The 57,671-nt window shown below is 59.4% G+C and carries 49 protein-coding genes and 2 tRNA genes (1 of these 51 running past the window's edge); 33 read left to right on the top strand and 18 right to left on the bottom strand.

The genetic code is table 11. The annotated features are described in order from the left end of the window. Positions 1–17 precede the first annotated feature (17 nt). The 5 genes from dapB (at position 18) to GIW04_RS03430 (ending at position 6,453) form a co-directional block, all read left to right on the top strand. Positions 18–824: a 4-hydroxy-tetrahydrodipicolinate reductase gene (gene dapB / locus GIW04_RS03410; RefSeq protein ID WP_003194209.1), complete on the top strand. Its 807-nt coding sequence runs from the start codon at positions 18–20 to the stop codon at positions 822–824. 259 nt (positions 825–1,083) lie between these two features. After that, on the top strand, positions 1,084–2,220 hold the full coding sequence (carA, locus tag GIW04_RS03415) for a glutamine-hydrolyzing carbamoyl-phosphate synthase small subunit (RefSeq protein ID WP_003194208.1): 1,137 nt from the start codon (positions 1,084–1,086) through the stop codon (positions 2,218–2,220). A 105-nt stretch (positions 2,221–2,325) separates the two neighbouring features. Then, positions 2,326–5,547: a carbamoyl-phosphate synthase large subunit gene (gene carB, locus GIW04_RS03420; protein ID WP_003194205.1), complete on the top strand. Its 3,222-nt coding sequence runs from the start codon at positions 2,326–2,328 to the stop codon at positions 5,545–5,547. Continuing rightward, on the top strand, positions 5,544–6,020 hold the full coding sequence (gene greA / locus GIW04_RS03425; RefSeq protein WP_003194203.1) for a transcription elongation factor GreA: 477 nt from the start codon (positions 5,544–5,546) through the stop codon (positions 6,018–6,020). The genes carB and greA overlap by 4 nt, the downstream gene beginning before the upstream one ends. 28 nt (positions 6,021–6,048) lie before the next feature. Beyond that, on the top strand, positions 6,049–6,453 hold the full coding sequence (locus tag GIW04_RS03430; RefSeq protein WP_120248830.1) for an MFS transporter: 405 nt from the start codon (positions 6,049–6,051) through the stop codon (positions 6,451–6,453). Positions 6,454–6,462: 9 nt separating this feature from the next. Here GIW04_RS03430 and GIW04_RS03435 read toward each other — a convergent pair whose 3' ends face one another. Then, on the bottom strand, positions 6,463–6,771 hold the full coding sequence (locus tag GIW04_RS03435; protein WP_003176146.1) for a YhbY family RNA-binding protein: 309 nt from the start codon (positions 6,769–6,771) through the stop codon (positions 6,463–6,465). A 106-nt stretch (positions 6,772–6,877) separates the two neighbouring features. Between GIW04_RS03435 and rlmE the strand changes: the two genes are divergently transcribed. The 16 genes from rlmE to GIW04_RS03515 all read left to right on the top strand — a co-directional run bounded on the left by rlmE (position 6,878) and on the right by GIW04_RS03515 (position 23,139). Continuing rightward, entirely contained in the window at positions 6,878–7,528 is a 651-nt protein-coding gene (rlmE, locus tag GIW04_RS03440) for a 23S rRNA (uridine(2552)-2'-O)-methyltransferase RlmE (protein ID WP_014719954.1), read from the top strand. A 200-nt stretch (positions 7,529–7,728) separates the two neighbouring features. Next, positions 7,729–9,639, top strand: a complete 1,911-nt coding sequence (ftsH, locus tag GIW04_RS03445) for an ATP-dependent zinc metalloprotease FtsH (RefSeq protein WP_019817951.1) — start codon at positions 7,729–7,731, stop codon at positions 9,637–9,639. Between the two features lie 8 nt (positions 9,640–9,647). Then, entirely contained in the window at positions 9,648–10,499 is an 852-nt protein-coding gene (gene folP / locus GIW04_RS03450; RefSeq protein ID WP_003194197.1) for a dihydropteroate synthase, read from the top strand. 16 nt (positions 10,500–10,515) lie between these two features. Then, complete coding sequence (gene glmM, locus GIW04_RS03455; protein ID WP_003194195.1) at positions 10,516–11,853, top strand: phosphoglucosamine mutase; 1,338 nt, start codon at positions 10,516–10,518, stop codon at positions 11,851–11,853. A gap of 66 nt (positions 11,854–11,919) precedes the next feature. Next, complete coding sequence (gene tpiA, locus GIW04_RS03460; protein WP_003194193.1) at positions 11,920–12,675, top strand: triose-phosphate isomerase; 756 nt, start codon at positions 11,920–11,922, stop codon at positions 12,673–12,675. Positions 12,676–12,679: 4 nt separating this feature from the next. Then, complete coding sequence (secG, locus tag GIW04_RS03465; RefSeq protein ID WP_003194191.1) at positions 12,680–13,063, top strand: preprotein translocase subunit SecG; 384 nt, start codon at positions 12,680–12,682, stop codon at positions 13,061–13,063. A gap of 22 nt (positions 13,064–13,085) precedes the next feature. Next, a tRNA-Leu gene (locus GIW04_RS03470) sits at positions 13,086–13,171 on the top strand. A 96-nt stretch (positions 13,172–13,267) separates the two neighbouring features. After that, positions 13,268–13,344 (top strand) — tRNA-Met (locus GIW04_RS03475). 140 nt (positions 13,345–13,484) lie between these two features. Continuing rightward, positions 13,485–13,943: a ribosome maturation factor RimP gene (gene rimP, locus GIW04_RS03480; RefSeq protein WP_032897769.1), complete on the top strand. Its 459-nt coding sequence runs from the start codon at positions 13,485–13,487 to the stop codon at positions 13,941–13,943. Between the two features lie 47 nt (positions 13,944–13,990). After that, positions 13,991–15,472, top strand: coding sequence for a transcription termination factor NusA (gene nusA / locus GIW04_RS03485; RefSeq protein WP_003194187.1), 1,482 nt, complete (start codon positions 13,991–13,993; stop codon positions 15,470–15,472). A 27-nt stretch (positions 15,473–15,499) separates the two neighbouring features. Further along, positions 15,500–18,016 carry a translation initiation factor IF-2 gene (infB, locus tag GIW04_RS03490; protein ID WP_003194185.1) on the top strand — a complete coding sequence of 839 codons (2,517 nt, stop codon included), beginning with the start codon at positions 15,500–15,502 and terminating at the stop codon, positions 18,014–18,016. 159 nt (positions 18,017–18,175) lie between these two features. After that, positions 18,176–18,571 (top strand): 30S ribosome-binding factor RbfA, encoded by a 396-nt coding sequence (gene rbfA / locus GIW04_RS03495; protein ID WP_003176137.1) that lies wholly within the window; start codon positions 18,176–18,178, stop codon positions 18,569–18,571. 3 nt (positions 18,572–18,574) lie between these two features. Then, on the top strand, positions 18,575–19,492 hold the full coding sequence (gene truB / locus GIW04_RS03500; RefSeq protein WP_003176136.1) for a tRNA pseudouridine(55) synthase TruB: 918 nt from the start codon (positions 18,575–18,577) through the stop codon (positions 19,490–19,492). A 159-nt stretch (positions 19,493–19,651) separates the two neighbouring features. Continuing rightward, positions 19,652–19,921 carry a 30S ribosomal protein S15 gene (gene rpsO / locus GIW04_RS03505; protein WP_003177875.1) on the top strand — a complete coding sequence of 90 codons (270 nt, stop codon included), beginning with the start codon at positions 19,652–19,654 and terminating at the stop codon, positions 19,919–19,921. Between the two features lie 196 nt (positions 19,922–20,117). Beyond that, a complete protein-coding gene (gene pnp, locus GIW04_RS03510; protein ID WP_003194180.1) occupies positions 20,118–22,223 on the top strand; it encodes a polyribonucleotide nucleotidyltransferase in 2,106 nt (701 codons plus the stop codon). Positions 22,224–22,518: 295 nt separating this feature from the next. After that, positions 22,519–23,139, top strand: a complete 621-nt coding sequence (locus GIW04_RS03515) for a BON domain-containing protein (protein ID WP_003194178.1) — start codon at positions 22,519–22,521, stop codon at positions 23,137–23,139. A gap of 282 nt (positions 23,140–23,421) precedes the next feature. Here GIW04_RS03515 and GIW04_RS03520 read toward each other — a convergent pair whose 3' ends face one another. The 13 genes from GIW04_RS03520 to dksA all read right to left on the bottom strand — a co-directional run bounded on the left by GIW04_RS03520 (position 23,422) and on the right by dksA (position 42,117). Continuing rightward, positions 23,422–26,334 carry a DUF748 domain-containing protein gene (locus tag GIW04_RS03520; protein WP_236301287.1) on the bottom strand — a complete coding sequence of 971 codons (2,913 nt, stop codon included), beginning with the start codon at positions 26,332–26,334 and terminating at the stop codon, positions 23,422–23,424. Between the two features lie 88 nt (positions 26,335–26,422). Next, positions 26,423–27,439 (bottom strand): class I SAM-dependent rRNA methyltransferase, encoded by a 1,017-nt coding sequence (locus tag GIW04_RS03525; RefSeq protein WP_120248832.1) that lies wholly within the window; start codon positions 27,437–27,439, stop codon positions 26,423–26,425. 92 nt (positions 27,440–27,531) lie between these two features. Further along, positions 27,532–29,469 (bottom strand): acetate--CoA ligase, encoded by a 1,938-nt coding sequence (acs, locus tag GIW04_RS03530; protein ID WP_120248833.1) that lies wholly within the window; start codon positions 29,467–29,469, stop codon positions 27,532–27,534. A 105-nt stretch (positions 29,470–29,574) separates the two neighbouring features. After that, entirely contained in the window at positions 29,575–31,239 is a 1,665-nt protein-coding gene (gene pgi / locus GIW04_RS03535) for a glucose-6-phosphate isomerase (RefSeq protein ID WP_003194166.1), read from the bottom strand. A 224-nt stretch (positions 31,240–31,463) separates the two neighbouring features. Then, positions 31,464–32,315, bottom strand: coding sequence for a pantoate--beta-alanine ligase (gene panC / locus GIW04_RS03540; RefSeq protein ID WP_003194163.1), 852 nt, complete (start codon positions 32,313–32,315; stop codon positions 31,464–31,466). After that, on the bottom strand, positions 32,312–33,112 hold the full coding sequence (gene panB, locus GIW04_RS03545) for a 3-methyl-2-oxobutanoate hydroxymethyltransferase (RefSeq protein WP_003194161.1): 801 nt from the start codon (positions 33,110–33,112) through the stop codon (positions 32,312–32,314). Before panB ends, panC begins: the two co-directional genes overlap by 4 nt. A 365-nt stretch (positions 33,113–33,477) precedes the next feature. Continuing rightward, positions 33,478–33,963, bottom strand: a complete 486-nt coding sequence (folK, locus tag GIW04_RS03550; protein ID WP_003194159.1) for a 2-amino-4-hydroxy-6-hydroxymethyldihydropteridine diphosphokinase — start codon at positions 33,961–33,963, stop codon at positions 33,478–33,480. A gap of 2 nt (positions 33,964–33,965) precedes the next feature. Beyond that, positions 33,966–35,369: a polynucleotide adenylyltransferase PcnB gene (locus GIW04_RS03555; RefSeq protein WP_003194157.1), complete on the bottom strand. Its 1,404-nt coding sequence runs from the start codon at positions 35,367–35,369 to the stop codon at positions 33,966–33,968. A 697-nt stretch (positions 35,370–36,066) separates the two neighbouring features. Then, positions 36,067–37,503 carry a sigma-54-dependent transcriptional regulator gene (locus GIW04_RS03560; protein ID WP_034133687.1) on the bottom strand — a complete coding sequence of 479 codons (1,437 nt, stop codon included), beginning with the start codon at positions 37,501–37,503 and terminating at the stop codon, positions 36,067–36,069. 22 nt (positions 37,504–37,525) lie between these two features. Further along, the gene (locus tag GIW04_RS03565) at positions 37,526–40,480 is read right to left on the bottom strand and encodes a sensor histidine kinase (RefSeq protein WP_003194154.1); all 2,955 of its coding nucleotides are present in this window, start codon (positions 40,478–40,480) and stop codon (positions 37,526–37,528) included. Then, positions 40,464–40,640, bottom strand: a complete 177-nt coding sequence (locus GIW04_RS03570; RefSeq protein WP_003176118.1) for a hypothetical protein — start codon at positions 40,638–40,640, stop codon at positions 40,464–40,466. The genes GIW04_RS03565 and GIW04_RS03570 overlap by 17 nt, the downstream gene beginning before the upstream one ends. A 62-nt stretch (positions 40,641–40,702) precedes the next feature. After that, on the bottom strand, positions 40,703–41,590 hold the full coding sequence (gene gluQRS / locus GIW04_RS03575; RefSeq protein ID WP_120248834.1) for a tRNA glutamyl-Q(34) synthetase GluQRS: 888 nt from the start codon (positions 41,588–41,590) through the stop codon (positions 40,703–40,705). An 83-nt stretch (positions 41,591–41,673) separates the two neighbouring features. Then, positions 41,674–42,117, bottom strand: a complete 444-nt coding sequence (gene dksA / locus GIW04_RS03580; RefSeq protein WP_003194150.1) for an RNA polymerase-binding protein DksA — start codon at positions 42,115–42,117, stop codon at positions 41,674–41,676. Positions 42,118–42,437: 320 nt separating this feature from the next. Here dksA and GIW04_RS03585 point away from each other — a divergent pair, with 320 nt between their 5' ends. Continuing rightward, on the top strand, positions 42,438–43,610 hold the full coding sequence (locus GIW04_RS03585) for a pyridoxal phosphate-dependent aminotransferase (protein WP_120248835.1): 1,173 nt from the start codon (positions 42,438–42,440) through the stop codon (positions 43,608–43,610). Next, complete coding sequence (gene sfsA / locus GIW04_RS03590; protein ID WP_034133684.1) at positions 43,610–44,323, top strand: DNA/RNA nuclease SfsA; 714 nt, start codon at positions 43,610–43,612, stop codon at positions 44,321–44,323. Before GIW04_RS03585 ends, sfsA begins: the two co-directional genes overlap by 1 nt. Here sfsA and GIW04_RS03595 read toward each other — a convergent pair. Continuing rightward, positions 44,320–44,637: a Rieske (2Fe-2S) protein gene (locus GIW04_RS03595; protein WP_120248836.1), complete on the bottom strand. Its 318-nt coding sequence runs from the start codon at positions 44,635–44,637 to the stop codon at positions 44,320–44,322. The two genes, sfsA and GIW04_RS03595, sit on opposite strands and share 4 nt — an antisense overlap. Positions 44,638–44,793: 156 nt before the next feature. On the opposite strand from GIW04_RS03595, the gene GIW04_RS03600 reads away from it, so the two are divergent. Genes GIW04_RS03600 through GIW04_RS03610 form a run of 3 tightly spaced genes read left to right on the top strand, consistent with a single transcriptional unit; the run spans position 44,794 to position 47,473 of the window. Continuing rightward, complete coding sequence (locus GIW04_RS03600; protein ID WP_003194142.1) at positions 44,794–45,672, top strand: heme/hemin ABC transporter substrate-binding protein; 879 nt, start codon at positions 44,794–44,796, stop codon at positions 45,670–45,672. Beyond that, complete coding sequence (locus GIW04_RS03605) at positions 45,669–46,706, top strand: FecCD family ABC transporter permease (RefSeq protein WP_003194141.1); 1,038 nt, start codon at positions 45,669–45,671, stop codon at positions 46,704–46,706. Before GIW04_RS03600 ends, GIW04_RS03605 begins: the two co-directional genes overlap by 4 nt. Beyond that, positions 46,706–47,473, top strand: a complete 768-nt coding sequence (locus GIW04_RS03610) for a heme ABC transporter ATP-binding protein (RefSeq protein ID WP_120248837.1) — start codon at positions 46,706–46,708, stop codon at positions 47,471–47,473. Before GIW04_RS03605 ends, GIW04_RS03610 begins: the two co-directional genes overlap by 1 nt. 243 nt (positions 47,474–47,716) lie before the next feature. On the opposite strand, the gene GIW04_RS03615 is transcribed toward GIW04_RS03610, so the two are convergent. From GIW04_RS03615 to GIW04_RS03625, 3 genes are all read right to left on the bottom strand, one after another. Continuing rightward, positions 47,717–47,989: a TfoX/Sxy family protein gene (locus tag GIW04_RS03615; protein WP_003194139.1), complete on the bottom strand. Its 273-nt coding sequence runs from the start codon at positions 47,987–47,989 to the stop codon at positions 47,717–47,719. Positions 47,990–48,193: 204 nt separating this feature from the next. Further along, on the bottom strand, positions 48,194–48,538 hold the full coding sequence (locus GIW04_RS03620; protein WP_003194138.1) for a pentapeptide repeat-containing protein: 345 nt from the start codon (positions 48,536–48,538) through the stop codon (positions 48,194–48,196). A gap of 92 nt (positions 48,539–48,630) precedes the next feature. Beyond that, positions 48,631–50,187, bottom strand: coding sequence for a bifunctional aminoglycoside phosphotransferase/ATP-binding protein (locus GIW04_RS03625; RefSeq protein ID WP_094775286.1), 1,557 nt, complete (start codon positions 50,185–50,187; stop codon positions 48,631–48,633). Between the two features lie 118 nt (positions 50,188–50,305). Between GIW04_RS03625 and mrcB the strand changes: the two genes are divergently transcribed. From mrcB to pssA, 7 genes are all read left to right on the top strand, one after another. Next, entirely contained in the window at positions 50,306–52,630 is a 2,325-nt protein-coding gene (gene mrcB, locus GIW04_RS03630) for a penicillin-binding protein 1B (RefSeq protein WP_003194136.1), read from the top strand. 16 nt (positions 52,631–52,646) lie between these two features. Further along, a complete protein-coding gene (locus tag GIW04_RS03635) occupies positions 52,647–53,381 on the top strand; it encodes a tetratricopeptide repeat protein (protein WP_034133679.1) in 735 nt (244 codons plus the stop codon). Then, entirely contained in the window at positions 53,381–53,710 is a 330-nt protein-coding gene (locus GIW04_RS03640; protein WP_034133678.1) for a YqcC family protein, read from the top strand. Before GIW04_RS03635 ends, GIW04_RS03640 begins: the two co-directional genes overlap by 1 nt. Positions 53,711–54,141: 431 nt before the next feature. Next, the gene (locus GIW04_RS03645; protein WP_003194133.1) at positions 54,142–55,866 is read left to right on the top strand and encodes an acetolactate synthase 3 large subunit; all 1,725 of its coding nucleotides are present in this window, start codon (positions 54,142–54,144) and stop codon (positions 55,864–55,866) included. A gap of 2 nt (positions 55,867–55,868) precedes the next feature. Then, entirely contained in the window at positions 55,869–56,360 is a 492-nt protein-coding gene (ilvN, locus tag GIW04_RS03650; RefSeq protein ID WP_003176102.1) for an acetolactate synthase small subunit, read from the top strand. Positions 56,361–56,406: 46 nt separating this feature from the next. Further along, positions 56,407–57,423, top strand: a complete 1,017-nt coding sequence (gene ilvC / locus GIW04_RS03655; RefSeq protein ID WP_003194132.1) for a ketol-acid reductoisomerase — start codon at positions 56,407–56,409, stop codon at positions 57,421–57,423. Positions 57,424–57,568: 145 nt separating this feature from the next. Further along, positions 57,569–57,671: the beginning of a CDP-diacylglycerol--serine O-phosphatidyltransferase gene (gene pssA, locus GIW04_RS03660; RefSeq protein WP_003194131.1), read on the top strand. It continues 755 nt past the right edge of the window; only the first 103 of its 858 coding nucleotides appear in the window; the start codon lies at positions 57,569–57,571; its stop codon lies off the right edge, out of view.

Below are 57,671 nucleotides of genomic sequence, written 5' to 3' on the forward strand. Positions count from 1 at the left end.
CCTGTAAGGATCTGAATATGCGACGTATAGCCGTAATGGGCGCTGCCGGGCGCATGGGCAAGACGCTGGTCGAGGCGGTGCAGCAACGCTCGCCGGCCTCCGGGCTGACGGCGGCGATTGTTCGCCCAGGCAGTACGTTGATCGGCGCGGACGCAGGTGAGTTGGCCTCATTGGGTCGCATCGGTGTTTCGTTGTCTGGCAACCTCGAGCAGGTGGCTGACGAATTCGACGTGCTGATCGACTTCACCCTGCCGGAAGTGATGCTGAAAAATCTGGCCTTCTGCCGCAAGGCAGGCAAGGCCATGGTGATCGGCACGACCGGTTTGAGTGCCGAGCAGAAACAGTTGCTGGTGGAGGCGGGCAAGGATATTCCGATCGTCTTCGCGGCCAATTTCAGCGTGGGTGTGAACCTGTCGCTGAAGTTGCTGGACCTGGCGGCGCGTGTGCTGGGGGATGAAGCGGATATCGAGATTATCGAGACCCATCATCGCCACAAGATCGACGCGCCTTCGGGCACGGCCTTGCGCATGGGTGAAGCCATTGCCGATGCGCTGGGTCGCGATCTGTCGAAAGTGGCGGTGTACGGGCGTGAGGGCCATACCGGTGCGCGTGCGCGTGACACCATTGGTTTCGCGACCGTGCGCGGTGGTGATGTGGTCGGTGATCACACGGTGCTGTTTGCCACCGAAGGTGAGCGCCTGGAAATCACCCACAAAGCCTCCAGCCGCATGACCTTCGCCAAGGGCGCAGTGCGTGCTGCACTCTGGTTGGAAGGGCGTGAGCCGGGCCTGTACGACATGCGTGACGTGCTGGACCTGCACTAAGCAGTAGCTAAAACGGGGCCTCAGGATTATCCTGTGGCCCTGTTTTTACCCGCTAGGCGACGTCCTGTCGCATTCCCCTGCCTTTAAGGCTCATTAGCGGTGGACCAAAAAAGCCTTTTTCTGTAAGCTACAGCTTTAGTGTGTCCACTAAAAGCGCGCAGAATAATTCAGTGAAGAAGCGGGGTGACGTGTCCATACGTCACTCCGCTTTTTTACAACCTGCGATCGCCCTTTCAGGCTTTATTTACGGGAGGTCTTCTTGACTAAGCCAGCCATACTCGCCCTTGCTGATGGCAGCATTTTTCGCGGCGAAGCCATTGGAGCCGACGGTCAAACCGTTGGAGAGGTGGTGTTTAACACCGCCATGACCGGCTATCAGGAAATCCTTACCGATCCTTCCTACGCCCAACAGATCGTTACCCTGACCTATCCGCACATCGGCAACACCGGCACCACGCCGGAAGATGTCGAGTCTGATCGTGTCTGGTCGGCGGGCCTGGTGATTCGTGACCTGCCACTGGTTGCGAGCAACTGGCGTAACACGATGTCGCTGTCCGATTACCTGAAAGCCAACAACGTTGTGGCGATCGCCGGTATCGATACGCGCCGCCTCACGCGCATCCTGCGTGAAAAAGGCTCGCAGAACGGCTGCATCATGGTCGGTGACAATATCTCCGAAGAGGCGGCGATTGCCGCGGCGCAAGGTTTCCCTGGCCTGAAGGGCATGGACCTGGCGAAAGTCGTCAGCGTCAAAGAGAAGTACGAGTGGCGTTCCACTGTGTGGGATCTGAAGACCGACAGCCACGCGACTATCGAGGCTGCCGATCTGCCTTACCACGTGGTGGCTTATGACTACGGCGTCAAGTACAACATCCTGCGCATGTTGGTCGAGCGTGGCTGCCGCGTGACCGTGGTACCCGCGCAAACGCCTGCCAGCGATGTGCTCGCGATGCAGCCGGACGGCGTGTTCCTGTCCAACGGCCCGGGTGACCCTGAGCCATGCGACTACGCTATCCAGGCCATCAAGGATGTGCTGGAGACCGAGATTCCGGTGTTCGGCATCTGCCTTGGCCACCAGTTGCTGGCTTTGGCCTCCGGCGCCAAGACCCTGAAAATGGGCCACGGCCACCACGGTGCCAACCACCCGGTACAAGACCTGGACACCGGCGTTGTGATGATCACCAGCCAGAACCACGGTTTTGCGGTGGATGAAGCCTCCCTGCCGAGCAACGTGCGCGCCATTCACAAGTCGCTGTTCGACGGTTCCCTGCAAGGCATCGAGCGCACCGACAAGAGCGCGTTCAGCTTCCAGGGCCACCCTGAAGCCAGCCCGGGCCCGAACGACGTAGCGCCGCTGTTCGACCGTTTCATCAATGAGATGGCCAAGCGACGCTGACTGAGTGGCCTGCGGGCGGCCCCGGATTGCGGTGGCCCCCGCAGGCTCTTCAAAGATTGTTCAAGACGGCTTGCCGACTGACCTGCGGATTTGAGTGACAAACCCATGCCAAAACGTACAGACATAAAAAGCATCCTGATTCTCGGCGCTGGCCCGATCGTGATCGGCCAGGCCTGCGAATTCGACTACTCCGGCGCCCAGGCCTGTAAAGCCCTGCGCGAGGAGGGCTATCGCGTCATCCTGGTGAACTCCAACCCGGCCACCATCATGACCGACCCGGCCATGGCCGACGCCACCTACATCGAGCCGATCAAGTGGCAGACGGTTGCCAAGATCATCGAGAAAGAGCGCCCGGACGCGCTGCTGCCAACCATGGGCGGCCAGACCGCTCTGAACTGCGCCCTGGACCTGGAGCGCGAAGGCGTCCTGGAAAAGTTCGGCGTAGAGATGATCGGTGCCAATGCCGACACCATCGACAAGGCTGAAGACCGTTCGCGTTTCGACAAGGCCATGAAGTCTATCGGCCTGGCGTGCCCACGTTCTGGTATCGCCCACAGCATGGAAGAGGCCAACGCGGTCCTCGAGACCCTGGGCTTCCCGTGCATCATCCGCCCGTCCTTCACCATGGGCGGCACCGGTGGCGGTATTGCCTACAACCGTGAAGAGTTCGAAGAAATCTGCGCTCGCGGCCTGGACCTGTCGCCGACCAAAGAGCTGCTGATCGACGAATCCCTGATCGGCTGGAAAGAATATGAGATGGAGGTTGTCCGCGATAAGAAGGACAACTGCATCATCGTCTGCTCCATCGAAAACTTCGACCCGATGGGCGTGCACACCGGTGACTCGATCACCGTGGCGCCAGCACAGACCCTGACCGACAAGGAATACCAGATCCTGCGTAACGCCTCCCTGGCGGTACTGCGCGAGATCGGCGTTGAAACCGGCGGCTCCAACGTCCAGTTCGGCATCTGCCCGGACACCGGCCGCATGGTCGTGATCGAGATGAACCCACGTGTATCGCGTTCTTCGGCGCTGGCCTCGAAAGCGACTGGCTTCCCGATTGCGCGTATCGCTGCCAAGCTGGCTATCGGCTACACCCTGGACGAGCTGCAAAACGAAATCACCGGCGGCGCTATGCCGGCGTCTTTCGAGCCGTCTATCGACTACGTCGTGACCAAGCTGCCGCGCTTTGCCTTCGAGAAATTCGCCAAGGCTGATGCGCGCCTGACCACCCAGATGAAGTCGGTCGGTGAAGTCATGGCAATCGGCCGTACTTTCCAGGAATCCCTGCAGAAAGCGCTGCGCGGTCTGGAAGTGGGTGTTTGCGGCCTGGACGAGAAGCTCGACCTGAGCAACCCGGAAAGCATGAGCATCCTCAAGCGCGAGCTGACCGTGCCGGGCGCCGAGCGTATCTGGTACGTGGCTGACGCCTTCCGTGCCGGCCTGAGCGTCGAAGATATCTTCGGCATGAACATGATCGACCCGTGGTTCCTGGTGCAGATCGAAGATCTGATCAAAGAAGAAGAGAAGGTCAAGACGCTGGGTCTGTCGTCTATCGATCGCGACTTGATGTTCCGCCTCAAGCGCAAAGGTTTCTCCGACCAGCGTCTGGCCAAGCTGCTGGGTGTGACCGAGAAGAACCTGCGCACTCATCGCCACAAGCTGGATATCTTCCCGGTCTACAAGCGCGTTGACACCTGCGCCGCAGAATTCGCCACCGACACGGCCTACATGTACTCAACTTATGAAGAAGAGTGCGAAGCCGCGCCGACGGGCCGCGACAAGATCATCATCCTGGGTGGCGGTCCGAACCGTATCGGCCAGGGCATCGAGTTCGACTATTGCTGCGTACACGCCGCCCTCGCCCTGCGCGAAGACGGGTACGAGACCATCATGGTCAACTGCAACCCGGAAACGGTTTCCACTGACTACGACACTTCAGACCGCCTGTACTTCGAGCCGGTAACCCTGGAAGACGTCTTGGAAATCTGCCGCGTCGAGAAGCCTAAAGGCGTGATCGTCCAGTACGGCGGCCAGACCCCGCTGAAATTGGCGCGCGCCCTCGAAGCCGCTGGCGTGCCGATCATCGGCACCAGCCCGGATGCTATCGACCGTGCCGAAGACCGTGAGCGTTTCCAGCAAATGGTTGAGCGCCTGAACCTGCGTCAGCCGCCGAACGCCACCGTGCGCAGCGAAGACGAAGCCATTCGTGCGGCCAGCAAGATCGGCTACCCGCTGGTGGTGCGTCCGTCCTACGTACTGGGCGGCCGGGCGATGGAAATCGTCTACGAAGAAGAAGAACTCAAGCGCTACCTGCGTGATGCGGTGAAAGTCTCCAACGACAGCCCGGTGCTGCTGGATCACTTCCTCAACTGCGCCATCGAAATGGACGTGGACGCGGTGTGCGACGGTACTGACGTAGTGATCGGCGCCATCATGCAGCACATCGAACAAGCCGGTGTTCACTCCGGTGACTCCGCATGCTCGCTGCCGCCGTACTCGCTGCCGGCGCACATCCAGGACGAGATGCGCGAGCAGGTCAAGAAGATGGCCCTCGAGCTGGGCGTTGTCGGCCTGATGAACGTACAGTTGGCGCTGCAAGGCGAAGACATCTACGTCATTGAAGTCAACCCGCGTGCTTCGCGTACCGTACCGTTCGTGTCCAAGTGCATCGGTGTGTCCCTGGCCATGATCGCTGCACGTGTGATGGCTGGTAAGACCCTGAAGGAAATCGGCTTTACCAAGGAAATCATTCCGAACTTCTACAGTGTGAAAGAGGCGGTGTTCCCGTTCGCCAAATTCCCTGGCGTGGACCCGATCCTGGGCCCAGAGATGAAGTCCACCGGTGAAGTGATGGGCGTGGGTGATACCTTCGGTGAAGCGTTTGCCAAGGCCCAGATGGGTGCCAGCGAAGTGCTGCCGACCGGTGGTACTGCGTTTATCAGCGTGCGTGATGACGACAAGCCACTGGTTGCAGGGGTTGCCCGCGATCTGATCAACTTGGGCTTTGAAGTCGTGGCTACCGCCGGGACCGCCAAGCTGATCGAAGCTGCCGGCCTGAAAGTACGTCGCGTAAACAAGGTGACGGAAGGCCGTCCGCATGTGGTCGACATGATCAAGAATGACGAAGTCACCCTGATCATCAACACCACCGAAGGTCGTCAGTCGATCGCGGACTCCTATTCCATTCGTCGTAATGCCTTGCAGCACAAGATTTACTGCACCACTACCATTGCTGCTGGCGAAGCTATCTGTGAAGCGCTCAAGTTCGGTCCGGAAAAGACCGTGCGTCGCTTGCAGGATCTACACGCAGGATTGAAGGCATGATCAAATACCCAATGACCGTCCAGGGCGCCAAGGCCCTGGAAGAGGAACACGCCCATCTGACCAAGGTCGTACGTCCGAAGCTGAGTCAGGACATCGGTACGGCCCGCGAGCTGGGTGACTTGAAGGAAAACGCTGAATATCACGCTGCTCGCGAGCAGCAGGGGATGGTCGAGGCGCGGATTCGTGACATCGAAGGCCGGATTCAGAATCAGGTCATCATTGATGTCACCTCCATCCCTCATACCGGTAAAGTGATTTTCGGCACCACTGTTGAGATCGCCAACGTCGAGACTGATGAGCGCGTTGTCTATCACATCGTGGGTGAAGATGAAGCTGACTTCAAACTCGGCAAGATCTCTGTTGGTTCGCCGCTGGCCCGCGCCTTGATTGCCAAGGAAGAGGGTGATGTGGTGGCCGTCAAGACGCCGGGTGGCGTGATCGAGTACGAGATTGTCGAAGTTCGTCACATCTGAAAGACGGCGCCCGCTGCGTGCGGGCGCCATGCTTTGGCAGCTCGCTCAGATGCTTTGGGTGGGCGGCCTATGGCTGTTACATATTGGTGTATTGCCGGCGTTGGGCCTGATTGGCCTGGCGCCGCTGCTGATCGATGAGATCGACGGATTGCTGAGTGCGCTGCTGGTGGGTTTTGCGGCGACGTGCGTGCTGCTTCAGGTGTTGGTGCTGGTCAAGGCTGAAGGCCTGACGAGTTTGTGGCGGGATATTCGCGGGCAACTGCTGTTGATGGCGCTGTATGCATGCGCGATGTTTTGCGTGGTGCATGTGTGGCTGCCGCAAGCGTTGCGCTGGCAGTTATTCAGCTATCTTGTGCTAGGGTTCTCTGGCCTGGTGCTGGTTATGCAGCCTGCGCCGGGATGGAGTGGCGGGGCGCGCGAAGCACGCCCTTGACCCTTTTCATCATTTGAAGCGATGAACGTTCGACAGTTGCTTGTTGACGCTGAAGTTCTTGCGATACAGCAGCGCCATCTTGCCGATGACCTGAACCAGGTCCGCTTTGCCGACCTTGCACAGTTCTGCAACGGCGGCCAGGCGCGCTTCGCGATCAAGGATGTTGACCTTGATCTTGATCAGTTCGTGATCGTTCAGTGCGCGCTCGAATTCGGCTAGCACACCCTCAGTCAAACCGTTGTCTGCCACAATCAGAACTGGTTTCAGATGGTGGCCAATGGATTTGTACTGTTTCTTCTGCTCTTGAGTGAGCGGCATAATCTGACCCCTGCGTCTGATCTTGTAAAAAGCGGCGGCCAGTTTACCCGAGCGAGTCCGGGACCGCCCAGTTAATCACGACCCGTTTTATTTTTCGAGGTGGCCCGTGGCCCGTTCCAAAACCAGCCTTAAGTGGCTACAAGAACATTTCAATGATCCTTACGTCAAAAAGGCGCAAAAGGACGGCTACCGTTCCCGGGCCAGCTACAAGCTGCTGGAGATCCAGGACAAGGACAAATTGATCCGTCCAGGCATGAGCGTTATCGATCTCGGCGCGGCCCCCGGTGGCTGGTCCCAGGTGACCAGTCGTCTGATTGGTGGGCAAGGCCGATTGATCGCTTCCGACATCCTCGAGATGGACAGCATCCCGGACGTGACCTTTGTTCACGGCGATTTTACCGAGGACAAAGTATTGGCCGAGATCCTGGAGGCTGTGGGAAATTCGCAGGTAGACCTTGTGATTTCCGACATGGCCCCCAATATGAGTGGATTACCGGCTGTTGATATGCCGCGTGCCATGTTCCTGTGTGAACTGGCGCTGGATCTGGCAGGTCGGGTGTTGCGTCCGGGTGGCGATTTCCTGGTGAAGGTCTTCCAGGGCGAAGGTTTCGACGAGTACCACAAGAACATTCGCAAGTTGTTCGACAAGGTACAGACACGCAAGCCGGACTCATCCCGTGACCGGTCCAGGGAGCAGTATCTTCTGTGCCGTGGCTTCCGCGGTGTCGAAGGCGCTGCGAGCGAAGAGCGTTTTTGAGAAATTCGAGGAGGGCGATAGGTTTTTTTATATCGCTTTCGTCACGAAGCTTTACGAATATTGCGTAGTCAAAGTTTCACAAAGGGTTACAGACGGCGCCTGCCAGAGTTGTAGGTAATGTAGTAAGTTAGGCCGGTGAATATCATGCGAAGCGCGCGCCAGTAGCGGAGCTTGCTTCAGAGGGTAGTTAATTGAACGATATGGCAAAGAATCTGATCCTGTGGTTGATCATCGCAGCTGTCCTGGTGACGGTGATGAACAACTTCTCCAGCCCTAACGAGCCGCAGACCCTCAACTATTCCGACTTCATCCAGCAAGTTAAGGATGGCAAGGTCGAGCGCGTAGCGGTTGATGGCTACGTGATTACCGGTAAGCGCAACGATGGCGACAGCTTCAAGACCATTCGTCCTGCCATTCAGGACAACGGTCTCATCGGTGACCTGGTGGATAACAAGGTCGTTGTGGAAGGCAAGCAGCCTGAACAGCAAAGCATCTGGACCCAGCTCCTGGTGGCCAGCTTCCCGATCCTGGTGATTATCGCCGTGTTCATGTTCTTCATGCGCCAGATGCAAGGCGGTGCGGGAGGCAAGGGCGGGCCGATGAGCTTCGGCAAAAGCAAGGCGCGCCTGCTCTCCGAAGACCAGGTGAAGACCACCCTGGCTGACGTCGCAGGTTGCGACGAAGCCAAGGAAGAAGTCGGTGAGTTGGTCGAGTTCCTGCGTGATCCGGGCAAGTTCCAGCGCCTGGGTGGCCGTATTCCTCGCGGTGTGCTGATGGTGGGGCCTCCGGGTACCGGTAAAACCTTGCTGGCCAAGGCGATTGCCGGCGAAGCCAAGGTGCCTTTCTTCACGATTTCCGGTTCTGACTTCGTCGAGATGTTTGTCGGCGTCGGCGCCAGCCGTGTTCGCGATATGTTCGAGCAGGCCAAGAAGCACGCGCCATGCATCATCTTCATCGACGAAATCGATGCCGTTGGTCGCCATCGTGGCGCGGGCATGGGGGGGGGTCACGATGAGCGTGAGCAGACCCTCAACCAGTTGCTGGTAGAGATGGATGGTTTCGAGATGAATGACGGCATTATCGTCATCGCCGCAACCAACCGTCCCGACGTTCTCGACCCTGCGTTGCTGCGTCCGGGCCGTTTCGACCGTCAGGTTGTGGTCGGCCTGCCGGACATTCGTGGTCGTGAGCAGATCCTGAAAGTACACATGCGCAAGGTGCCAATGGGTGACGACGTGGCTCCGGCTGTGATCGCCCGTGGTACTCCCGGTTTCTCCGGTGCTGATCTGGCGAACCTGGTGAACGAGGCTTCGCTGTTCGCTGCCCGTACTGGCAAGCGCATCGTTGAGATGAAAGAGTTCGAATTGGCGAAAGACAAGATCATGATGGGCGCCGAGCGCAAATCCATGGTCATGTCCGAGAAAGAGAAGCAGAACACCGCTTATCACGAGGCAGGTCACGCCATTGTAGGTCGCGTTGTGCCTGAGCATGACCCCGTCTACAAAGTGTCGATCATTCCTCGTGGTCGGGCACTGGGTGTGACCATGTTCCTGCCGGAAGAAGATCGCTACAGCCTCTCCAAGCGTGCGCTGATCAGCCAGATCTGCTCGCTGTATGGTGGCCGTATTGCTGAAGAAATGACCCTTGGCTTCGACGGTGTGACCACTGGCGCCTCCAACGACATCATGCGTGCCAGCCAGATTGCGCGAAACATGGTGACCAAGTGGGGCTTGTCGGAAAAACTCGGCCCATTGATGTACGCCGAAGAAGAAGGCGAAGTGTTCCTGGGCCGTGGCGGCGGTGGGCAAAGCGCCAGCTTCTCGGGTGAGACAGCCAAGCTGATCGACTCCGAGGTTCGCAGCATCATTGACCAGTGCTACGGCACGGCCAAGCAGATCCTCACTGACAACCGTGACAAGCTGGACGCCATGGCTGATGCGTTGATGAAGTACGAAACCATCGATGCCGACCAGATCGACGACATCATGTCGGGCCGCACGCCGCGTGAGCCGCGCGACTGGGAAGGTGGTTCGGGTACTTCGGGCACTCCGCCTGTGGTGCAGAATGAGCGCCCTGAGACGCCTATCGGCGGCCCGGCAGCTGATCACTAAGGTTTGAAATGACTTCTGCTTTGTCCTCTACCCGGTTGCCTTGCGGCAACCGGGTTCTTGATTTGGCCCGGACGCATGTCATGGGCATCCTCAATGTAACCCCTGACTCCTTTTCCGATGGTGGCCGCTTCAGTCAGCTGGATGCCGCGTTGCGCCACGCCGAGGCGATGGTGGCTGCCGGTGCGACGCTGATTGATGTGGGAGGGGAGTCGACTCGCCCCGGCGCCCGCGTTGTTTCTCCTTTGGAGGAGCTGGAGCGGGTGGCGCCCGTGGTTGAGCGCATTGCCCGTGAGCTGGATGTCATCATCTCGGTAGACACCTCCACCCCAGCAGTGATGCGCGAAACCGCGCGGCTCGGAGCGGGGTTGATCAACGATGTGCGTTCGCTTCAGCGCGACGGCGCCCTTGATGCGGCCGCTGCAACCGGCTTGCCTGTCTGCCTGATGCATATGCTGGGTGAGCCCGGCAACATGCAAGACAATCCGCATTACGACGATCTGGTCGGTGAGGTCAGTGGGTTTCTTGCTGATAGGGTCGCCCAATGTGTCGCTGTGGGTATCGCGCCTGAGCAGATCATCCTCGATCCGGGGTTTGGCTTTGCCAAGACCCTGCAGCACAATCTAAGTCTGTTCAAACACATGGAAGCCTTGCACGCCCTTGGTCGCCCGCTGTTGGTCGGCGTTTCGCGCAAGAGCATGATAGGGCTCGCCTTGAATCGCCCGGTCGGCGAACGCCTGTATGGCGGCCTGGCGCTTGCGGCGCTTGCTGTAACCAAGGGCGCACGTATTTTGCGTGTGCATGATGTCGCCGAAACGGTCGATGTGGTGCGCATGCTCGCTGCTGTAGAATCAGCCGAATAAGAATGATGGAGCACTTATGACTAAAAAATATTTTGGCACCGACGGCATTCGTGGTCGGGTCGGCGAATTCCCGATCACCCCTGATTTCATGCTCAAGCTGGGTTGGGCGGCAGGCATGGCGTTCCGCAGCATGGGCGCCTGTCGCATCCTGGTAGGCAAGGACACCCGTATTTCGGGTTACATGTTTGAGTCTGCGCTGGAGGCCGGATTGTCCGCCGCCGGGGCCGATGTGATGCTGTTGGGGCCTATGCCCACGCCGGCAATCGCTTACCTGACGCGTACCTTCCACGCTGAAGCCGGTATTGTGATCAGCGCCTCCCACAATCCTCATGATGACAATGGCATCAAGTTTTTTTCGGGGCAGGGCACCAAGCTGCCTGACGAGATCGAGTTGATGATCGAAGAGCTGCTGGATGCGCCGATGACGGTGGTCGAGTCCAGCAAGCTGGGCAAGGTGTCGCGCATTAACGACGCGTCAGGCCGCTATATCGAATTCTGTAAAAGCAGCGTCCCGAGCAGCACCAATTTTGCAGGCTTGAAGATTGTTGTCGATTGCGCCCATGGGGCGACCTACAAGGTGGCGCCGAGCGTCTTCAAGGAACTGGGCGCACAGGTTACCGTGCTGTCGGCTCAGCCCAACGGCTTGAACATCAACGACAACTGCGGTTCCACCCACATGGAGCAGCTGCAGGCTGCAGTGCTGGCTGAGCATGCGGACCTGGGCATCGCTTTTGATGGCGATGGCGACCGCGTGCTGATGGTGGATCACACTGGCACGATCGTGGATGGTGATGACCTGTTGTTCATCATTGCCCGTGACCTGCATGAGCGTAACAAGCTGCAAGGCGGCGTGGTCGGCACCCTGATGAGTAATCTCGGGCTGGAATTGGCGTTGGCAGAACTGGGGATTCCCTTTATTCGCGCCAATGTCGGTGACCGCTACGTGATCGCCGAGCTGCTGGAGCGTAACTGGTTGGTCGGCGGCGAGAACTCCGGGCACGTGGTTTGCTTCCAGCACACCACCACGGGTGACGCGATCATCGCCGCGCTACAGGTGCTGTTGGCCCTGCGTCGCCGCGAAGAGAGCCTGGCCCAGGCGCGCCAAGCCCTGCGCAAGTGCCCGCAAGTGCTGCTCAATGTGCGTTTTGCCGGTGGCGAAAACCCCATCGAACACCCTGCTGTCAAAGAGGCTTGCGAGCGCGTAACTCAGGCAATGGCGGGGCGCGGGCGTGTGTTGCTGCGCAAGTCCGGCACAGAGCCGCTGGTGCGTGTGATGGTCGAAGGCGAGGACGAAACACAGGTTCGCGGCCATGCCGAAGACCTGGCAAAACTGGTAACTGAAGTTTGCGCCTGAATTCGGCTTGCCAGTGATGATGTGGTTGGGTAACATCTGCGCCCACTTTGACCGACGGGGTACAGCATGCGTCGCACTATGGTAGCTGGTAACTGGAAGATGCACGGTACCCGCGCCAGTGTCGCTGAGCTGATCAACGGCCTTCGTCACTTGGCCTTGCCTAGCGGTGTTGACGTCGCGGTGTTCCCGCCTTGCTTGCATATCAACCAAGTGGTTGATGGCTTGAAGGGCAAGTCGATTCAGGTCGGCGCGCAGAACTCTGCGGTAGAGCCGATGCAAGGTGCGTTGACCGGCGAGATTTCGCCGAGTCAGCTGGTTGATGCGGGTTGTTCCTATGTGCTTGTCGGGCACTCCGAGCGTCGCCAGATGATGGGCGAGCGGGATGGGACACTCAACCGCAAATTCGCCGCAGCACAGGCTTGTGGCTTGATTCCGGTGTTGTGCATAGGGGAGACCCTTGAGCAGCGCGAATCGGGCAAGACTCTTGAAGTTGTCTCGCGTCAGCTGGGCAGCATCATCGAGGAGCTGGGTGTAGGTGCATTTGCAAAGGCAGTTATTGCTTACGAGCCGGTCTGGGCCATTGGCACCGGGCTGACTGCTACACCGCAACAGGCGCAGGATGTGCACGCAGCCATCCGCGCGCAGTTGGCGGCAGAGAATTCTGAAGTCGCACAAGGTGTGCGGCTTCTATACGGCGGCAGCGTGAAGGCGGCCAATGCGGTCGAACTGTTCGGCATGCCGGATATCGATGGGGGGCTCATTGGTGGAGCTTCCCTGAATGCAGATGAGTTCGGTGCGATCTGTCGCGCCGCGGGAAACTGAAAAAATGCTGGAAACAGTCGTAGTCGTTTTTCATCTGTTGGCTGCCCTGAGCGTAGTTGCTCTGGTTTTGTTGCAACAGGGTAAAGGTGCGGATGCTGGTGCGTCTTTCGGTGCAGGTGCTTCAAATACTGTGTTCGGAAGCCAAGGTTCCTCTACCTTTCTTAGTAAGTTTACTGCTATACTTGCCGCAGGTTTCTTCATAACCAGCTTAGGGTTAGGTTACTTTGCTAAAGAGAAAGCTCATGTGCTGACTCAAGTAGGTTTGCCAAACCCAGCAGTGTTGGAAGTTCCAAAAGCAAAACCGGCTTCTGATGATGTCCCGGTGCTTCAAGAGCAAAAGTCGGCTACTCCAGCGACTGACGTACCTCCAGCTCAAGAGCAGAAGTAAGAAGGGTTGTAAGCGCTGTATTGCCGAGGTGGTGGAATTGGTAGACACGCAACCTTGAGGTGGTTGTGCCCATAGGGTGTAGGGGTTCGAGTCCCCTTCTCGGTACCAATTATCAGGAGAGCCCGCTGTTGCGGGCTTTCTTGTAGGTGGAAGGTTACATTGACCCTGCAAGGGATCGGTCGTATACTTCCGCCCCAGCTTTGTCGCGGGGTGGAGCAGTCTGGTAGCTCGTCGGGCTCATAACCCGAAGGTCGTCGGTTCAAATCCGGCCCCCGCAACCAGTTTTAGCGGAGCCCCTTTTAAGGGGCTTTTTGTTAGCTGGACACTTTCAACGCCGCTGTTCGACGGCGTTTCAAGGATGGGCGTTTCGCCCATTTTTTTATTTTGCACAGCATGCACATACATGCACGAGGGGGTTCAGGTGTCGAGCAAGCTAGAAGAGTTGCAGGCCTTGTTGGCCCCGGTGGTCGTGGCCCTAGGCTATGAATGCTGGGGTATTGAGTTTTCGGCTCAAGGTCGCCACTCAATGTTGCGCGTTTATATCGATAAAGAGGGCGGCGTGCTGGTGGACGATTGTGCCATTGTCAGCCGTCAGATCAGCGGTGTGCTGGATGTTGAAGATCCAATCTCCGTTGAATACACCCTTGAGGTTTCCTCGCCAGGCATGGAACGCCCACTGTTCACTCTCGAGCAGTTTGCTAAATATGCCGGTGAACAAGTGAAGATCAAGCTGCGCTCCCCCTTTGAAGGGCGACGCAACTTTCAGGGCCTTCTGCGCAGTGTAGAAGATCAGGATGTCGTGGTGCAGGTAGAAGACCATGAGTTCCTGTTGCCGATCGATATGATCGACAAGGCCAACATTATTCCCAGTTTTGACTGAGACGCGGATCCCGCGGATCCAATGGCTTGCGAAAGGCGAGGCGTACGATGAGCAAAGAAGTACTGCTGGTTGTTGAGTCGGTATCCAATGAAAAGGGTGTACCGGCAAGCGTGATTTTTGAAGCGTTGGAGCTGGCCCTGGCCACTGCTACCAAGAAACGTTTTGAAGACGAAGTAGATCTGCGTGTGGAAATCAACCGCCACACCGGTGCCTATGAGACTTTCCGTCGTTGGACGGTGGTCGAAGAGGACGATCTTGATGATCCGGCAATCGAAACCTGGCCAAGCAAGGTTGCGCAAACGCATCCGGGCGCTCAGGTTGGCGATGTTGTTGAAGAAAAGATCGAGTCGATCGAATTCGGCCGTATTGCTGCACAGACCGCCAAGCAGGTCATCGTGCAGAAGGTTCGCGAAGCCGAGCGCGCTCAAGTCGTTGACGCCTATCGCGAACGCCTGGGTGAAATCATCTCCGGCACCGTGAAAAAAGTTACCCGCGACAACGTGATCGTCGACCTGGGCAACAACGCCGAAGCGTTGCTGGCCCGCGAAGACATCATCTCTCGCGAAACCTTCCGTGTCGGCGTGCGCTTGCGTGCGCTGCTCAAGGAAATCCGCACCGAGAACCGCGGCCCGCAGTTGATCCTGTCGCGTACCGCGCCGGAAATGCTGATCGAGCTGTTCCGTATCGAAGTGCCGGAAATCGCCGAAGGCCTGATCGAAGTGATGGCTGCGTCCCGTGACCCGGGTTCGCGTGCCAAGATCGCGGTCCGCTCCAAAGACAAACGCATCGACCCGCAAGGCGCTTGCATCGGTATGCGCGGTTCGCGCGTCCAGGCAGTGTCGGGCGAATTGGGCGGTGAGCGTGTGGACATCGTCCTGTGGGACGATAACCCGGCGCAGTTCGTGATCAACGCCATGTCGCCAGCTGAAGTGGCGGCAATTATCGTTGACGAAGATGCCCATGCAATGGACATCGCCGTTGGCGCAGACAATCTGGCTCAGGCCATTGGTCGTGGTGGTCAGAACGTGCGTCTGGCCAGCCAACTGACCGGTTGGACCCTGAACGTGATGACCGAATCGGACATCCAGGCTAAGCAGCAAGCTGAAACCGGTGACATCCTGCGCAACTTCATCGAAGAGTTGGAAGTCGATGAAGAACTGGCACAGGTGCTGGTAGATGAAGGCTTCACCAGCCTGGAAGAGATTGCCTACGTACCGTTGGAAGAAATGCTCAACATCGACGGCTTTGACGAGGATATCGTCAACGAGCTCCGCGCTCGGGCCAAGGATCGTTTGTTGACTAAAGCCATCGCTACTGAGGAAAAGCTGGCAGACGCCCATCCGGCCGAAGACCTGCTCTCGCTTGAGGGTATGGACAAGGATTTGGCGATGGAACTGGCGGTGCGCGGCGTAATTACCCGCGAAGACCTGGCCGAGCAGTCTATTGACGATCTGCTCGACATCGACGGCATTGACGAAGATCGTGCCGGCAAGTTGATCATGGCCGCCCGAGCCCATTGGTTCGAGTAATTAGGCGCGGCCTGAGGAGAGAAGTGCATGACGCAAGTCACGGTGAAACAACTGGCCGATGAGGTCAAAACACCGGTAGAGCGCCTGTTGCAGCAGATGCGTGAGGCAGGTCTGCCGCACACCGCCGCCGATGAAGGTGTGAGCGATAGTGAGAAGCAGTCTTTGCTGACTCACTTGAAGAGCAGCCACAAGGCGAAAGTGGAAGAACCGCGCAAGATTACATTGCAGCGCAAAACCACCAGCACCCTGCGGGTTGCAGGTAGCAAGAGCATCAGCGTTGAAGTACGCAAGAAGAAAGTCTTCGTACAGCGCAGCCCGGAAGAAATCGAAGCCGAGCGCAAACGCGAGCTGGAAGAACGTCGCGCAGTAGAAAACGCTGCACGTCAGAAGGCTGAAGAAGAAGCCAAGCGTCGCGCCGAAGAAGAAGCGCGTCGCCAGCCTGCTGCTGCGCAACCTGCTGCCACTGACGCGGTCGCCGCCCCTGTTGAAGCTGTGCGTGAGGCTGCCCCGGCTGCCGCTGCACCTGCTCCTGCAGCAGATGCCCGCAAGCGCGACGAGCCTCGTCGTCCGGACAAACCACGTGCTGACGACAACAATCGTCGCGGTGGTGGTGGCGATGGCGAGCGTAAAAACGCTCCGCACCGCGCCTCGGTCAAAGAGAAAGCGCCTGCGCCACGCGTTGCCCCACGTACCACCGACGAAGAAAGCGATGGCTTCCGTCGTGGTGGTCGCGGCAAGGCCAAGCTGAAGAAGCGCAACGCCCACGGTTTCCAGAGCCCAACCGGCCCTGTCGTGCGTGAAGTGAAGATCGGCGAGACCATCACTGTGGGCGATCTGGCCCAGCAGATGTCGGTCAAGGCTGCTGAAATCATCAAGTTCATGTTCAAGCTGGGCACTCCAGCCACCATCAACCAGGTTCTGGACCAGGAAACTGCCCAGTTGGTTGCTGAAGAGCTGGGCCACAAAGTGACCCTGGTCAGCGACACCGCCCTGGAAGATTCCCTGGCCGAGTCCCTGAAGTTTGAAGGTGAAGCGGTTTCCCGTGCGCCGGTTGTGACCGTAATGGGCCACGTTGACCACGGTAAGACTTCCCTGCTCGACTACATCCGTCGTGCCAAGGTTGCCGCAGGCGAAGCCGGTGGTATTACCCAGCACATCGGTGCATACCACGTTGAAACCGAACGCGGCATGGTCACTTTCCTCGACACCCCAGGTCACGCCGCGTTTACCGCAATGCGTGCCCGTGGTGCCAAGGCGACTGACATCGTGATCCTGGTGGTTGCAGCGGACGACGGCGTAATGCCGCAGACCATTGAAGCTGTCCAGCACGCCAAGGCTGCCGGTGTTCCTCTGGTCGTTGCCGTGAACAAAATCGACAAGCCGGGCGCCGATCTCGATCGCATCCGTAGCGAACTGTCGGTTCACGGCGTGACGTCCGAGGAATGGGGTGGCGAGACGCCATTCGTATCGGTCTCGGCGAAAATGGGTACCGGCGTTGACGAACTGCTCGAAGCGGTGCTGTTGCAAGCCGAAGTCCTGGAACTGACCGCTACTCCATCGGCTCCTGGCCGTGGCGTCGTGGTTGAGTCCCGTCTCGACAAGGGCCGTGGCCCGGTTGCCACCGTGCTGGTCCAAGACGGTACCCTGCGCCAAGGCGACATGGTGCTGGTCGGTTCGAACTACGGCCGTGTACGTGCCATGCTCGACGAGAACGGCAAGCCAATCAAGGAAGCAGGTCCTGCTATCCCAGTCGAGATTCTCGGCCTGGACGGTACGCCGGACGCTGGCGACGAGATGAGCGTAGTGGCCGACGAGAAGAAAGCCCGTGAAGTGGCTCTGTTCCGTCAAGGCAAGTTCCGCGAGGTCAAGCTGGCCCGTGCTCACGCCGGCAAGCTGGAAAACATCTTCGAGAACATGGGCCAGGAAGAGAAGAAGACGCTTAACATCGTCCTCAAATCTGACGTTCGTGGTTCCCTCGAAGCGTTGAACGGCGCCTTGAACGGCCTGGGTAACGACGAAGTGCAAGTGCGTGTTGTCGGTGGCGGTGTCGGTGGTATCACCGAATCCGACGCCAACCTGGCACTGGCCTCCAACGCTGTACTGTTCGGCTTCAACGTGCGTGCCGATGCTGGCGCTCGCAAGATCGTCGAGCAGGAAGGCCTGGACATGCGTTACTACAACGTCATCTACGACATCATCGAAGACGTCAAGAAAGCCCTTACCGGCATGCTTGGCAGCGACGTCCGGGAGAACATCCTGGGTATCGCCGAGGTGCGTGACGTGTTCCGCTCGCCGAAATTCGGTGCGATCGCCGGCTGTATGGTGGTTGAAGGCACTGTGTACCGTAACCGTCCAATCCGTGTACTGCGTGAAGACATCGTTATCTTCGAAGGCGAGCTGGAATCCCTGCGCCGCTTCAAGGATGACGCTGCCGAAGTACGTGCCGGCATGGAATGCGGTATCGGCGTCAAGAGCTACAACGACGTCAAGGTTGGCGACAAGATCGAAGTCTTCGAGAAGGTTCAGGTTGCTCGCAGCCTCTAACTCGCGCACTTCAGGAGCCGCGCAGCGTGTGGGCATGCAGATGCCCCGCGCAGCGTCAGGACTCTAAACGCAACGCCCGGTCTGGCTTTTGTCAGGCCGGGCGTTTGCCGCTTTCAGACCCCACGGGTTTCACCGTGTGGCAGTAACAGGTAACAAGACATGGCAAAAGAATACAGCCGTACCCAGCGTATCGGCGATCAGATGCAGCGTGAGCTGGCCCAACTGATCCGCCGCGAAGTCAAAGACCCACGCGTTGGCCTGGTCACCATTACCGCTGTTGAAGTGAGCCGTGACGTGGGTCACGCCAAGATCTTCATCACCGTGATGGGGCAGGACAACAGCGAAGAAATCGCGCAAAGCATCAAGGTGCTCAACTCTGCTGCAGGTTTCCTGCGTATGCAGTTGGCCCGTGAAATGAAGCTGCGCAGCGTTCCACAGTTGCACTTCCACTACGACGAAAGCGTCGTGCGTGGCGCGCACCTGTCGGCTCTGATCGAACGCGCCGTGGCTGAAGACAGCCAGCATCCGTCCACACCTGAAGACGCCAAGGAGTAAGCGGTGGCTCAGGTCAAACGTATTCGTCGCAACGTCAGTGGCATCATTCTGCTCGACAAACCCATTGGCTTTACCTCCAATGCCGCGTTGCAGAAGGTTCGCTGGCTGCTCAACGCCGAGAAGGCCGGGCACACCGGCAGCCTTGATCCATTGGCCACCGGTGTATTGCCGTTGTGCTTTGGCGAGGCCACCAAGTTTTCGCAATACCTGCTTGATTCCGACAAGGGTTACGAAACCCTGATGCAACTGGGCAAGACCACCACCACGGCAGATGCCGAAGGTGATGTTTTGCAGGTTCGCGACGTGACCGTTGGTCGTGCGGATATCGAAGCTGCCTTACCCGCTTTTCGTGGGCAAATCAGTCAGATACCGCCGATGTACTCGGCACTCAAGCGCGATGGTCAGCCACTTTACAAGCTGGCACGTGCGGGCGAAGTAGTGGAGCGCGAACCGCGTTCTGTTACTATTGCGCGCTTGGAATTGCTCGCTTGTGAAGGCGACACTGCCCGTTTGGCCGTGGACTGCAGCAAAGGCACCTATATCCGTACCCTGGTGGAGGATATTGGTGAGCAACTTGGCTGTGGCGCATACGTTGCCGAACTGCGACGTACACAAGCCGGACCTTTCACCTTGGCCCAGACGGTCACGCTGGAAGAGCTTGAGGCAGTGCACGCCGAAGGCGGCAACGAAGCGGTTGATCGCTTCCTGATGCCATCGGACAGCGGTTTGCTCGATTGGCCATTGCTGCACTTTTCGGAGCACAGCGCGTTCTACTGGCTCAACGGCCAGCCGGTACGCGCCCCGGATGCCCCGAAGTTCGGCATGGTGCGAGTACAAGATCATAACGGTCGCTTTATCGGTATCGGTGAAGTGAGCGAAGACGGGCGCATCGCGCCGCGTCGGCTGATTCGGTCAGAATGACCGGAACCAGTTTGTGGTAAAGCGCAGTAGCTTTTACGCAAACTGGAACGAGTGTGGCTGTTAACAGGCATGGTCAACACTCATTTTTAGATACAGGGATTTGTCCCTGGCCTGTTGAAACTGCCCTTTGGGTGGTTTCCTTAAAAAAAGGATTGCCTCATGGCTCTCGACGTTCAAGAAAAAGCACAAATCGTAGCTGACTATCAGCAAGCTGTTGGTGACACTGGTTCGCCAGAAGTGCAAGTTGCACTGCTGACCCACAACATCAACAAACTGCAAGGTCACTTCAAGGCCAACGGTAAAGACCACCACTCCCGTCGTGGTCTGATCCGCATGGTAAACCAGCGCCGTAAGCTGCTGGACTACCTGAAAGGCAAGGATCTGGGTCGTTATCAGACTCTGATCGGTCGCCTGGGTCTGCGTCGCTAATAAGCGATTGCGCTAGAGGTTGGTTGTCTGCCGCGTGTCATCGGGATTCCCGTTGGCCCGTGGTAGGCTCCCAGCCTCAAGTTTTATCTGGATACACGTTTTTTCCCTGGACGAGCGTCGGGCCGATTCCCGGCATTGCCCAAGAATTTCGCAAGAAGACAAGTTCCCCCAAGAGCCACAAAGAAGGTAGGACACCGTGAACCCGGTTATCAAAAAATTCCAGTTCGGTCAGTCGACCGTTACCCTCGAGACAGGCCGTATCGCCCGTCAAGCCTCCGGCGCAGTGCTGGTTACCGTTGACGACGACGTGACCGTACTGGTGACCGTTGTTGGCGCCAAGACCGCTGACCCGAGCAAGGGCTTCTTCCCTCTGTCCGTTCACTACCAGGAAAAGACTTACGCTGCCGGTAAGATCCCTGGCGGTTTCTTCAAGCGCGAAGGCCGTCCTTCCGAGAAAGAAACCCTGACTTCCCGACTGATCGACCGTCCGATCCGTCCGCTGTTCCCAGAAGGCTTCATGAACGAAGTGCAGGTTGTCTGCACCGTCGTTTCCACCAGCAAGAAGACCGATCCGGACATCGCTGCGATGATCGGTACCTCGGCTGCCCTGGCCATCTCCGGTATTCCTTTCGATGGCCCGATCGGCGCTGCCCGCGTTGCGTTCCACGAAAGCACCGGCTACCTGCTGAACCCGACTTACGAGCAACAGAAAGCCTCGAGCCTGGACATGGTCGTTGCCGGTACGTCCGAAGCCGTATTGATGGTTGAGTCGGAAGCCAAAGAGCTGACCGAAGACCAGATGCTGGGTGCCGTACTGTTTGCTCACGACGAGTTCCAGGTTGTGATCAACGCGGTTAAGGAATTGGCTGCCGAAGCTGCCAAGCCAACCTGGACCTGGGCTGCTGCCCCGGAAGCCACCGAACTGCTGGGCGCTATCCGCTCCGAGTTCGGCGCTGCCATCTCCGACGCCTACACCATCACCGTCAAGGCTGACCGTTATGCTCGCCTGGGTGAGCTGAAGGACCAGGTCGTGGCCAAGCTGTCCGGCGAAGAAGGCCAGCCTTCTTCCAGCGAAGTCAAAGCTGCTTTCGGTGAGATCGAATACCGCACCGTTCGCGAAAACATCGTTAACGGCAAGCCACGTATCGACGGTCGCGATACCCGCACCGTGCGTCCGCTGAACATCGAAGTCGGCGTTCTGCCGAAAACTCACGGTTCGGCGCTGTTCACCCGTGGCGAAACCCAGGCCTTGGTCGTTGCGACCCTGGGTACTGCCCGTGACGCACAACTGCTGGACACCCTGGAAGGCGAGAAAAAAGACCCCTTCATGCTGCACTACAACTTCCCTCCGTTCTCGGTGGGCGAGTGTGGTCGTATGGGCGGTGCAGGTCGTCGCGAAATCGGTCACGGCCGTCTGGCTCGCCGTTCGGTTCAGGCCATGCTGCCTGCCGCTGACGTGTTCCCGTACACCATCCGTGTTGTATCGGAAATCACCGAGTCCAACGGTTCCAGCTCCATGGCTTCGGTCTGCGGTGCTTCCCTGGCACTGATGGACGCCGGTGTGCCGATGAAGGCGCCGGTTGCCGGTATCGCCATGGGCCTGGTTAAAGAAGGCGAGAAGTTCGCCATCCTGACCGACATCCTGGGTGACGAAGACCACCTGGGCGACATGGACTTCAAAGTAGCCGGTACCGCTAAAGGTGTGACCGCGCTGCAGATGGACATCAAGATCAAGGGCATCACCGAAGAGATCATGGAAATCGCCCTGGGCCAAGCCCTGGAAGCGCGCCTGAACATCCTCGGCCAGATGAACCAGATCATTGGTCAGTCTCGCACCGAACTGTCGGAAAATGCTCCGACCATGATCGCGATGAAAATCGACACCGACAAAATCCGTGATGTCATCGGTAAAGGCGGCGCGACCATCCGTGCGATCTGTGAAGAAACCAAGGCTTCGATCGACATCGAAGACGACGGTTCGATCAAGATCTTCGGCGAAACCAAGGAAGCGGCTGAAGCAGCACGCCAGCGCGTCCTGGGCATCACCGCTGAAGCCGAGATCGGCAAGATCTACGTCGGCAAGGTTGAGCGCATCGTCGACTTCGGCGCGTTCGTCAACATCCTGCCAGGCAAAGACGGTCTGGTTCACATCTCCATGCTGAGCGATGCTCGGGTTGAGAAAGTGACCGACATTCTGAAAGAAGGCCAGGAAGTGGAAGTGCTGGTACTGGACGTGGACAACCGCGGCCGTATCAAGCTGTCCATCAAGGACGTAGCAGCCGCCAAGGCTTCGGGCGTTTAAACACCCGCAGGCTTTACGCTGAAAAAAAGGACTCTTCGGAGTCCTTTTTTTATGGGTGCGAGAAAATGAAGCAGAATCAGCTGTTTAGCGCTGCCCAAAAGCCGCAACTTGCATGCAGGCCCGATGCGCTTCATGCAAGTTGCACGATTTCGAAAATACGCTGTTTCTATAACTCATTGTTTATAAAGGGATTTAATCTGTTCGGCGACTTGGCACACTGCCTGCAATATCCCTGGTAGCGCTGCAGCATGAAGGTTTACGTCTGCAGACTTTTAATAAAACAGGAGTTACTCGTATGAAGAAGTTCGCTCTCGCTACTGCTACCGCTCTGACCCTGGCCATGGGTGCTAACGTAGCCTTTGCTCAGACTTCCCAAGCCCCTATGACTTTGGCGGCCGGTGAAGCGACCAAGGCTAAGGAAAGCGTTTCGGATACTTGGATCACCACTAAAGTCAAAGCTGACCTGCTGACCGAAAAAGGCATTCCGGGTTCGGACATCAAGGTTGAGACCAACAAAGGTGTGGTTTCCCTGTCCTCCGACGTAGCTATCTCGGATTCGCAAAAAGCGACTGCTGTAGCCATCACCAAGAAAATCAAAGGTGTGACTGCGGTTTCTGCTGACGGCCTGCTGGCTGGCGGTGCTACCAAGGCTGACGGCATCGACAAAACCAAAGGCGCTGCCCACGACGCTAAAGAGACCACCAGCGATACCTGGATCACTACCAAAGTGAAGGCTGACCTGGTAACTGAAAAAGGTATTCCTGGCACCGACATCAAGGTTGAAACCAACAAAGGTGTTGTATCCCTGTCGTCGCCTACCGCCGTGACTGCTGCACAGAAAGAAACGGCTGTAGCGATTACCAAGAAGATCAAAGGCGTTAAAGCTGTCTCGGCCGATGGCCTGAAAGCAGAGTAACGTTGACGTTTCGTCTGGACTGAATAGCGGCGGCTTAGGGTGAGTTAGATATCCACCTGACGCACCTCTGGAGTTCATGCGACCGACCACACGGATGTGGTCATTACAGGCCCCGGCACTTGTGTCGGGGCCTGTTCTATTTCAGGCTGAAACAGAATGATCAGGTCAAAAAATGTGGGAGCTGGCTTGCCTGCGATGCTGGCACCTCGGTCATTCAGTTGCACCGAGGTGATGCTATCGCAGGCAAGCCAGCTTCCACGTTAGGTGGGCGGTGCTTAGAAGTTACTCAGCATCCAGGTGCATTGGCGTGATCACGCGGCCATCTTTCTCGGCCTGCCCCAACTGCGCATCGATGAAATACACGCGGTCGTCTTCCAACTGGCCCTTGTCTACCAGGTAGTCCTTGATAGTGCTGGCTCGGTCCTGCCCCTGCTGGCGCAGTAGCACGTCACTGCCACTCCAGAACTTGATCACACCGTCCTTGAGCTTCGCCGAGCGCTCATCGCTGCCCAGGTCTTTCCATTCGGCCGGGGGTTGCTGTTTGAGACGGGTGCGGTAGATGCCTTCCAGCAATGGCGCTTTTTCCTTCTCTGGTACTTCAAGCAATGAGGCCTGGGCCGGGACTTTGTCGCCGCGGCGCTGGAGGATCTTGTAATAGTTGTATTGGTATTCACGTTCCAGTCGCTGTGCGGCCAGGAACGGCCCGTCGCTGCTGGCAGCGGCTGTGCCTTCAATTTCCAGGCGCAGGGCAGGGCGTTCTTTCAGCGCCTTGGCCAGGGTGTTCAGAGCGCCTTCGGCGTCTTTGTTCAGCTCACTGGAGCCTGCGGCGAACGACACATTACCCAAGTCTTCAGAGCCGCCACCGGTGACCAGCCCGCCAATGAACTTGAAGGGCGCGGTTGCCGCGCGCACCACGAGGTTACGCAGGGTCTGCCACACAATCGGCATCACGCTGAATTGCGGGTTGTTCAGGTCGCCGCTTACCGGCAGTTCGATGGAGATCTTGCCGTCGGAGTCCTTGAGCAGGGCGACAGCCAGGCGAATCGGTAAGTCGACGGCATCGGAGCTGTCGACTTTTTCACCCAATTGCAGTTGCTCGACCACCACTTTGTTTTCAGCCTTCAACTGGCCTTTGGTGATCACGTAGTGCAGATCGAGATTCAGGCGGCCCTTGCGGATGCGGAAGCCTGCGAACTTGCCCGAGTAAGGTGTCAGGTTGGTCAACTCGACACGCTTGAAGCTGGTGGCGATGTCCAACGCGGCCATCGGGTCAAACGGGTTCACGCTGCCTTTGATCGTCACTGGCGCGTAACGGTCCACCTTGCCCTTGATGTCGACGCTGGCCGGTTTGGCCTGGCGGCTGTCGATGGTGCCAATCTGGCCGTTGAGCTGTTGAATCGCGGTGGCAAAGTTGGGCGTGAGGCTAAAGTCGGCAAAGTTGGCCGAACCGTCGTTGATCGCGATCTGGCCGATATGAATGCCCAAGGGCTTGTCGTTACTGGCGGCAGGTTTGGCGGCCGACTTGCTGCCGCTGTCGGCGGGCTGCGGGATCAGCAGGTCGTCGATATTGGTGGTGCGATCTTCGTTGATCATGAAGCGCGCATACGGCTGCAACAAGTTGACCTTGTCGATCGACAGGCTTTGGCCGTGCTGGTAATTCACGCCTTCGAGCACCAGGCGCTGCCATTTTAGGAAGTCGCGGGTCTTGAGGGTGTCCAGGGTATGCAACTGGTCAACCTGAGCGCGGCCGGTGACCTGAAGGGCCAGTGGCTCGGTGCTTTTGAGGTTCACGTCCAGGTTGCTGCCCAGCATGCCGCTGCGCAATTCCAGGCGAATAAACGGGCTGATATAGGCCTGGGCGACCCGCAGGTCGATGTCCTGGGTGTTCACTTTCAGCTTGGCGCTGACGGGGTTGAGGTTAACCTCGCCGGTTGCCTGGATCTTGCCTTGTTTGCCCAGGCCGGTGTCGATCTTCAAGGCAAAGGGGCTCTGGTTGAGGCTGTCGAAGTTCTGTACGTCGACATTCAACGGGCCCAGTTCCAGCGCGACCGCAGGTTTTACCTGGCGGTCTGCCAGGTGTACCTGATAGTTACGCAGTTGCACATCCTTGAGCAGCACTTGCCACGGCTTGCTCGGGGCCGCCGAAGGCGCGTCGGCAGCGGCTGGCTCCGGTGCCTTGGCCTGTTTGCTCGGTTGGCTGGCGAACAGTTTCTGCCAATCCAGTTGACCATCGGCCTCCCGGGCGGCCCAGGTTTCCAGCTTGTTGCTGCGGATCTTGCCGACAATGACCTGCTGCTTGGCCAGGTCTACCGTGGTTTCGCTGACGTCCAGGCGCTCCAGGCGTGCCAGTGGCCGGCCATCGGGGGCCTTGATAGCAAAGGGGGCGATGCTGGCGGCGGTGTTGGTCAGGTTCAGCTCGGTTTCTTTGGCCAGGCTGAATTTGTAGTCAGTGCTGAAGTTGAGCACCCCGTCTTCCAGCACCAGTGGCAGTGCGTCACGTACATACGGCCACCAGGCTTTCATCTTGCCGTCGGTGACCTTCAAGGTGCCTTCGGAGGTGATCGGTACCAGGCTGAAATTGCCTTTCCAGTCGATCTGACCCCCTTCGGGGCCCGCAGCGACCAGGGTCATGTCGGCATTGTCGTCAGGCAAGGTGCTGAGGTTTTTCAGCTCGAAGTCGAGTTCGTCGTAGAGGAATTCGATGGGTTCGCTGGGGCGCAGGTCCTGGAAATGCAGGTTACCACCGGCCAGCTTGATGCTGTCGATACGCAGTGGGAACGGCTTGGCATCAGGATCGGCCGGGGTTGGCTCGCTCGGTGGCAGTTTGAACAGCTGCGCCAGGTTCAGTTGGCCGGACTTGTCGAACAGCAGTTCGGTCTTGGGCTTGTCCAGTTGCACATCGGCCAGGTGCAGGGCGCGGGTCCAGAGGCTGTCGATCTGCAGGTTGGCGTAGAGGCGTTCGAAACCTACTTGCTCTTTGCCTGGCTCACCGATCTTCAGGCCCCACAACGTCAGTTCCAGGCTGAAGGGGTTGAGCTCGATGCGCTCGATTCGCGCCGGCACTGTGGCGTAGTTGGCCAACTGTTGGTTGGCAATGCGAAGGGCGATGCCGGGTAATATCAGAAAGCCCAGCAAGCTGTACAAAGCAAGGGCGGTCAACAAGGCGCCTACGGCGCGGATCAATCCTTTGGGCATGGGTGAACGCCATCTATGTCGAACGAGAGTGCCTTGGAGTATGGCACGGGAATTCGGTTCCGAAGAACCGTGGACGCTGGGAAACTTCCTACAAATGCAGGATCAGCGTCTTCAGCGGAGGCTGTTGGTCTCTGGAGGGAAAGTCGGCTCCAGGTGGCATAACCTGCCATTCGCGCACCGGGCGCCCGGCTTTTTCCGCGCAGCGCAGCACCTGCTCACGCCAGTCCTCCATGCTGACCTTTGCCAAGTTGTTGCAGCAAATCAGCACGCCATTGTTGGCGGTGGCCAGCAGTGCGGGTTTGAGCAGGCTTTGATAGTCGCGCAACAAATCGACGGTGCCGAAAGCGCTCTTGGCCCAGGCGGGAGGATCGAGCAGTACCAGGTCGTACTGGCGCTGTTCCAGGCGCGGATAGCTCGGCAGCTTCTGCCCGCGACGCTGGGTGATCGGCAGGCCCGCCAATTGGCGAATCGCCGGGAAGTAATCGGACTGCACAAACTCCATGCTCGGCAACTGCGGGTTGAGTTGGCCGTTTTCACGCCCCACCGCCAGGTTGCCCTCGGCAAAATCCAGGTTGCACACCTCGCGTGCGCCGCCTGCTGCCGCGCTCAAACCGACGCCGCAGGTATAGGCGAACAGGTTTAGCACGCTTTTGCCGGCGCTGTTGTCCTTGACCCAGCCCCGGGTGTTACGCAGGTCGAGGAACAGCAATGGGTCTTGCCCGGCGTGGCGCCCACGCACACGGTAATTGAGGCCCCACTCGTGGCCAACCAGGTCTTCCAAAGCGCCAGGCTCGGCGCGGTACGTCGTGTCTTCGCGGTCAATGCGCGAGTTGCCGCGGGCACGGTCGTTGTACACCAGCAACAATTCCAGGCCCATGTACTGGTTGATCAGTTGGTGCAGGTCCAGCAGGTCTGCCGTTTCCAGGGACTGGTGGAAGCTTTGTACCAGCAATTGCGGGCCGTAGCGGTCGATGGTCAAGCCACCGGCGCCTTCCTGGCTGCCGTGGAACAGCCGATAGCAGTCCGTACCCTGGGCGTGCAGCGTGTTGATCAGGTCTTGGCGGTGATCGAGGGCGGCGCGCAGCGCCTGATTCAAGGGAGTCATGGAGCGCGCCTTGCTTGCAGATGAATAAGAAAAAGGGGGCGCGAAGTTTAACAGCTAACCCCGGCCTGCAGAGGCCGGGGATTATCCTGGCGCTACCGGTTGAGGCGTTTGTCGATCAAACCGTCCACCACGCTGGGGTCGGCCAGGGTTGAGGTGTCGCCCAGGCTGTCCAGTTCGTTGCAGGCGATCTTGCGCAAGATGCGCCGCATGATCTTGCCAGAGCGGGTTTTCGGCAGGGCAGGCGCCCATTGGATCAGTTCCGGTTTGGCGAAGCTGCCAATCTCCTTGCTGACCAACTCCAGCAGGTGCTTTTTCAATTCGTCGCTGGGTTCGACGCCATTCATGGGGGTGACAAACGCGTAAATGCCCTGGCCTTTGACGTCGTGGGGATAGCCCACCACAGCGGCTTCGGCGACCTGGTCATGCAGCACCAGGGCACTTTCCACCTCGGCGGTGCCGATGCGATGGCCCGAGACGTTGATCACATCGTCGATGCGCCCGGTGATCCAGTAGTCGCCGTCTTCATCGCGCCGTGCGCCATCCCCGGTGAAGTAGTAGCCGGGGTAGGGCTTGAAGTAGGTGTCGATCATGCGCTGCGGGTCGCCGTAGACGCTGCGAATCTGCCCCGGCCAGCTTGATTTGATGGCAAGTACACCACTGCCGGCGCCACTGATTTCCTTGCCCTGTTCATCGAGCAACACCGGTTGTACGCCGAACATGGGCTGGGTAGCACAGCCCGGTTTGATGCGCTGGGCGCTGACCAGCGGGCTGAGCATGATGCCGCCGGTTTCGGTCTGCCACCAGGTATCGACAATCGGGCAGCGCTGTTCGCCGACGGCGTTGAAATACCAGTCCCAGGCTTCCGGGTTGATCGGCTCACCCACGCTGCCCAGCAGGCGCAGGCTGGCGCGGGATGTGCTCTGCAACGGGCCGTTGCCTTCACGCATCAGGGCACGCAGGGCGGTGGGCGCGGTGTAGAAGATATTCACCTGGTGTTTATCGATGACCTGCCAGAAACGCGAACTGTCCGGATAACTCGGCACGCCTTCGAACATCAGCGAGGTGGCGCCATTGGCCAGCGGGCCATAGACGATATAGCTGTGGCCGGTGACCCAGCCCACGTCGGCGGTGCACCAGAACACTTCGCCTTCTTGGTAATCGAGCACGTACTTGAAGGTCATCGCCGCTTGCAGCAGATAGCCAGCCGTGGTGTGCAGCACGCCTTTGGGTTTGCCGGTGCTGCCGGAGGTATAGAGGATGAACAGTGGGTCTTCGGCGTCCATCGGCTCGGGTGGGCAGTTGTCGCTGGCGGCGTCCAGGGCGGCTTGGTACTTGAGGTCGCGGCCTTCGTGCCAAGTCACGCTCGCTCCGGTGCGCTCGACGACCAGCACGGTGCTGACGTTCGGGCAACTGGCCAGGGCGTTGTCGACGTTCTGTTTCAGCGCCACGGGTTTGCCACCGCGTACGCCTTCGTCGGCGGTGATCACGGTGCGGCAATCGGCGTCGAGAATGCGGTCGCGCAGGGCGTCAGGAGAGAAACCCCCGAACACCACCGAGTGCACCGCCCCTATTCGCGTGCAGGCCAGCATGGCGTAGGCCGCTTCGGGGATCATCGGCATGTAGATACACACGCGATCACCTTTGTTCACACCACGGCTTTTCAAGACGTTGGCCAGGCGGCTGACGTTTTGGTGCAGTTGACGGTAAGTAATCGTGCAGGATTTTGACGGATCATCGCCTTCCCAGATGAAGGCCGGCTGATCGGCGCGCTGCGCCAGGTGGCGGTCGATGCAGTTGTAGCTGACATTCAACTGACCACCGGCAAACCATTGGGCGGCACCGGTGTGGATGTCTGACTGCTGGACGCTGTGCCAGGGTTTTATCCAGTCGAGAAAGCCCTTGGCCTGTTCGGCCCAGAAGGTGTCTGGCTGGTCGATAGATTGGCGATAGAGGCGCTGGTAGTCCTCTTGACGCAGTTGCGCAGCCCGGCGGACGGCATCGGCGGTGGGAAAGGTGCTGATATCGAACATGAGCGCTCCTTATTCTTGTTTTTGCGACAAGTCATAAAGATGCACCCTGAGGCAAGAGGGTTCAAGGCCAACGTCCAAACGGACGGTGGCCTTGAATGAACGGCCTCAGCCGCGGTGACGACCGCGGAAGTAGTTGATCAGGCCCTGGGTCGAAGCATCTTCGGCCAAGGTTTCTTCGGCGCCGGTCAGGCGGTTGTACACGCCTTTGCCCAGCTCCTTGCCCAGTTCAACGCCCCATTGGTCGAAGGCATTGATGCCCCACACCACGCTCTGCACGAACACCTTGTGCTCATACATCGCCACCAGCGCACCCAGGCGGCGCGGGCTGATGCGCTCGACCACCAGGGTATTGCTCGGACGGTTGCCCGGGATCACCTTGTGCGGTGCCAGCTTCTGTACTTCGGCTTCCGGCAGGCCCTTCTCACGCAACTCGGCTTCGGCCTCGCTGCGGGTCTTGCCGAGCATCAGTGCCTGGCTTTGGGACAGGCAGTTGGCGTACAGCCACTGATGGTGGTCGGACACCGGGTTGAAACTGACGATCGGCACGATGAAGTCGGCCGGGATCAATTGAGTCCCTTGGTGCAGCAACTGGTGGTAAGCGTGCTGGCCGTTGCAGCCCACGCCGCCCCAGATCACCGGGCCGGTATCGGTGGACACGGGCGTGCCGTCCTGGCGCACGCTCTTGCCGTTGGATTCCATGTCCAGCTGCTGCAAATGTTTGGTGATGTTACGCAGGTAATGGTCGTACGGCAGGATCGCATGGCTCTGCGCACCCCAGAAGTTGCCGTACCACACGCCCAGCAAGCCCAGCAGCACGGGCATGTTGGCTTCGAACGGCGCGTTCAGGAAGTGCTGGTCCATGGTGTAGGCACCCGACAGCAGTTCCTTGAAGTTGGACATGCCGATGGCCAAAGCAATTGGCAAACCGATGGCCGACCACAGCGAGTAGCGCCCACCGACCCAGTCCCACATCGGGAAAATGTTCTCTTCGCGGATACCGAACGCCACGGCCGCGGCATTGTTGCTCGAGACGGCGATGAAGTGGCGATACAGCTCGGCTTCCGAGCCTCCCTGGGCCAGGTACCAGGCGCGGGCGGCCTGGGCGTTTTTCAGGGTTTCCAGGGTGTTGAAGGATTTGGACGAGACGATAAACAGCGTGGTCTCGGCGCGCAACTTCATGGTCAGTTCGTGGAACTCACTGCCGTCGATGTTCGCCAGGTAGTGGCAACGCACGCCTTTGTGGGCATAGGACAGCAAGGCCTCGGAGACCAGCTCCGGGCCGAGGAACGAGCCACCGATGCCAATGTTTACCACGTCGGTGATCGGCTTCTCGGTGTAGCCACGCCACAGGCCGTCGTGGATACGGCCGACCAGGTCAGTGATCTGGTTCAGCACTTTGTGCACGTCCGGCATGATGTTCACGCCGTTGACCGACAGCTTGTCGCCCACCGGGCGGCGCAGGGCGGTGTGCAGGGCAGGGCGGCCCTCCGAGGAGTTGACCGGTTCGCCAGCGTACTGCGCGTCGATCGCCGCCTTGAGATTGACTTCCTTGGCCAGGCCCACCAGCAGGTCGCGGGTTTCGCTGGTGATCAGGTTTTTCGAGTAATCGAGGAAAAGTCCGCAGCTGCTCAAGGTGAACTGGGAAAAACGCTGAGGATCGGCATTGAACGCCTCGCGCATGCTGAAATCCTGCATGGCTTGGCGATGTTGAACAAGCGCTTGCCAGGCGGGCAGCGCGGTAACGTCATGAGGGGTGCGGTAGTACGCCATCGCTGCGGGTTTCCTTTTTATTACGGGGACTGCCTTTAGGACACTTCAAAGCCCGGAACATCCAGTCTTATCGCAAGGACTGGGTTCCAGACAGCGCTAACCATAGCGCAGGGCAGTTACATTAAACCTAGCGTGTGGATATGTCTTGGCTTTGTCTGCGCTGTGGCCGGTACTTTTTTATACCGGCACAGCCGTCGGGGCAACAGGTTGAGGGTAAAGCGGGGTCAGGCGAGGTTCAGGTGCAGGTTATCGATGAGGCGCGTCGCCCCCAGGTAAGCGGCGACCAGGATCACCACATCACGATCTTCAGCCGTGGCCGGGCGCAGATGCACGCCTTGGCGCACTTCCAGGTAGTCCATGCGCAGCCCTGCGGCTTCAATCTGCTGGATGTGCTCGGCGCGCAGTCTGGCGAAATCATGATCACCGCCTTTGATGGCCGTGGCGATCTGGCTGAGCGCGCGGTACAGCACTGGCGCGACCGCCCGTTGCTCCTCGGTGAGGTAGCCGTTGCGTGATGACAGCGCAAGGCCGTCCTCGGCGCGCACGGTGGGCTCGCCGATGATCTGGATCGGCATGTTCAGGTCGCGGACCATGGCGCGGATCACCGCCAACTGCTGGTAGTCCTTCTGGCCAAATACGGCCATGTCCGGCTGGACCATGTTGAACAGCTTGCTGACCACCGTGGCTACACCTTCGAAGTGCCCTGGGCGGCTGGCGCCGCACAAGCCTTCGGACAGCTGTGGCACGCTGACACGGGTCTGACCGTTCATGCCATCGGGGTACATTTCCTCGACCGTGGGCGCGAACAGCAGGTTGCAACCGGCCTGCAGGAGCTTTTCCTGGTCGGCGGCCAATGTGCGTGGGTATTTGTCCAGATCTTCGCCAGCGCCGAATTGCAGCGGGTTGACGAAAATGCTCGCCACCACAAAATCCGCTTGCTGTGCGGCCTTGGTCACCAGGGTGGCGTGGCCGCTGTGCAGGTTGCCCATGGTGGGCACAAAGCCGATGCGCTTGCCGGCGCTGCGGGCGTGGGTTACGGCAGCCCGCAGTTCGCGGACGGTTTTAACGGTGTTCATGCCGAGAATCCGTGTTCAACGCTTGGGAACGTCACGTTTTTCACTTCGCTGACGTAGGCGCTCAGGGCGGCGTGGATGCTGTCCTGGCCGGCCATGAAGTTCTTCACGAACTTCGGCACGTGGCCGGTGATCGACAGGCCGAGCATGTCGTGCAATACCAGCACCTGGCCATCGGTGGCTGCACCGGCACCAATTCCGATCACGGGCACTTTGACAGCCTGGGTGATTTCGGCAGCCAGTTCGCTCGGCACGCACTCCAGCAGAATCATCGCAGCACCGGCTTGTTCCAGGGCGATGGCATCGGCGCGCATCTGGCGGGCCTGGGCTTCATTGCGGCCCTGGACCTTGTAGCCACCGAGGATATTCACCGACTGCGGCGTCAGGCCCATGTGCGCACATACCGGCACACCGCGCTCGGCCAGCAGCCGGATCGACTCGGCCAGCCACACGGCACCTTCGACTTTGATCATGTGCGCGCCGGCCTGCATCAGCTTGCCGGCGTTCAGGAAGGTTTGCTCAAGAGTGGCGTAACCCATGAACGGCAGGTCCGCGATGATAAAGGCGCCATCGTTGCCACGCTTGACGCTGGCGGTGTGGTAGGCCAGTTCATCGGTGGTCACGGGCAGCGTGCTGTCATTCCCTTGAAGAACCATGCCCAGGGAGTCGCCCACCAGCAGCACTTCGACGCCAGCCTGGCAGCTGGCGTGGGCGAAAGTGGCGTCATAGCAGGTCAGCATGGTGATTTTTTCACCTTTGAGCTTGAGGCTCTGCAAGGTGGTCAGGGTAATGTCTGGCATGAAAAGGGTCCTCGTTCAGGCGCTTGGAAACAGCGAGTAACGCGCGTGAGTCTTCGTTTATACAGGCGCACTGTCTTGAAAGCAGTGCTTATAAGGCCTGGATTGCGCCCTGTCGCGCCGGGTTGGCGGCAGCGGGACGCCTATAGTCGTGAGGAGGACACGGGAAGTCAATTGGATGTGTTACCGCATTGTTACGATGGCGGTGTTACCGCTGTTACTGACGCGATTCAGCAAGTTGAGCACGGGTTTGGGCCGCACTGAATATCCAATGTGGGAGCTGGCTTGCCTGCGATGGCATCAACTCGGTGTGGCTGATACACCGAGTCGCTTGCATCGCAGGCAAGCCAGCTCCCACATTGACCGAGTCATTCTTGCGGGAGGCGTTCCAGGCCGACGAACGGGCAGGCGCTGAGCAGGTCGCTTAAACGCTGGCCGTCAGGCAGATGCAGGTCGGCTGGCGCCAGCTCAGCCAACGGATACAGCACAAACGCGCGCACATGCATCTGGTAGTGCGGCACTTTCAGGCGCGGCTCGTCGATCAGGCGATCACCGAACAGCAGGATATCCAGGTCCAAGGTGCGTGGGCCCCAGCGTTCCAGGCGTTCGCGCCCCTGATCGTTCTCGATGGCTTGCAGCGCATCGAGCAGGTCCAACGGCGCCAGGTGGCTGTCCAGCGCCGCAACGGCGTTGGTGTAACGCGGTTGGCCTGGCAGCAATGAATCGCTTTGATAGAAGGCGGACACACCGGCGAGCTGGGTGCCAGGCAGTTGCGCCAGCGCCTGGATCGCGCTGCGCAATTGTTGGTGCGGGGCAGCCAGGTTGCTGCCCATGCCGATGTAGATACGTTCCACGTTTATTCGCCCGCAGCGCCCGAGGCATCGGCGCTGCTGCGTTTACGCTTGGTGCCGCTGCGGCGACGCTTTTTCGGGCCTTCGCCGGCGCTATCGCCTTTGCTGCCCAGTTCACGAATCATCTCGCGGCGCTGGCTGTCATTGGCGTCCTGATAATCGGTCCACCATTCGCCCAGGCCATCGGTCTGCTCGCCGGCGCTTTCACGTAGCAGCAGGAAGTCGTAGCCGGCACGGAAGCGCGGGTTGTCCAGCAACAGATCGGCGCGCTTGCCGCTGCGGCGTGGCAGGCGCTCCTGCATGTCCCAGATTTCGCGGATCGGCATGGTGAAACGTTTGGGGATGGCGATGCGTTGGCACTGTTCGGCGATCAGCTCGTGAGCCGCTTCCTGCATGGCCGGGATCGGCGGCATGCCACGGTCCTGCAAGCGCAGTACGCGTTTGGGCAGGGCCGGCCACAACAAGGCAGCAAACAGGAACGCCGGGGTCACCGGCTTGTTCTGCTTGATGCGCAGGTCGGTGTTGATCAAGGCTTCGCTGATCAAAGTGTGGGTGTACGTCGGGTTGTACTCCAAGGCCTCGGCGCTGGCCGGGAACAATGGGTCGAACAACTGCAGGTCCACCAGCATTTCAAAGGTGTCGGCGGCGTAGCCCGAAAGGAACAGCTTGAGCACTTCCTCAAACAGGCGCGCCGAGGGGATTTCCCGCAGCATCGGCGCCAGTTCGCGAATCGGCGCGGCGGTGTGCTTTTCGATGCCGAAGTTGAGCTTTGCCGCGAATCGCACGGCGCGCAGCATGCGCACCGGGTCTTCCTGATAGCGCTGCGTCGGGTCGCCGATCAGGCGGATCAGATTGTTGCGAATGTCGTGTACGCCGTTGGCGTAATCGAGGATGCGCTCGCTGACCGGGTCGTAATACAAGGCGTTGATGGTGAAGTCGCGGCGTTGCGCGTCCTCTTCCAAAGTGCCATAGACGTTATCGCGCAGGATGCGCCCGCTCTCGTTGCGGGAAGACTGGTTAGTGTCTTCCTCTTCATCGTTTTGCGGGTGACCGGCGCGGAAGGTCGCGACCTCGATGATTTCGCGACCAAAGTGGATATGCACCAGCTTGAAGCGCCGGCCGATGATTCGTGCATTACGAAACTCGGCGCGCACTTGTTCAGGCGTGGCGCTGGTAGCGACGTCGAAATCCTTGGGCGTGATGTTGAGCAACATGTCGCGTACGCAACCACCCACCAGGTAGGCCTGGTAGCCGGCGTTCTGCAAACGTTCGACGATGTTCACTGCATAACGGCTGAATTGAGCGCGCTGCAGCGAATGCTGGCTGCTATTGAGCACTTCAGGCGTGCTGCGTTTGTGTTGCGTTCGACGCAAGGGAGAACGGAATGACTGGAACAACTTCTTCAGCATGGGATGCACTGTTTGAAGGAATGTTCGGCCATAACGAAGAATGACCGCATGATGGGCGGGGATTCTAGCATTTAGTCGGGGGATGGTGTAGGAACAAGCTAAGGGCATTGCGCCATAAGCGTTTGAAGGTCAAATCCCGGAAACTACAAGGGGAGCCGAAGCTCCCCCAGAAGTAGTTGCGTGCTCTATTTTTATTATTGATGTCGGGCTTCTTGTTTTTGTTGATCGCCCTCGCCATAAAGCTTCACCTTCATGACACTCCCAATCGGGAGTCAAGAGCAAACGGATTGCTTTGGTCGCTGTGTTGCTGATCTACGATCCAACCAGTTCAGGCTCTGCCTTAGGGCAGTTTTTGTTGTTCTCGGCCTGGTTGCGGGGCAAGCCCCAAATGCAACGCCTCTCCAAAAGAATCAGTTAGCTGCGCCTCCGCCGTGTTGTTTTTGTTATGCGTGAGTCGATTCGTCTTATTTTTATTGTCTTGTACAAAGCTTGTTATTGTTTTTGTACTAAGCATATAGCAGGGTGCGTGCCAACTTTTGTGCCGCCCAGCAAAACCGGGGGGTTGGGCGGGTTTCGCCGGTTTGAGGGCCAAAAAAAAGCCGGGGCTTCGTTACCGTAAGCCCCGGCTTTTGTTACGTGAAAAGTCAGCGGTAACAGTTTTTTCACATCAACAGGTGTTACCTGTGGGGCTGCGCCCTCAGCTTTCGCTGGCCACCCCGGTCTTGCGCCGTGGAATGCCCAGGCGCTGACGGCGTTCCCACAGGCATTTGCGACTCACGCCCAGCTTGCGTGCCAGCTCGGTCTCGGTCATATGGTCCTGATGCTCGAGCACGAAGTGCTGGAAGTAATCTTCCAGTGACAAATCTTCCGTCGGTTCATGGCTGGTATTGCTGGCTCCGCCCTGCTGCGGGGCCAGGCCGATGAAATCGTCGTCGTCCAGGTCACTGAGCTCAATGTCGATGCCCAGCAACTCGGCGGAAATCTCCGGGCTCTCCGACAGAATCACCGCGCGCTCGACGGCGTTCTCCAGCTCACGCACGTTCCCTGGCCACGAGTAGTGACGGATCGCCTGCTCGGCGTCTGCGGCAAACTTCAGGTCGGTGCGATCAATGCGCGCGCCTTGACGCAACAGGAACGCGTTGGCGATCTCGTTGACGTCGGCGCCGCGCTCGCGCAGGGCTGGCAGTTTGAGCGCGATGACATGCAGGCGGTAATACAAGTCCTCACGGAACTGGCCGATCTTGGCCAGGCTCTTGAGGTCTCGGTGTGTCGCTGCGATCAATCGAACATCGACCTTCTGCGATTGTACCGAACCGACCCGGCGAATTTCGCCTTCTTGCAGTACGCGCAGCAACCGCGCCTGGGCTTCCAGGGGCAGTTCGCCAATTTCATCGAGGAACAAGGTGCCACCGTCCGCGGCTTCCACCAGGCCCGCACGCCCGGCGCTGGCGCCGGTGAACGCCCCTTTCTCGTGGCCGAATAACTCGGACTCGATCAGGGATTCGGGGATCGCCGCGCAGTTCACCGAGATCATCGGCGCCTTGGCACGCTTGGACAGGTTGTGCAGGGCGCGGGCCACCAGTTCTTTACCGGTGCCCGATTCGCCCTGGATCAATACATTGGAGTCGGTCGGCGCCACTTTGCGGATCTTGCTGTACAAGTCCTGCATCGGTGGGCAGGAGCCGATGATGCCGATCTCGCCGTTGCTGTTGTCGACACCCGGTTTTTCGCTGGCGCTGGCCTTGCCGGTGGGGCGCTGCTCGGCAGGCGCGCTGCTCGCCGACACACGGTCACGCAGGATGCGGGCCACGGCCTGGAGCATTTCGTCGTGATCGAAAGGCTTGGCGATGTAGTCCACCGCGCCCATCTTCATCGAGTCCACCGCCGAGCGCAGGCTGGCGTAGCTGGTCATGATCAGCACCGGGGTGCCCTGGCCCAGCTTGATCAGCTCGGTGCCCGGGGCGCCGGGCAGGCGCAGGTCACTGACAATCAGGTCGAACGTGGGAATGCTGAATCGCTCTTGGGCTTCCTGCACCGAGCCGGCTTCGCTGACCTGGTACTGATTACGTTCAAGCAGGCGTCGCAAGGCAGAGCGGATAATGGTTTCGTCTTCGACGATCAAAATGTGCGGCATTGATTCAATTCTCTCGACGGTCTCAGTTCACAGCGGACGTCGCTTCGACATGACGCGGCAAGGTCACCCGGATACGGGTGCCGCGTTGGCTTTGTGTGTCAGCCGGGCTGTCGATGGTGATTTGTCCATAATGCTCTTCAACGATGGAATAGACCAGTGCAAGGCCCAGACCGGTACCTTCACCGGGGTCCTTGGTGGTGAAGAAGGGTTCGAACAATCGGTCCATGATGTTCTGTGGAATGCCGCTGCCTTCGTCTTCCACGATCAGGTCGACCGTATGCTCGAAAGCCTCGCTCTTGACACGTACAGCACTGCCGGCCGGCGACGCGTCTCGGGCGTTGGACAGCAGGTTGATCAGCACCTGGGCCAGGCGTTGTGAGTCGCCATCGACCCAATGGTCCGGATCGCACAGGTTAAAGAACTGTACTTCGAAATTGCGCCGGTTCAAGGCCAACAGCCCAATGGCATCCTGCGCCACTTCGGCCAGGCACACCGCTTCGTCCTGATTCTGATGGGCGCCGGAGTGGGCAAAGCTCATCAGCGACTGGACGATGCGTGAAACCCGCTTGGTCTGTTCGAGGATCTGCCCGCTGATTTCGGTGATTTCACCGTCTTCTTCGCGCTCTTCGCGCAGGTTTTGCGCCAGGCAGGCGATACCGGTGATCGGGTTGCCGATTTCATGGGCCACGCCGGCTGCCAGGCGCCCAATACTGGCCAGGCGTTCGGAGTGCACCAGCTTGTCTTCGAGCATTTGTGTATCGGTCAGGTCTTCCACCAGCAGCACCAGGCCGCTGTTACCCGGTGCCAAGGGTTCATCGATGGCGGCTTTGTGCAAGTTGAGCCAGCGGGTCTGGCCGTCGAGGGCCAAGTGTTGCTTGTGCAGGTGCTCGTCCGGCAGGTTGATGAAGCCTTGCAGCAGCTCTTTCCATGGATCGCCCAGGGTATTGAGGCGTGAACCCACCACCCGTTGGGCGGCGATACCGGTGAGTTCTTCCATGGCCTTGTTCCACATCAGGATTTCCTGGTCCTTGGCCAGGGAACACACGCCCATCGGCAGTTCCTGCAGGGTCTGGCGGTGGTAACGGCGCAGGGCGTCGAGTTCGGCGGCCAGGCCTGTTAGGCGCGAGTGGTAATCCTCCAGCCGGCTTTCGATGAAGTGGATGTCTTCGGTAACGTAGTTTTCGCCACCGGCCTTGTAGGGCAGGAAGGTTTCCACCATGTCCTGGGACACGCTCGGCCCCATCAACCCGGACAGGTTGGCCTCGATACGGTCACGCAGGCGGCGCAGGGCATAGGGGCGGCGCTCGTCAAACGGCAGATAGAGGTCACGCAGCGCCTGTTCGACTTCCTTTTGTGCGGCCTTGGCGCCCAGGGGCTTGGCCAGTTGCGTGGCGAACTCCTGGGGCGAGGCCGCATGCAGTTCGCGGCGTTGCGGGCGGCGCACGTTGTCCACCGCGCAGGCTTCGGCGGCGCTGGTTTCCTCGGCGCTGGCGTTGGTGAACAGCGAGATCAGGGTAAACATCAGTACGTTGGCGGCCAGCGAGGCGATGGCAGCCATGTGCCAACTGGTGTCGTCCAGCACGTAAATCATGTTCAGCAACGGGATATAGAAGCCCTGCAAGTTGCCGACCAGCGGTAGCAGCATGGTGACGGTCCACACCAGGATCCCGGCCAGCAGCCCTGCAATAAAGCCACGGCGATTGGCGGTCGGCCAGTACAGCACCGACAACACGCCCGGCAGGAACTGCAAGGTGGCGACAAACGCGACGATGCCGAGGTTGGCCAGGTCTTGCCCGGCGCCCAGCAGCAGATAAAACGCGTAGCCGGCCATGATGATCGCGACGATCAGCGCGCGTCGGGTCCATTTCAACCAACGGTAGATATTGCCCTCAGCCGGCGGCTGGTACAGCGGCAGTACCAAGTGGTTAAGCGCCATGCCCGAGAGTGCCAGGGTGGTGACGATGATCAACCCGCTGGCGGCCGACAACCCGCCGACATACGCCAGTAGCGCCAGGGCCGGGCTGTTGGCGGCAATACCGATGCCCAGGGTGAAATACTCAGGGTTGGTGGTGGCCCCCAGTTTCAGGCCGGCCCACAGGATCAGCGGCACCGCCAGGCTCATCAGCAACAGGAACAGGGGCAAGCCCCAGCTGGCGCTGACCAGCGAGCGCGGGTTGAGGTTCTCGGTGAAGGTCATGTGGTACATGTGCGGCATCACGATCGCCGAGGCGAAGAACACCAGCAGCAGCGTACGCCATGGGCCTTCCTGCAAGGGCGTATGCAAGGCGGCGAGGGCGGTCTGGTTTTGCAGCAGCCACAGCTCCAGCTGTTGCGGCCCGTCGAACACGCCGTAGAGCGCATAAAGGCCGACGCCGCCGATGGCGATCAGCTTGATGACCGACTCAAAGGCAATCGCAAACACCAGGCCCTGGTGTTTCTCGCGGGTGGCGATATGGCGAGAACCAAAGAAGATGGTGAACAAGGTGATCAGCGCGCAGAACGCCAGGGCAACCCGATGTTGCACGGGCTCGCGGGTCAGGATGCTGATGGAGTCGGCCACCGCCTGGATCTGCAGGGCCAGTAACGGCAGCACACCGATCAACATGAAGATGGTGGTCAGCGCGCCGGCCCAGGTGCTGCGAAAGCGAAAGGCAAACAGGTCGGCCAGGGAAGACAGCTGGTACGTCCGGGTGATTTTCAGGATCGGGTACAGCAGCACCGGCGCCAGCAGGAACGCGCCCGACACCCCAAGATAACTGGAGAGAAAGCCGTAGCCGTACTGATAGGCCAACCCCACCGTGCCGTAGAACGCCCAGGCACTGGCGTACACGCCCAGGGACAAGGTGTAGGTCAACGGATGGCGAATGATCGCCCGCGGAATCATTCCGCGCTCACTGATCCAGGCCACGCCGAATAACGCAGCCAGGTAGGCGGCGCTGATCAGCAGCATCTGGGTGAGACTAAAGCTCATCGGCATCTTTTTGGCTCTGCAGGATGAAGGTCACGACGATCAGGATCAGCCACAGCAGATAAGGGCGATACCAGGCGCCCGTGGCGTCGATCCACCAATCCATGATGGCGGGGGAGAACAGGTAGATCCCGACGACCAGCAGCAGGACCAAACGATAGATGTACATGTTGGCCTCTGATTAAAAATCTGCCGCGATGTTAACGGATGGCTGGCAACCTGCAAGCGCCTTCAACTCAATTGCGCTTCGGCCAGGGTCAGCGTGCGCGGGATGCGGGTGGCGTCCCAGTGTGCAATGCCCCAATCCAGCAGTTCTCGTGGGCTTGCGTGAAGCAATTGCGTGTCAGTCTGTTGGCCAAGGGCGCGCAGTGCTCTGAGTAGCAAAGGCGTGGCCTGGTCGGCTGTCAACGGTGCAGAGCGGTAGGACTTGCCCAGCTTGTTGCCGTCTGGCTGCACGATCAGCGGTACATGCAAGTAACGTGGCTGGCGCAGGCCAAGCAGCTCTTGCAGGTACAGCTGGCGCGGTGTGGAGTCGAGCAGGTCGGCGCCGCGCACGATATCGGTTATCCCTTGCCAGGCGTCGTCGAGCACCACCGCCAGTTGGTAGGCGTAGAGGCCGTCGCGGCGACGGATGATGAAGTCGCCGGCATCGCGGCCCAGATGCTGCCGGAACTCGCCCTGGACGCGGTCGATAAAGTGATACTCCAACTCGGGCACGCGCACGCGGATGGCGGCGTCTTGCTGGGCGTGGCCGGCATTGCGGCACAAGCCTGGGTAAACCCCGTTGTAGGGCGCCAACTGCTTGCGCGAGCAGGTGCAGGCGTAGGCCAGGCCGTGGTTGAACATATCGTTCAGTACTTTGGCGTAGGCATCATGCCGCTCGCTCTGACGAACCAGTTCGCCATCCCATTCAAAGCCGTAGCTTTCCAGCGCATGCAGGATCGCCGCCTGAGCGCCGGGCTCTTCACGGGGAGGGTCAAGGTCTTCCATGCGCATCAACCAACGGCCATGGTGGGCGCGTGCATCGAGGTATGAGGCGAGGGCGGCAACCAGGGAGCCGAAGTGCAAATGGCCGCTGGGTGTGGGGGCGAAGCGCCCGATATAAGTAGAGGCTGTCATGGCCCGGATACTACTGCATAACCGGTAAACGCCAGAAACAAAAATGGAGCGTTCGCACGCTCCATTTGTTCAACTCGGCAACGTTACTTGCCGACCTGTTTTTCCTTGATTTCAGCCAAGGTCTTGCAGTCTACGCACAGGTCCGCGGTTGGGCGGGCTTCCAGTCGGCGAATACCGATTTCGACGCCGCAGGATTCGCACCAGCCGTATTCTTCGTCTTTGATCAGTTGCAGGGTCTTGTCGATCTTCTTGATCAACTTGCGCTCGCGATCGCGGGCGCGCAGTTCGAGGGCGAACTCTTCTTCCTGGCTGGCACGATCGGCCGGGTCAGGGAAGTTGGCCGCTTCATCCTTCATATGGTCAACCGTACGGTCGACTTCCTGCATCAAGTCCTGTTTCCACTTGTTGAGGATCTTGGTGAAGTGCTCGCGCATGGGCTCGCCCATGTACTCCTCGCCCTTTTTTTCGACATAGGGTTCGAAGCCGCCGAGGCCTTGAGTCTGCTGTTGCTTTGCTTGGGTGGACATGAATAGACCGCCTCTCACTCTTCTAATCCATTGCGCAGGATTGCAACGTCACCGACACCTGCCGGCCCTGCGGCTGCAAGCGGGCGAACTTACCAGATAGATTCAGGGTGCGCTACTCCCGGTTGTCGAGGTCCAGGGCAAAGGGGATGCAAACCGCAGCAGCCCGCCATGACTGGGTATGTATTGCCTCGAATGTTGATTTTAGCTGTTTTACGAGCGCGCGCAGGGTGCACTTGCAGCCCCAATCAGGCAATAGAGCATGTTTTACCGTGAGGGTTCGGTAGAATCCAGATTTTGTCCTCACCGTCTAAGGAAGGCTAATGGCTCAGCCCTACAGTGCGCGTAGTCGCGCCATCGAACCTTTTCATGTCATGGCGTTACTGGCGCGTGCCAATGAGCTGCAGGCCGCCGGTCACGACGTGATCCACCTGGAAATCGGCGAGCCGGACTTCACCACCGCCGAGCCGATCATCCGCGCCGGCCAAGCCGCGTTGGCAAACGGTAAAACGCGCTACACCGCTGCCCGCGGCTTGCCCGAATTGCGCGAAGCCATCAGCGGTTTCTACCAGCAACGCTACGGTTTGAGCATCGATCCGCAGCGTATTCTGATCACCCCCGGTGGCTCCGGCGCGTTATTGCTGGCCAGCAGTTTGCTGGTGGATCCGGGCAAGCACTGGCTGCTGGCGGACCCAGGCTACCCCTGCAACCGACACTTCCTGCGCCTTGTGGAAGGCGCGGCGCAATTGGTGCCGGTCGGCCCAGACGTACGTTACCAGTTGACCGCCGATCTGGTGGCCAGGCATTGGGACCAGGACAGTGTCGGCGCACTGGTGGCGTCGCCCGCCAACCCCACCGGCACGATCCTCACCCGGGACGAGTTGGCTGGGCTGTCGGGCGCCATCAAGGCGCGCAACGGTCATTTGGTGGTCGACGAGATTTATCACGGCCTCACCTACGGCACGGACGCCGCCAGTGTGCTGGAAGTCGATGATGGCGCCTTTGTCCTGAATAGTTTTTCGAAGTATTTCGGCATGACCGGCTGGCGCCTCGGTTGGCTGGTGGCGCCGCCTGAAGCGGTGGGTGAGCTGGAGAAATTGGCGCAAAACCTCTACATCAGTGCGCCAAGCATGGCCCAGCATGCCGCGTTGGCCTGTTTCACCCCGCAAACCCTGGAGATTCTGGAGCAGCGCCGTGCCGAATTTGGTCGCCGCCGTGACTTCCTGCTGCCGGCCCTGCGTGAGCTGGGGTTTGGTATCGCCGTGGAGCCCGAAGGTGCCTTTTATCTGTATGCCGATATCAGCGCGTTCGGCGGCGATGCCTTCGCGTTTTGCCGGCATTTCCTCGAAACCGAGCATGTGGCCTTTACGCCCGGGTTGGATTTCGGTCGCTACCAGGCGGGCCATCACGTGCGTTTTGCCTACACGCAAAATCTCGATCGGCTGCAAGAAGCGGTGGAGCGGATCGCCCGTGGTTTGCGGAGCTGGCAAGGCTGATGCGTTTTAATCCTCCTCTTGAAGAAGGGCGGCTGATCCGCCGCTACAAGCGCTTTCTCACCGATATCGAAACCCTTACCGGCGAGTTGCTCACCATTCACTGCCCTAACACCGGCTCGATGCTCAACTGCATGGTCGAAGGTGGCCAGGTCTGGTTCAGCCGTTCCACGGACCCCAAGCGTAAGCTGCCGGGCACCTGGGAGATTGCCGAAACGCCCCAGGGCCGGCTGGCGTGCGTCAACACCGCGCGTGCCAATCAGTTGGTGGAAGAAGCCTTGCTGGCCGGTGTGATCACTGAGCTCAATGGCTTTACTGCGTTGAAGCGTGAGGTGCCTTATGGCCAGGAGAAAAGCCGTATCGACTTTCGCCTGGATTACCCCCAGGGTGCTGCGTTTGTTGAGGTCAAAAGCGTCACCCTGGGCTTTGATGGCAGCTCGGTGGCGGCTTTCCCCGATGCGGTGACCCAGCGCGGTGCCAAGCACTTGCGTGAGCTGGCGCATCTGGCGCGCGACGGTATACGGGCCGTGCAGCTGTATTGCGTGAACCTGTCGGGGATCGACGCGGTGCGCCCGGCGGTGGAAATCGACGCCGGTTATGCGGCAGCGCTACGTGAGGCCAAGGCTGCAGGTGTAGAGGTGTTGGCCTATGGCGTACGGGTTACGCCGCAGGAGATTTACGTCGAGCGTCGGCTGAAGGTGCTGCTGGGCGACTAGAGATCGACCCACAATCCCTGTTCGTCTTCGCGGCCGGGCAGGGCGGTGAGGCTTTGGCCTGCGCAAGGCCCGGCGATGCACTCGCCGCTTTCAATCAGGAACAACGCGCCATGGGTGGCGCATTGGATCAGGCTGGCGCTTTCATCGAGGAAGCGATTTGGCTGCCATTCCAGCGGGATGCCGCGATGGGGGCAGCGGTTGAGATAGAAGTACGCAATGCCGTCCCGGCGCACCGCCAACAGCCTGTGGCCATCGATATCAAAACCGCGGCTGCTGTTGGGGGCGAGGTCGCCGGAGGCGCAGAGAAACTTCATTTCAATCCTTAAGTGCCTTGACGTGCAAATGCAAACAATTATCAAATGCCTGCTTCGCCCGTCAGATGACTGGGTGCTCAATACGATGCATGGCAGGGGTAATCTGTCACATCAATGAGTGCTTGAGTGGCCCTGCCCTAGGAAGGAAACCCTGTTATGCGTCTGAGTACCAGCGCTATTGCGCTTGTTGCCTCACTGCTGGTCAACCCTGGGGTGCACGCCTCTGAACTGCCGCAACGCTGGGTCAGTGCCGGCGGTGCGCTGTCGGAATGGGTGACGGCCCTGGGCGGTGAGTCGAAGCTGGTGGGGGTGGACACCACCAGTCAGCATCCGGCGTCGCTCAAGGCCTTGCCGAGCATTGGTTACCAGCGGCAGTTGTCGGCCGAAGGCATTCTCAGCCTGCGCCCGCAAATCCTGGTGGGCACGGAGGAAATGGGGCCACCGCCCGTGCTGGCGCAGATTCGCAGCGCCGGGGTGCAGGTGGATATATTCTCGGCCCAGCCGGATTTGCCCACGCTCAAAGGCAACCTTGAACACCTGGGGAAACTGCTCGGTAGTGAGGCCCAGGCTGATGCCTTGTTTGCCGGGTATGAGCAGGCGCTGGCGCAGCAAAAAAACTGGGTGGCCAAGGCCCAGGCTACACAGAAGGCTCCAGGTGTGCTGTTGCTGCTCGGCCATGCCGGTGGCAAGCCGCTGATCGCCGGTAAGGACACGGCCGCTGACTGGATGTTGCAGCAGGCTGGTGGGCGTAATCTGGCCACGCATGTGGGCTATAAACCGTTTTCCGTGGAATCGCTGGCCGGTTTGAATCCTGAGGTGCTGGTGTTTGCCGATCGCGCCCTGACCGGGGACGCGGCGCGTGCCGCCTTGTTCAAGGAAAATCCGATCCTTGCTTCTACGCCGGCAGCCAAGAGCGACCGAGTCTTTGAGCTGGATCCGACCTTGCTGGTAGGTGGCCTGGGGCCGCGATTGCCGCAAAGCCTGGAGAAACTGTCTGCCGGCTTTTATCCGTCCCAGGCCAAGCCTGCTCCATGACCACTCTGGTTAAGCCAAAAACGCTGTTTATCGGGCTGTCGCTGCTGTGTGTATTGGCGATCTGGCTCTCATTGGCACTGGGGCCGGTCAGCCTGCCGTTAGTGGACACGCTCAGGGCTGCGTTAAGACTGATGGGCGTACCTATTGAGCCGCAAGGATTGGAGCAGGCCGAGTTGATCCTGGGGCAGATTCGCTTGCCGCGCACCCTGTTGGGGCTGGCGGTCGGCGGTGTGCTGGCGTTGTCGGGTGTGGCGATGCAGGGGTTGTTTCGCAATCCGCTGGCCGATCCAGGGTTGGTTGGCGTATCCAGCGGCGCAGCGTTGGGGGCAGCGGTGGCGATTGTTGGTGGCTCGTTCTTTGGCGGGCTGCCGGAGGCATTCGGGCCGTATCTATTGTCGCTGTGCGCATTTCTCGGCGGCCTGGGCGTTACGGCGCTGGTCTATCGTCTGGGACGTCGCAATGGCCAGACCAATGTCGCGACGATGTTGCTCGCCGGTATCGCCCTGACGGCCCTGGCCGGTTCTGCGGTGGGGCTCTTTACCTATCTGGCCGACGACGCCACGTTACGCACCCTGACGTTCTGGAACCTGGGCAGCCTCAATGGCGCAAGTTACTCGCGGTTGTGGCCCTTGCTGCTGGTGAGTGCGGGCGTGGCGCTGTGGTTGCCGCGCCGGGCCAAGGCGCTGAATGCGCTGCTGTTGGGTGAGTCTGAGGCCAATCATCTGGGTATTGATGTTGAAAGGCTCAAGCGTGAGCTGGTGTTCTGTACGGCTTTAGGCGTTGGCGCTGCAGTGGCGGCGGCGGGCATGATTGGTTTTGTCGGGTTGGTGGTACCCCATCTGGTGCGGTTGCTGGCGGGGCCGGATCATCGGGTGTTGTTACCGGCCTCAGTATTGGCGGGGGCGAGCCTGCTGTTGTTTGCGGACCTGGTGGCGCGCCTGGCGTTGGCGCCGGCGGAGCTGCCGATCGGTATTGTCACCGCGTTTATCGGTGCGCCGTTTTTCCTCTATTTATTGTTACGAGGGCGCGCCTGATGTTGCGGGTAGAAGCGTTGCAGATCCGGCGTGGTGGGAAAACCGTGCTGGCCGATATCACCTTGGACCTTTTGCCGGGCGAAGTGCTGGGCGTTCTGGGCCCCAATGGCGCCGGCAAAAGTACCTTGCTTGGGGCGCTGTGCGGGGAGTTGCAGCCGGATCAGGGCAAGGTCTGGCTGGATCACCAGGCGCTCAAGCACATGACCGGCGCGCAGCGTGCCCAGCGCCTGGCGGTACTGCCACAATCTTCCACCCTGGATTTTGCTTTTCGTGTCGAAGAGGTGGTGGGCATGGGCCGCTTGCCCCATCAGACCGGGCGAGTGCGCGACGACGAAATCATCAGCGCGGCCCTGCAAGCGGCGGATGTCGGCCACCTGAGTGGCCGCAGTTACCTGGCGTTGTCCGGCGGCGAGCGGCAACGTGTGCACCTGGCGCGGGTATTGGCGCAGTTATGGCCAGGTGAAGCGGGGCAGACATTGTTGCTGGATGAACCCACGTCGATGCTCGACCCCCTGTACCAACACACCACCTTACAAGCTATCCGACATTTCGCCGACAGAGGCGCTGCGGTGCTGGTCATTCTGCATGACTTGAACCTGGCAGCGCGTTACTGCGACCGGATCCTGTTGCTGGAAAACGGCCGCCCTCACGCGTTGGATACGCCCTCCAAAGTCTTGCAACCTGAGCCGCTCAAGGCTGTATTCGGCCTGGATGTGCTGGTACAGCTGCATCCGGAGCGTGGGCATCCGCTGATCATTGCGCGCTGAGGCGGGTTAATTCACGGGCAAAAAAAGACCCGGCAAGAGCCGGGTCAAATAACCGTGATTAGCCTGATGAGGAGATAATCTGAGAGTCCGAACCAATGGTCTTTCAGTTATCGGCTGATCTCGCGACCAGTTGTGATAATCATAACGATTCTCATTTGAGAGTCAACATTTGTTTTTCTGGCTCATGTAGTTTTCTCAAACGCTCGTTTGTAATGCCCGTAAACACTGGGTTTGAGTGCCACTCTAGTTCTTCTGATGCACTGAAATCGCTTCCAACTGACGGTTCAAGGCCTCCTTGCGCTCCGTGGGTATGTCGTTCCAGTGCACATCCATCAATGCCCCTTCAATCGCATACAGCAGAACCTTCGAGGCTCGAAACCCGCGCGTGCGCACGGCTCGGTAGGCATCGACCGCCCCCAGCCGACGCAAGTCGGACGCGCTGTGGATGCCCACCGCATGCAGCCACTGCGCTGACGTCTTGCCAAGGTTTTTCAGGTGTTGCAGCTCATCGTTCATCAAGCCTCCTTGCGTTGGCCGAATGGTGCGGTGGGTGTCGTGACCAGGCAGCCTGAAAATGAGTGTAGCGCTCAGTAGGAAAAGCGTGGTTCTTTGGTCAGGAAGGGCTGAAAAGCTTATAAGAATGGCGCGACGGCGCTTGCTCGCAGATAGGCGCAACGCGCCCGCCAGGCAGGGGATGTGGCCGTCACTCAGTGTGTGGGGTTACTTGGTGCGGTAGCGCAGGCGAGTACCGAAATTGACTGACATAAGTATTTCGTCAGCCGTGAGTTCGGGCGGGAAATAAGCACCCGAAATCTGTGCATGGGCCAGGCTGGCGCCTTCCAGTGAGCAGCCACGCAAGTCCAGGCCGCGCAGGTCGGCAGAGCGAAAATAGGCGTCGGTAAAATCAACACCCGTGGCGTTCAGGTCGCGCAGGTCCAACCCGCGAAAGTCGCCACCGCGCATGTCGATGGTGCCGTTCTCAGGGCGCTCCTGGTTGAAGCCGCGGATATCGTCCTTATGCAGGAGGGCGTAGAGCGGGGTATCAAGAAGCTTGGGCTGACTCATGATCGCGACTCTGGCTGGTGTTATGGAGCCAGTATAGTGCCACTATCGCGAGGTCGCGCGCCGAAGACGGCGACACGACCAAGAAATATTTCTTACAGGCCCGGCAGACGCTGGCGGATATGCCCGACCAAGGCGTCGAGCGTCCCGCTTTCATTGGTCTCGACACGCTTGCTGAGCAGCAGCTCCTCGGCAGTCAGCGGATCACGACTGGCTTGTTGTTCTTCGATAACGGCCAGTGTGGCGTCGGACGGATCGTTTTTATCCGCCTGGCGTTGGGCCAGCCAACTGGTGATAACGGCGTGCGGGGCGTTGCAGTCGAGGATCAGGAACGGCGCGCCAGTGGCTTCGGCAACCTGGGCGGCGGCGTCACGCTGTGCGCGTTTCAAGAACGTGGCATCCAGCACTACCGGGTAGCCGGCGCGCAGCACGGTGTCGGCAATCTCGTTCAGGCGTGCGTAGGTGGCAGCGCTGGCGTCCTGATTGTAGATGCCGGCCTGCAGGGTGTTCTCCACCTGCTGCTCGCCAAACAGGCGCTTGCGCTCTACATCCGAGCGCAGGCGGATGGCGCCCAGGGCTTCGACCAGGCGCATGGCCACGTGGCTCTTGCCCACGGCTGAAACACCGTGGGTGATTGCCAGGAAACGCGAAGGAATGGTGCTGTAGCTCTCCGCCAGGTTGGCGTAGTTGCGGTACTGGCGCAGGGTGGTAGCGCGTTGCACCGGGTTGGCTTCGCTCGGCATGCTGAACAGTGCAACCTTGGCGCGCACCAGCGCACGGTAGGCTTTATAGAAGTTCAGCAGTTCCAGGCCCTGGTAGTCACCGGTCAGTTCCAGGTACTGGCTGATAAAGCGCCGTGCCAGGCATTTGAGGCCGCGATCTTCCAGGTCCATGGCCAAAAAGGCGGTGTCGGCGTACACGTCGGTAAAGCGGAAAGGCTCGTTGAACTCGATGCAGTCGAAGATCACCACGCGGCCATCGATCAGGGTGGCGTTGCCCAGGTGGATATCGCCGTGGCATTCACGGGTATAGCCGTCGAGCTTGCGCTGCGCAAGCAGAGGCTTGAGGCGTTCGAAGCTGCTTTCAGCCCAGGCTTGCAGAGCCTCCAGTTGCGTCAGGTCGGCCTTGTCGCTGAGGAACGGGCGGATCTGGTCAAAGTTCTGGCGTACCGGCGCCATTACTTCCTGCGGCGTGCCGGCCGGGTGGTCTTGTGGGACTTGAGGGGCATGGAGGTGGAACTGGGCAATCTGTTTGGCCATCTCATCGATGTGCGCGCTTGTCAGTTCGCCGTTGGCTTGCAGGGTGCTGAGCATCTGGCTTTGCGGGAACTGACGCATTTTCAGCGCGTATTCGATGGCCGGGCCGTCGCCACCCAGTTGCGGTGCCTCGGCAGTGCCGGTAATCGGCAACACTTCAAGATACAAATCTTCGGTCAGGCGCTGGTTGAGGCGCAGTTCCTCGCGGCAGAAATGCCCGCGGTCGTCCAGATTGGTGAAGTCCAGGAAGCCGAAGTTCATCGGTTTCTTCAGCTTATATGCATAGGGGCCCGTCAGTATCACCCAGGAAATATGGGTCTCGATGACTTGAAACGCGTCAACCGGATGAGGGTACAAGGCCGGGTTTTGCAGGGCAGCGATCAGGGTCTGGCTCACGGGCGATCCTTCAAAGTCTGGGGAAAATCATGGGGGGCATTATGGCTGCTGATGCCAGTCGTGCAAACCGCTGTCCGGCTCATGTTGATCATCAATAAAGTGCGTATAATCCGCCGCCATGACTCGAACCCGATCTCCCCGTTCCCGTAAAAAACCTCCTTCCCGCGGCCCGCGCCCTTGGCTGGGCTGGGTGATCAAGCTTGGCCTGGTGGGCCTTGTGGCGGTCGCTGGCCTTGCGGTGTACCTCGATGCCGTGGTGCAGGAAAAATTCTCCGGCAAGCGCTGGACGATTCCGGCCAAGGTGTATGCACGCCCGCTGGAACTGTTCTCTGGCCAGAAGCTCAGCAAGGAAGATTTCCTCACCGAGCTCGATGCACTGGGCTACCGCCGCGAACCTGTGAGCAATGGCCCCGGCGCTGCGGCGGTCAGCGGTAATACCGTCGACCTGAACACCCGTGGCTTCCAGTTCTACGAAGGCCTGGAAAAAGCCCAGCCGGTGCGCGTGCGTTTCTCTGGCGACTATGTGGCTGAGCTGTCGTCGCTCAATGGCTCCAAGCTGCCGGTGGTGCGTCTTGAACCGTTGCTGATCGGCGGTATTTACCCGAAAAACCTTGAAGATCGCATCCTGATCAAGCTCGATCAGGTGCCGCCGTACCTGCTGGAAACCCTGGTCGCTGTCGAAGACCGCGATTTCTATAGCCACTGGGGTGTCTCGCCGAAGTCGATCGCCCGTGCTATCTGGGTCAACACCTCCGGCGGCAAGATGACCCAGGGCGGCAGTACGTTGACGCAACAATTGGTCAAGAACTTCTACCTGACCAACGAACGCAGCCTCACCCGTAAACTCACCGAAGCCATGATGGCGATGTTGCTGGAGCTGCATTACAGCAAGCAGGAAATCCTCGAGGCCTACCTCAACGAGGTATTCGTCGGGCAGGATGGCCAGCGCGCCGTGCACGGTTTCGGCCTGGCCAGCCAGTTCTTCTTCGGGCAGCCGTTGTCCGAGTTGAAGTTGCATCAGGTCGCGTTGCTGGTGGGGATGGTGAAGGGGCCGTCCTATTACAACCCGCGCCGCAACCCGGAGCGTGCGCTTGAACGTCGCAACCTGGTGCTCGATGTGCTGGAGCAGCAGGGTGTCGCCACCGCTGAACAAGTAGCCGCTGCGAAAAAAATGCCACTGGGTGTGACCACTCGCGGCAAGCTGGCGGATAGCTCATTCCCTGGCTTTATCGACTTGGTCAAGCGCCAACTGCGCGAAGACTACCGCGACGAAGACTTGACCGAAGAGGGCCTGCGGATCTTCACCAGCTTCGACCCCATCCTGCAGATGAAGGCCGAAGCGTCGGTCAACGACACCTTCAAGCGCCTGACCGGCCGTAAAGGCTCGGATGAAGTCGAAGCCGCCATGGTCGTGACCAACCCGGAAACCGGCGAAGTCCAGGCCATGATCGGCAGCCGGCAGGCCAGTTTCGCCGGTTTCAACCGCGCACTGGATGCCGTGCGGCCAATTGGCTCGCTGGTCAAGCCCGCGGTCTACCTCACAGCACTGGAAAAACCCAGCAAGTACACGCTGACCAGTTGGCTGTCCGATGACCCGCTGTCGGTCAAAGGTGCGGATGGCCAGGTATGGACCCCCAAGAACTTCGACCGCCGCTCCCATGGCACGGTGTTCCTGTATCAAGGGCTGGCGCATTCCTACAATATTTCGACCTCGCGCCTGGGGCTTGAGGTAGGCGTGCCAAATGTCCTGAAAACCATAGCGCGACTGGGGGTGGAGCGTGAGTTCCCTGCATTCCCATCCATGCTTTTGGGCGCTGCGGCCATGACGCCGATGGAAGTGACCACTATGTACCAGACCCTGGCCAATGGTGGCTTCAACACGCCGATGCGCGGTATTCGCAGTGTGCTGACCGCCGATGGCGAACCGCTCAAGCGCTACCCGTTCCAGATTCAGCAGCGCTTCGACGCGGGTTCCATTTACCTGATCCAGAACGCCATGCAGCGCGTGATGCGGGAGGGTACAGGGCGTTCGGTCTACAGCGTGCTACCGTCGAACCTGACCCTGGCCGGCAAGACCGGTACCAGTAACGACTCCCGCGACAGCTGGTTCGCAGGGTTCGGCCAGGATGTACTGGCCGTGGTGTGGCTGGGGCGCGACGATAACGGCAAGACGCCGTTCACCGGTGCGACCGGCGCGTTGCAGGTATGGACCAGTTTCATGCGCAAGGCTGATCCGTTGCCGCTCAACATGCCGCAGCCGGACAATATCGTGCAGGCCTGGATTGATCCGCACACCGGCCAAGGCTCCGACGCCAACTGTCCGGGCGCGGTGCAGATGCCGTATATTCGCGGCAGCGAACCACCACCCGGCGCCGCGTGCAGTGGCAGTACACCTGCTGACGCGGAATCGGTGATGGATTGGGTCAAGGGCTGGATGAATTAAGCAAAGAGGGTTTCAAGTGAACAAGTTGTGGATTCCAGCAATTACGGCTCTGGCTTTGCTCGGCGGTTGCTCCAGCGTGCAGCGCGGCTCTATCCCTGTGGTGGACTCAAGCACGTCCGTCTCCAATAGCGACCGCATTTCGGCCAATGGCGGCTTCCGTCAGACCGTGGTCAAACGGCCTGCCCAAGCTGCAACCCAGGCAATTCCCCAGGATTCCGGCGTCGTGGTGATGGTGCCAGGCAGTGGGGCTGCAACCTCGGCGCCTATCAGTGCCGAGCCATGGACCCCAGGCCCGAGCACTTCCGGGCCGGTGAACTCCACGCCGATTCAAACCGCGCCGGTCAACCAGGGCACCTACAACATGCCTTCGACGCCGAGCGGTATTCCGTCATCGTCCAATGCGGGCGGGTTGTCGGCTGACGAACAACTGGATGGCCCGGTGCTGGCGTTGCTCACCACCGCTCAGCAGCAGCAGGCCGGTGGCGACTTGAACGGCGCCTCGTCGAGCCTTGAACGTGCCCAGCGCGTGGCGCCGCGTGAGCCACAAGTGCTCTATCGCCTGGCCCAGGTGCGCATGGCCCAGGGCGATGCGCCCCAAGCGGAGCAGTTCGCTCGTCGCGGCCTGAGCCTGGCCAATGGCCGTCCAGACCTGCAAGCCAGCCTGTGGGCGTTGATCGGTGATGCACGTGCCGCCCAAGGGGATGCCGCCGGTGCAGCCCAGGCGCGGCAAAAAGCCAAGGTCAGTCTCTGATGGATGCGCGTTTCCCCGCGATCGCCGAGCAGTTATTGCTGATCGAGCGCGAACTGCGCGTACAGGGCTGGTGGGATGAAGTTTCCCCTGGCGCTGAAGCCCTCAGCAGTGTCGAGCCCTTTTCCGTCGATACCCTGGACTTCCACCAGTGGCTGCAATGGATCTTCCTCTCGCGTATGAAGCAGATCCTGGAGCAGGACCTGCCCTTGCCGAATGCGTCGGGGATCCTGGAAATGGCCGAGATGGTCTACGCCGACCGACCGCGGGAGAGCCTCGGCTTGCGTAACGCGCTGAAAAAGTTCGATCAATTGATCGTCGACGCTCGTTAATTGCCTGACTGCCGGTTTTTCCGGCAGTCTTGCGCACATTTCTACCGCTTGACGACATTCAGGCGAGTTTTATCCCTCCTCAAAGCCCTTTCTTCTACGTTCTCATGCGCTTAGTTGGAAAAAAGCGCAATTATTGCTTGACTTGAAGGGCGTGAAACAGAAGAATCCAAAGTCCGCTGTATCGGGACTGCCAGAAGCAGGCCCGCTCAGCAGATCATGAGGCGCACATCCGCGCCGACCTGTAACACCCGCAACGCGTTACCTCGCGCTGGGTGGGAAAAGCCCGCAACACTTGGGACGATCCCAATACTTGCTCAGTCAGTGCTGACGTAGTCGGCGACCACCGTCGCTCATGCTCTGTTGAGAAGTAAACCTATTAAGACCCGTCGGTTTTTAACGGACGGTATTCTGGCGTTTTAGAGGTGAACAACGTGGAGCTTTTATCTGGCGGTGAGATGCTCGTCCGCTTTTTGCGTGACGAAGGCGTCGACTATATCTACGGGTACCCAGGTGGTGCTCTGCTGCATGTCTACGACGCACTGTTCAAGGAACCGGCTGTTACCCACATCCTGGTTCGCCACGAACAGGCCGCGACCCATATGGCTGACGGTTACGCCCGTGCCACCGGTAAAGCCGGCGTGGTACTGGTAACGTCCGGCCCAGGCGCAACCAATGCCATTACCGGCATCGCGACTGCCTATATGGACTCCATTCCGATGGTGATCATCTCTGGTCAGGTGCCTAGCACTATGGTCGGCACCGATGCATTCCAGGAAACCGACATGATCGGTATTTCCCGGCCGATCGTGAAACACAGCTTCATGATCAAGCATCCCTCGGAAATCCCGGATGTCATGAAAAAGGCGTTCTACCTTGCCCAGTCCGGTCGCCCGGGCCCGGTAGTGGTCGATATCCCGAAAGACATGACCAACCCGGCCGAGAAGTTCGAATACGTCTTCCCGAAAAAAGCCAAGCTGCGTTCCTACAGCCCGGCCGTGCGTGGGCACTCGGGGCAAATCCGCAAGGCGGCAGAAATGCTCCTGGCGGCCAAGCGCCCTGTGCTGTACTCCGGTGGTGGCGTGATTCTGGGTGGCGGTTCTGCTCCGTTGACCGAACTGGCCAAGCTGCTCAACCTGCCGGTGACCAACACCCTGATGGGCCTCGGCGCATTCCCGGGTTCGGACCGTCAGTTCGTCGGCATGCTCGGTATGCACGGCAGCTACACCGCCAACCTCACCATGCACCACGCCGATGTGATCCTGGCCGTGGGCGCGCGGTTCGATGACCGGGTGATCAACGGCGCGAGCAAATTCTGCCCGAATGCCAAGATCATCCATATCGACATCGACCCGGCGTCCATCTCCAAGACCATCAAGGCCGATGTGCCGATCGTGGGTCCTGTAGAAAGCGTACTGACCGAAATGGTCGCTGCGCTCAAGGACATCGGCGAAACGCCGAACAAGGAATCCGTTGCCAGCTGGTGGAAGCAGATCGACGAATGGCGCGGTGATCGCGGCCTGTTCCCTTACGACAAGGGCGACGGCAGCATCATCAAGCCGCAAACCGTGATCGAAACCCTGTGCGAAGTGACCAAGGGCGACGCCTTTGTGACCTCCGACGTAGGCCAGCACCAGATGTTCGCGGCGCAGTACTACAAGTTCGACAAGCCTAACCGCTGGATCAACTCTGGTGGCCTGGGCACGATGGGCTTTGGTTTCCCTGCGGCCATGGGTGTGAAGCTGAGCTTCCCGGATGCCGACGTTGCCTGTGTGACGGGCGAAGGCAGCATCCAGATGAACATCCAGGAACTGTCGACGTGCCTGCAGTACGGCCTTCCGGTGAAGATCGTCTGCTTGAACAACGGCGTACTGGGCATGGTTCGTCAGTGGCAGGACATGAGCTACGGTAGCCGTCACTCCCATTCCTACATGGAATCGTTGCCAGACTTCGTCAAATTGGTTGAAGCCTATGGCCACGTCGGCATTCGCATCAACGATCTGAAAGATCTGAAGCCGAAAATGGAAGAGGCGTTCGCCATGAAGGACCGCCTGGTGTTCATCGATATTCAGGTGGATACCAGCGAGCACGTCTACCCGATGCAGATCAAAGACGGCTCTATGCGCGACATGTGGCTGAACAAGACGGAGCGTACTTAATCATGCGGCATATTATCTCCCTGCTTCTGGAGAACGAACCCGGCGCTCTGTCTCGTGTTGTCGGCCTGTTTTCGCAACGCAACTACAACATCGAAAGCCTGACCGTGGCCCCAACCGAAGACCCGACCCTGTCGCGCCTGACGTTGACCACCGTGGGTCACGATGAGGTGATCGAGCAGATCACCAAGAACCTCAACAAGCTGATCGAAGTGGTCAAGCTGGTCGACTTGTCGGAAAGCGCTCACATCGAGCGCGAACTGATGCTGGTCAAGGTCAAGGCCACGGGTGCCCAACGTGCCGAGATCAAACGCACTACCGATATTTATCGCGGGCAGATCGTCGATGTGAGCGCCAGCGTTTATACCGTTCAACTGACCGGTACCAGCGACAAACTGGACAGCTTCATCCAGTCGATCGGGACGGCCTCGATTCTGGAAACCGTACGCAGTGGTGTCACCGGGATTGCCCGTGGTGACAAAGTACTCAGCATCTAACCCAATTAGCGAATGGCCTTACGGCCTGGATATATAGAGGAACCTCATGAAAGTTTATTACGATAAAGATTGTGACCTGTCGATCATCCAGGGCAAGAAAGTCGCCATCATCGGCTACGGTTCCCAGGGCCACGCCCAAGCGTGCAACCTGAAAGATTCCGGCGTTGACGTGACTGTTGGCCTGCGTAAAGGCTCGGCCACTGTTGCCAAGGCTGAAGCTCATGGCCTGAAAGTGACTGACGTTGCTTCTGCTGTTGCGGCTGCCGACTTGGTCATGATCCTGACCCCGGACGAGTTCCAGTCCTCGCTGTACAAGAACGAAATCGAGCCGAACATCAAGAAGGGCGCCACCCTGGCCTTCTCCCACGGCTTCGCGATTCACTACAATCAGGTTGTGCCACGCGCTGACCTCGACGTGATCATGATCGCGCCGAAAGCACCGGGCCACACCGTGCGCTCCGAGTTCGTCAAAGGCGGCGGTATCCCTGACCTGATCGCGATCTACCAGGATGCGTCGGGCAACGCCAAGAACGTTGCGCTGTCCTACGCTGCTGGTGTGGGTGGCGGTCGTACCGGCATCATCGAAACCACTTTCAAGGACGAGACCGAAACCGACCTGTTCGGCGAACAAGCCGTTCTGTGCGGTGGTACCGTTGAGCTGGTAAAGGCTGGTTTCGAAACCCTGGTTGAAGCTGGCTACGCGCCGGAAATGGCCTACTTCGAATGCCTGCACGAACTGAAGCTGATCGTTGACCTCATGTACGAAGGCGGCATCGCCAACATGAACTACTCGATCTCCAACAACGCCGAATACGGCGAGTACGTGACCGGCCCTGAAGTAATCAACGCCGAGTCTCGCCAGGCCATGCGCAACGCCCTGAAACGTATTCAGGACGGCGAATACGCCAAAATGTTCATCAGCGAAGGCGCTACCGGCTACCCTTCGATGACCGCCAAGCGTCGTAACAACGCCGCTCACGGTATCGAAGTCATCGGCGAGCAACTGCGCTCCATGATGCCGTGGATCGGTGCCAACAAGATCGTCGACAAAGCCAAGAACTAAGTCGTACGCATCGAGGGAAAGCGCGGCTTAGGCCGCGTTTTTTCGTTTGGAGGGCCGGTTCTGGTATAAAGCTGCATCGTTTGCAGGCGAACAGTCGCTGCAAGTATCTGTCGAATTTTTTTCACACCGTTGCAAGGTAAAGTCCATGAGCGAACGTCCCGAAGAGCCACATCAGGCTTCCGACGCCGAAAGCATGCTGCCGATCGATGAACATGTCGAAGAAGGGCATGACGCCGAAGGCCGCAAGG

Origin of the sequence: Pseudomonas sp. PA-4-8C, from assembly GCF_021606625.1 — a bacterium.
Classification (GTDB): domain Bacteria; phylum Pseudomonadota; class Gammaproteobacteria; order Pseudomonadales; family Pseudomonadaceae; genus Aquipseudomonas; species Aquipseudomonas lactis.

Bases quoted from the DNA above. Each gene is read 5' to 3' on its own strand.
- tpiA (WP_003194193.1), top strand. From the start codon at position 11,920: ATGCGTCGCACTATGGTAGCTGGTAACTGGAAGATGCACGGTACCCGC.
- panC (WP_003194163.1), bottom strand. From the start codon at position 32,315: ATGAACACCGTTAAAACCGTCCGCGAACTGCGGGCTGCCGTAACCCAC.
- ilvN (WP_003176102.1), top strand. From the start codon at position 55,869: ATGCGGCATATTATCTCCCTGCTTCTGGAGAACGAACCCGGCGCTCTG.
- GIW04_RS03570 (WP_003176118.1), bottom strand. From the start codon at position 40,640: ATGTACATCTATCGTTTGGTCCTGCTGCTGGTCGTCGGGATCTACCTG.
- infB (WP_003194185.1), top strand. From the start codon at position 15,500: ATGACGCAAGTCACGGTGAAACAACTGGCCGATGAGGTCAAAACACCG.
- GIW04_RS03430 (WP_120248830.1), top strand. From the start codon at position 6,049: ATGCTTTGGCAGCTCGCTCAGATGCTTTGGGTGGGCGGCCTATGGCTG.
- gluQRS (WP_120248834.1), bottom strand. From the start codon at position 41,590: ATGACAGCCTCTACTTATATCGGGCGCTTCGCCCCCACACCCAGCGGC.
- rpsO (WP_003177875.1), top strand. From the start codon at position 19,652: ATGGCTCTCGACGTTCAAGAAAAAGCACAAATCGTAGCTGACTATCAG.
- rbfA (WP_003176137.1), top strand. From the start codon at position 18,176: ATGGCAAAAGAATACAGCCGTACCCAGCGTATCGGCGATCAGATGCAG.
- carB (WP_003194205.1), top strand. From the start codon at position 2,326: ATGCCAAAACGTACAGACATAAAAAGCATCCTGATTCTCGGCGCTGGC.
- GIW04_RS03605 (WP_003194141.1), top strand. From the start codon at position 45,669: ATGACCACTCTGGTTAAGCCAAAAACGCTGTTTATCGGGCTGTCGCTG.
- secG (WP_003194191.1), top strand. From the start codon at position 12,680: ATGCTGGAAACAGTCGTAGTCGTTTTTCATCTGTTGGCTGCCCTGAGC.
- GIW04_RS03620 (WP_003194138.1), bottom strand. From the start codon at position 48,538: ATGAGTCAGCCCAAGCTTCTTGATACCCCGCTCTACGCCCTCCTGCAT.
- ftsH (WP_019817951.1), top strand. From the start codon at position 7,729: ATGGCAAAGAATCTGATCCTGTGGTTGATCATCGCAGCTGTCCTGGTG.
- mrcB (WP_003194136.1), top strand. From the start codon at position 50,306: ATGACTCGAACCCGATCTCCCCGTTCCCGTAAAAAACCTCCTTCCCGC.
- GIW04_RS03595 (WP_120248836.1), bottom strand. From the start codon at position 44,637: ATGAAGTTTCTCTGCGCCTCCGGCGACCTCGCCCCCAACAGCAGCCGC.
- greA (WP_003194203.1), top strand. From the start codon at position 5,544: ATGATCAAATACCCAATGACCGTCCAGGGCGCCAAGGCCCTGGAAGAG.
- GIW04_RS03515 (WP_003194178.1), top strand. From the start codon at position 22,519: ATGAAGAAGTTCGCTCTCGCTACTGCTACCGCTCTGACCCTGGCCATG.
- GIW04_RS03610 (WP_120248837.1), top strand. From the start codon at position 46,706: ATGTTGCGGGTAGAAGCGTTGCAGATCCGGCGTGGTGGGAAAACCGTG.
- GIW04_RS03600 (WP_003194142.1), top strand. From the start codon at position 44,794: ATGCGTCTGAGTACCAGCGCTATTGCGCTTGTTGCCTCACTGCTGGTC.
- glmM (WP_003194195.1), top strand. From the start codon at position 10,516: ATGACTAAAAAATATTTTGGCACCGACGGCATTCGTGGTCGGGTCGGC.
- GIW04_RS03435 (WP_003176146.1), bottom strand. From the start codon at position 6,771: ATGCCGCTCACTCAAGAGCAGAAGAAACAGTACAAATCCATTGGCCAC.
- nusA (WP_003194187.1), top strand. From the start codon at position 13,991: ATGAGCAAAGAAGTACTGCTGGTTGTTGAGTCGGTATCCAATGAAAAG.
- pgi (WP_003194166.1), bottom strand. From the start codon at position 31,239: ATGGCGTACTACCGCACCCCTCATGACGTTACCGCGCTGCCCGCCTGG.
- dapB (WP_003194209.1), top strand. From the start codon at position 18: ATGCGACGTATAGCCGTAATGGGCGCTGCCGGGCGCATGGGCAAGACG.
- panB (WP_003194161.1), bottom strand. From the start codon at position 33,112: ATGCCAGACATTACCCTGACCACCTTGCAGAGCCTCAAGCTCAAAGGT.
- GIW04_RS03560 (WP_034133687.1), bottom strand. From the start codon at position 37,503: ATGCCGCACATTTTGATCGTCGAAGACGAAACCATTATCCGCTCTGCC.
- ilvC (WP_003194132.1), top strand. From the start codon at position 56,407: ATGAAAGTTTATTACGATAAAGATTGTGACCTGTCGATCATCCAGGGC.
- sfsA (WP_034133684.1), top strand. From the start codon at position 43,610: ATGCGTTTTAATCCTCCTCTTGAAGAAGGGCGGCTGATCCGCCGCTAC.
- GIW04_RS03520 (WP_236301287.1), bottom strand. From the start codon at position 26,334: ATGCCCAAAGGATTGATCCGCGCCGTAGGCGCCTTGTTGACCGCCCTT.
- acs (WP_120248833.1), bottom strand. From the start codon at position 29,469: ATGTTCGATATCAGCACCTTTCCCACCGCCGATGCCGTCCGCCGGGCT.
- GIW04_RS03615 (WP_003194139.1), bottom strand. From the start codon at position 47,989: ATGAACGATGAGCTGCAACACCTGAAAAACCTTGGCAAGACGTCAGCG.
- folP (WP_003194197.1), top strand. From the start codon at position 9,648: ATGACTTCTGCTTTGTCCTCTACCCGGTTGCCTTGCGGCAACCGGGTT.
- GIW04_RS03565 (WP_003194154.1), bottom strand. From the start codon at position 40,480: ATGCCGATGAGCTTTAGTCTCACCCAGATGCTGCTGATCAGCGCCGCC.
- GIW04_RS03640 (WP_034133678.1), top strand. From the start codon at position 53,381: ATGGATGCGCGTTTCCCCGCGATCGCCGAGCAGTTATTGCTGATCGAG.
- GIW04_RS03555 (WP_003194157.1), bottom strand. From the start codon at position 35,369: ATGCTGAAGAAGTTGTTCCAGTCATTCCGTTCTCCCTTGCGTCGAACG.
- GIW04_RS03525 (WP_120248832.1), bottom strand. From the start codon at position 27,439: ATGACTCCCTTGAATCAGGCGCTGCGCGCCGCCCTCGATCACCGCCAA.
- GIW04_RS03585 (WP_120248835.1), top strand. From the start codon at position 42,438: ATGGCTCAGCCCTACAGTGCGCGTAGTCGCGCCATCGAACCTTTTCAT.
- dksA (WP_003194150.1), bottom strand. From the start codon at position 42,117: ATGTCCACCCAAGCAAAGCAACAGCAGACTCAAGGCCTCGGCGGCTTC.